49 protein-coding genes (2 of these 49 only partly in view) are annotated in these 57,671 nt (G+C 36.1%); 15 read left to right on the top strand and 34 right to left on the bottom strand.

Annotated elements, in window-relative coordinates; all coding sequences use genetic code 11:
* From PF028_RS05370 to PF028_RS05350, 5 genes are all read left to right on the top strand, one after another.
* Positions 1-13,110 carry the 3' portion of a YadA-like family protein gene (locus PF028_RS05370; RefSeq protein ID WP_270877200.1) on the top strand. The gene continues 363 nt to the left of window position 1, outside the view, so 13,110 of the gene's 13,473 nt are visible here — the last part of the coding sequence; its start codon lies beyond the left edge, outside the window; the stop codon is at positions 13,108-13,110.
* A gap of 65 nt (positions 13,111-13,175) precedes the next feature.
* Entirely contained in the window at positions 13,176-13,955 is a 780-nt protein-coding gene (locus tag PF028_RS05365) for an OmpA family protein (protein ID WP_270861363.1), read from the top strand.
* A 49-nt stretch (positions 13,956-14,004) separates the two neighbouring features.
* Positions 14,005-14,733 carry a tetratricopeptide repeat protein gene (locus tag PF028_RS05360; protein WP_270861364.1) on the top strand — a complete coding sequence of 243 codons (729 nt, stop codon included), beginning with the start codon at positions 14,005-14,007 and terminating at the stop codon, positions 14,731-14,733.
* Positions 14,734-14,836: 103 nt separating this feature from the next.
* Entirely contained in the window at positions 14,837-15,949 is a 1,113-nt protein-coding gene (locus tag PF028_RS05355; RefSeq protein WP_270861365.1) for an MBL fold metallo-hydrolase, read from the top strand.
* Between the two features lie 101 nt (positions 15,950-16,050).
* Positions 16,051-17,619 (top strand): inorganic phosphate transporter, encoded by a 1,569-nt coding sequence (locus PF028_RS05350; RefSeq protein ID WP_270861366.1) that lies wholly within the window; start codon positions 16,051-16,053, stop codon positions 17,617-17,619.
* Positions 17,620-17,625: 6 nt separating this feature from the next.
* Here the strand turns inward: PF028_RS05350 and PF028_RS05345 are convergent, their stop codons facing one another.
* From PF028_RS05345 to mqnP, 15 genes are all read right to left on the bottom strand, one after another.
* Positions 17,626-17,967, bottom strand: coding sequence for a YraN family protein (locus tag PF028_RS05345; RefSeq protein ID WP_270861367.1), 342 nt, complete (start codon positions 17,965-17,967; stop codon positions 17,626-17,628).
* Positions 17,967-19,232: a homoserine dehydrogenase gene (locus tag PF028_RS05340; protein WP_270861368.1), complete on the bottom strand. Its 1,266-nt coding sequence runs from the start codon at positions 19,230-19,232 to the stop codon at positions 17,967-17,969. The genes PF028_RS05345 and PF028_RS05340 overlap by 1 nt, the downstream gene beginning before the upstream one ends.
* Positions 19,232-20,437 carry an LL-diaminopimelate aminotransferase gene (locus tag PF028_RS05335; RefSeq protein ID WP_270861369.1) on the bottom strand — a complete coding sequence of 402 codons (1,206 nt, stop codon included), beginning with the start codon at positions 20,435-20,437 and terminating at the stop codon, positions 19,232-19,234. Before PF028_RS05335 ends, PF028_RS05340 begins: the two co-directional genes overlap by 1 nt.
* A 66-nt stretch (positions 20,438-20,503) precedes the next feature.
* The gene (locus PF028_RS05330; RefSeq protein ID WP_270861370.1) at positions 20,504-21,442 is read right to left on the bottom strand and encodes a hypothetical protein; all 939 of its coding nucleotides are present in this window, start codon (positions 21,440-21,442) and stop codon (positions 20,504-20,506) included.
* On the bottom strand, positions 21,435-22,115 hold the full coding sequence (gene rlmB, locus PF028_RS05325; protein WP_270861371.1) for a 23S rRNA (guanosine(2251)-2'-O)-methyltransferase RlmB: 681 nt from the start codon (positions 22,113-22,115) through the stop codon (positions 21,435-21,437). The genes PF028_RS05330 and rlmB overlap by 8 nt, the downstream gene beginning before the upstream one ends.
* A gap of 35 nt (positions 22,116-22,150) precedes the next feature.
* A complete protein-coding gene (gene rsmI, locus PF028_RS05320) occupies positions 22,151-22,966 on the bottom strand; it encodes a 16S rRNA (cytidine(1402)-2'-O)-methyltransferase (RefSeq protein ID WP_270861372.1) in 816 nt (271 codons plus the stop codon).
* Entirely contained in the window at positions 22,967-23,167 is a 201-nt protein-coding gene (gene rpmE / locus PF028_RS05315; protein ID WP_270861373.1) for a 50S ribosomal protein L31, read from the bottom strand.
* A gap of 69 nt (positions 23,168-23,236) precedes the next feature.
* Positions 23,237-23,893 (bottom strand): 16S rRNA (uracil(1498)-N(3))-methyltransferase, encoded by a 657-nt coding sequence (locus PF028_RS05310; RefSeq protein ID WP_270861374.1) that lies wholly within the window; start codon positions 23,891-23,893, stop codon positions 23,237-23,239.
* Positions 23,893-24,285 carry a hypothetical protein gene (locus PF028_RS05305; protein ID WP_270861375.1) on the bottom strand — a complete coding sequence of 131 codons (393 nt, stop codon included), beginning with the start codon at positions 24,283-24,285 and terminating at the stop codon, positions 23,893-23,895. The genes PF028_RS05310 and PF028_RS05305 overlap by 1 nt, the downstream gene beginning before the upstream one ends.
* Before the next feature lie 2 nt (positions 24,286-24,287).
* Positions 24,288-24,467, bottom strand: a complete 180-nt coding sequence (locus tag PF028_RS05300; RefSeq protein WP_270861376.1) for a hypothetical protein — start codon at positions 24,465-24,467, stop codon at positions 24,288-24,290.
* Positions 24,468-24,476: 9 nt separating this feature from the next.
* On the bottom strand, positions 24,477-25,058 hold the full coding sequence (locus PF028_RS05295) for a 6-pyruvoyl trahydropterin synthase family protein (protein WP_270861377.1): 582 nt from the start codon (positions 25,056-25,058) through the stop codon (positions 24,477-24,479).
* 3 nt (positions 25,059-25,061) lie between these two features.
* A complete protein-coding gene (locus PF028_RS05290; RefSeq protein ID WP_270861378.1) occupies positions 25,062-25,790 on the bottom strand; it encodes a 7-carboxy-7-deazaguanine synthase QueE in 729 nt (242 codons plus the stop codon).
* Entirely contained in the window at positions 25,790-26,758 is a 969-nt protein-coding gene (gene moaA / locus PF028_RS05285) for a GTP 3',8-cyclase MoaA (protein WP_270861379.1), read from the bottom strand. The genes PF028_RS05290 and moaA overlap by 1 nt, the downstream gene beginning before the upstream one ends.
* A gap of 115 nt (positions 26,759-26,873) precedes the next feature.
* Complete coding sequence (locus PF028_RS05280; RefSeq protein WP_270861380.1) at positions 26,874-27,176, bottom strand: hypothetical protein; 303 nt, start codon at positions 27,174-27,176, stop codon at positions 26,874-26,876.
* 10 nt (positions 27,177-27,186) lie between these two features.
* A complete protein-coding gene (gene mqnP, locus PF028_RS05275) occupies positions 27,187-28,059 on the bottom strand; it encodes a menaquinone biosynthesis prenyltransferase MqnP (protein WP_270861381.1) in 873 nt (290 codons plus the stop codon).
* Positions 28,060-28,167: 108 nt separating this feature from the next.
* Here mqnP and miaA point away from each other — a divergent pair, with 108 nt between their 5' ends.
* Complete coding sequence (miaA, locus tag PF028_RS05270; RefSeq protein ID WP_270861382.1) at positions 28,168-29,049, top strand: tRNA (adenosine(37)-N6)-dimethylallyltransferase MiaA; 882 nt, start codon at positions 28,168-28,170, stop codon at positions 29,047-29,049.
* Positions 29,050-29,192: 143 nt separating this feature from the next.
* On the opposite strand, the gene nuoN is transcribed toward miaA, so the two are convergent.
* From nuoN to PF028_RS05200, 14 genes are read right to left on the bottom strand one after another with little or no spacing between them, the layout of a single operon-like run.
* A complete protein-coding gene (nuoN, locus tag PF028_RS05265) occupies positions 29,193-30,656 on the bottom strand; it encodes an NADH-quinone oxidoreductase subunit NuoN (RefSeq protein ID WP_270861383.1) in 1,464 nt (487 codons plus the stop codon).
* On the bottom strand, positions 30,656-32,179 hold the full coding sequence (locus tag PF028_RS05260; protein WP_270861384.1) for an NADH-quinone oxidoreductase subunit M: 1,524 nt from the start codon (positions 32,177-32,179) through the stop codon (positions 30,656-30,658). Before PF028_RS05260 ends, nuoN begins: the two co-directional genes overlap by 1 nt.
* Positions 32,180-32,181: 2 nt before the next feature.
* Entirely contained in the window at positions 32,182-34,035 is a 1,854-nt protein-coding gene (gene nuoL, locus PF028_RS05255) for an NADH-quinone oxidoreductase subunit L (RefSeq protein WP_270861385.1), read from the bottom strand.
* Positions 34,035-34,340 carry an NADH-quinone oxidoreductase subunit NuoK gene (gene nuoK / locus PF028_RS05250; protein ID WP_270861386.1) on the bottom strand — a complete coding sequence of 102 codons (306 nt, stop codon included), beginning with the start codon at positions 34,338-34,340 and terminating at the stop codon, positions 34,035-34,037. The genes nuoL and nuoK overlap by 1 nt, the downstream gene beginning before the upstream one ends.
* Positions 34,337-34,864: an NADH-quinone oxidoreductase subunit J gene (locus tag PF028_RS05245; protein ID WP_270861387.1), complete on the bottom strand. Its 528-nt coding sequence runs from the start codon at positions 34,862-34,864 to the stop codon at positions 34,337-34,339. The genes nuoK and PF028_RS05245 overlap by 4 nt, the downstream gene beginning before the upstream one ends.
* Complete coding sequence (gene nuoI / locus PF028_RS05240) at positions 34,857-35,465, bottom strand: NADH-quinone oxidoreductase subunit NuoI (protein ID WP_270861388.1); 609 nt, start codon at positions 35,463-35,465, stop codon at positions 34,857-34,859. Before nuoI ends, PF028_RS05245 begins: the two co-directional genes overlap by 8 nt.
* A gap of 9 nt (positions 35,466-35,474) precedes the next feature.
* Positions 35,475-36,470 carry an NADH-quinone oxidoreductase subunit NuoH gene (gene nuoH, locus PF028_RS05235; RefSeq protein WP_270861389.1) on the bottom strand — a complete coding sequence of 332 codons (996 nt, stop codon included), beginning with the start codon at positions 36,468-36,470 and terminating at the stop codon, positions 35,475-35,477.
* Positions 36,467-38,851 (bottom strand): NADH-quinone oxidoreductase subunit G, encoded by a 2,385-nt coding sequence (locus PF028_RS05230; RefSeq protein WP_270861390.1) that lies wholly within the window; start codon positions 38,849-38,851, stop codon positions 36,467-36,469. Before PF028_RS05230 ends, nuoH begins: the two co-directional genes overlap by 4 nt.
* Positions 38,844-39,542: a hypothetical protein gene (locus PF028_RS05225; protein WP_270861391.1), complete on the bottom strand. Its 699-nt coding sequence runs from the start codon at positions 39,540-39,542 to the stop codon at positions 38,844-38,846. The genes PF028_RS05230 and PF028_RS05225 overlap by 8 nt, the downstream gene beginning before the upstream one ends.
* Positions 39,539-39,769, bottom strand: a complete 231-nt coding sequence (locus PF028_RS05220; RefSeq protein ID WP_270861392.1) for an NADH-ubiquinone oxidoreductase subunit E family protein — start codon at positions 39,767-39,769, stop codon at positions 39,539-39,541. The genes PF028_RS05225 and PF028_RS05220 overlap by 4 nt, the downstream gene beginning before the upstream one ends.
* Positions 39,766-40,992 carry an NADH dehydrogenase (quinone) subunit D gene (gene nuoD / locus PF028_RS05215; protein WP_270861393.1) on the bottom strand — a complete coding sequence of 409 codons (1,227 nt, stop codon included), beginning with the start codon at positions 40,990-40,992 and terminating at the stop codon, positions 39,766-39,768. Before nuoD ends, PF028_RS05220 begins: the two co-directional genes overlap by 4 nt.
* Positions 40,992-41,786, bottom strand: a complete 795-nt coding sequence (locus PF028_RS05210; RefSeq protein ID WP_270861394.1) for an NADH-quinone oxidoreductase subunit C — start codon at positions 41,784-41,786, stop codon at positions 40,992-40,994. Before PF028_RS05210 ends, nuoD begins: the two co-directional genes overlap by 1 nt.
* Complete coding sequence (locus PF028_RS05205) at positions 41,786-42,316, bottom strand: NuoB/complex I 20 kDa subunit family protein (RefSeq protein ID WP_373566988.1); 531 nt, start codon at positions 42,314-42,316, stop codon at positions 41,786-41,788. The genes PF028_RS05210 and PF028_RS05205 overlap by 1 nt, the downstream gene beginning before the upstream one ends.
* Positions 42,277-42,666, bottom strand: coding sequence for an NAD(P)H-quinone oxidoreductase subunit 3 (locus PF028_RS05200; RefSeq protein WP_270861396.1), 390 nt, complete (start codon positions 42,664-42,666; stop codon positions 42,277-42,279). Before PF028_RS05200 ends, PF028_RS05205 begins: the two co-directional genes overlap by 40 nt.
* A gap of 201 nt (positions 42,667-42,867) precedes the next feature.
* Between PF028_RS05200 and PF028_RS05195 the strand changes: the two genes are divergently transcribed.
* The 5 genes from PF028_RS05195 to trxB all read left to right on the top strand — a co-directional run bounded on the left by PF028_RS05195 (position 42,868) and on the right by trxB (position 47,062).
* A complete protein-coding gene (locus tag PF028_RS05195; RefSeq protein ID WP_270861397.1) occupies positions 42,868-43,485 on the top strand; it encodes a hypothetical protein in 618 nt (205 codons plus the stop codon).
* Positions 43,486-43,494: 9 nt separating this feature from the next.
* Entirely contained in the window at positions 43,495-44,556 is a 1,062-nt protein-coding gene (locus tag PF028_RS05190) for an AI-2E family transporter (protein WP_270861398.1), read from the top strand.
* Positions 44,557-44,558: 2 nt separating this feature from the next.
* Complete coding sequence (locus tag PF028_RS05185) at positions 44,559-45,449, top strand: NAD(P)H-dependent glycerol-3-phosphate dehydrogenase (RefSeq protein ID WP_270861399.1); 891 nt, start codon at positions 44,559-44,561, stop codon at positions 45,447-45,449.
* A 262-nt stretch (positions 45,450-45,711) separates the two neighbouring features.
* Entirely contained in the window at positions 45,712-46,032 is a 321-nt protein-coding gene (trxA, locus tag PF028_RS05180; RefSeq protein WP_270861400.1) for a thioredoxin, read from the top strand.
* Positions 46,033-46,123: 91 nt separating this feature from the next.
* Positions 46,124-47,062, top strand: a complete 939-nt coding sequence (gene trxB / locus PF028_RS05175; RefSeq protein ID WP_270861401.1) for a thioredoxin-disulfide reductase — start codon at positions 46,124-46,126, stop codon at positions 47,060-47,062.
* 549 nt (positions 47,063-47,611) lie between these two features.
* Here trxB and PF028_RS05170 read toward each other — a convergent pair.
* Together PF028_RS05170 and PF028_RS05165 are read right to left on the bottom strand one after the other, a co-directional pair.
* Positions 47,612-48,706 (bottom strand): SPFH domain-containing protein, encoded by a 1,095-nt coding sequence (locus tag PF028_RS05170; protein ID WP_270861402.1) that lies wholly within the window; start codon positions 48,704-48,706, stop codon positions 47,612-47,614.
* 9 nt (positions 48,707-48,715) lie between these two features.
* A complete protein-coding gene (locus tag PF028_RS05165) occupies positions 48,716-49,633 on the bottom strand; it encodes a branched-chain amino acid transaminase (protein WP_270861407.1) in 918 nt (305 codons plus the stop codon).
* 139 nt (positions 49,634-49,772) lie between these two features.
* Between PF028_RS05165 and PF028_RS05160 the strand changes: the two genes are divergently transcribed.
* Together PF028_RS05160 and bcp are read left to right on the top strand one after the other, a co-directional pair.
* Positions 49,773-49,964 (top strand): tautomerase family protein, encoded by a 192-nt coding sequence (locus tag PF028_RS05160; protein ID WP_270861403.1) that lies wholly within the window; start codon positions 49,773-49,775, stop codon positions 49,962-49,964.
* Between the two features lie 158 nt (positions 49,965-50,122).
* Positions 50,123-50,671: a thioredoxin-dependent thiol peroxidase gene (gene bcp / locus PF028_RS05155; RefSeq protein ID WP_270861404.1), complete on the top strand. Its 549-nt coding sequence runs from the start codon at positions 50,123-50,125 to the stop codon at positions 50,669-50,671.
* A 60-nt stretch (positions 50,672-50,731) separates the two neighbouring features.
* Here bcp and purF read toward each other — a convergent pair whose 3' ends face one another.
* The 3 genes from purF to PF028_RS05140 all read right to left on the bottom strand — a co-directional run bounded on the left by purF (position 50,732) and on the right by PF028_RS05140 (position 56,311).
* Positions 50,732-52,078, bottom strand: coding sequence for an amidophosphoribosyltransferase (gene purF, locus PF028_RS05150; protein ID WP_270861405.1), 1,347 nt, complete (start codon positions 52,076-52,078; stop codon positions 50,732-50,734).
* A 1-nt stretch (position 52,079) separates the two neighbouring features.
* Positions 52,080-52,841 (bottom strand): 4-hydroxy-tetrahydrodipicolinate reductase, encoded by a 762-nt coding sequence (dapB, locus tag PF028_RS05145; RefSeq protein WP_270861406.1) that lies wholly within the window; start codon positions 52,839-52,841, stop codon positions 52,080-52,082.
* A 335-nt stretch (positions 52,842-53,176) separates the two neighbouring features.
* Complete coding sequence (locus PF028_RS05140; RefSeq protein ID WP_270860284.1) at positions 53,177-56,311, bottom strand: DUF748 domain-containing protein; 3,135 nt, start codon at positions 56,309-56,311, stop codon at positions 53,177-53,179.
* Between the two features lie 67 nt (positions 56,312-56,378).
* Between PF028_RS05140 and PF028_RS05135 the strand changes: the two genes are divergently transcribed.
* Together PF028_RS05135 and fabZ are read left to right on the top strand one after the other, a co-directional pair.
* Positions 56,379-57,443: an epoxyqueuosine reductase QueH gene (locus PF028_RS05135; RefSeq protein WP_270860283.1), complete on the top strand. Its 1,065-nt coding sequence runs from the start codon at positions 56,379-56,381 to the stop codon at positions 57,441-57,443.
* A gap of 38 nt (positions 57,444-57,481) precedes the next feature.
* Positions 57,482-57,671, top strand: partial view of a 3-hydroxyacyl-ACP dehydratase FabZ gene (fabZ, locus tag PF028_RS05130; protein WP_270860282.1) — the 5' end (the start) only. 248 nt of this gene lie beyond the right edge of the window; only the first 190 of its 438 coding nucleotides appear in the window; it begins with the start codon at positions 57,482-57,484; its stop codon lies beyond the right edge, outside the window.

The following is a 57,671-nucleotide window of genomic DNA, read 5'->3' as shown; positions in this document are numbered from 1 at the left end:
TGGGGTGGTGGCACGGCTAGTGGTTTAAATGCTACTGCTTGGGGAAGAGGTTATGTTACCGAAAATGGCACAACTACCACATATACATCGACCGCTAGCGGATTAAGTTCTACCGCATGGGCGGGTGGAACTGCTAGCGGAACTAACTCTACCGCATTTGGGGCAAGTGCAGTGGCGTTTGGTGCAAGAAGCACCGCTTGGAGCAGGGGTCAAGCAACAGGTCCTGATAGCACGGCTTGGGGTAGAGCAACAGCTAGCGGAAACAATTCCACTGCTTGGGGTGCTAGTTCCGTTTTGGCTAGCGGAGGCAACTCTACTGCATTTGGAAATCAAACAATAGCAAGTGGTGATCAAGCAACTGCTTGGGGGTATAATACAAGAGCAACGCTTAATAACGCAACCGCTTTTGGTTTAAGAACACAAGCTACTAACCTAAGAGCAACTGCTTTTGGCGTAGATACAGTGGCTTCTGGCGAAAATTCAACTGCTTGGGGCGAAGGTTCTGGTGCAAGCGGTGTAAATTCAACCGCTTTTGGTCTTGAAAACAACGCAACGGGTGCAAATTCGCTAGCAGGTGGTGGTAGGCTTAATATAGCTAGTGGCTATGCAGCAACCACGCTAGGCGGTAGAGAAAACAAAGCTATCGGAGAAAGATCAGCTACTCTTGGCGGTAGATTTAATATAGCCAAAGGCGACGGCTCGGTTGTGCTTGGTGGCGAAAGCAATGAAGCAAACGCTACAAATTCTGTCGCTTGGGGTTCTGGCTCTATAACACATGCAGGAGCTGATAATTCAACTGCTTTTGGTGCAAATTCACACGCTTATGGTGCAAATTCTCTTGCTGCTATGGGTGGCAGGGCTCTTAAAGATAACTCTATCGCACTGGGCGTAAATTCTGTCGCAAACGGAGTAAATTCTTTTGCTACTGTTGGTGGAGTTGTTAATACCGATAATTCTATCGCTATTGGAAAGGACTCTATTGCAAATGGCAGAGATTCCGTTGCAATTATGGGCGGTAAAACTCACAACCAATACACATTTGCAGCTATGGGTGGAGATGCGACTGGATATACTAGTATCGCCATAGGTAGAAATTCTTCGACAAGTAGGATGGGAAATATCGCAATCGGCGGTGCAGTGTGGGATGGTAGTACAAATAGCGACCATGTGGATTATGAAGTTAAAATCAACGAAAAAGTCATTACGACACTTCAAATTCCAGGTCCAAAAGCAAATGGAACGGGCGCTATTGCATTAGGTGCTAGGGCATTAGCAGACAGTTCAGGCGAAGGAAATATTGCTATTGGTTATTTAGCCATAGCTAAGGATTTAGCAAACGATGATGCTGGACAAAGTGTCGCTATTGGAACGCAATCAAAAGCCATAGCTGGACAAACCATAGCAATTGGTGCTAATGCCGTAGCTAACGGATACGGCTCTATCGCTATCGGTGGTGATGATATAGGTAGCGAAACAAGCGCTCCTAAGAAAACAAAATTGGAAGATTATATCAACTTCATGGGCGGAAGCAGTGCGGTGTCGGATAGAATAAATCTCTTGCATGGAGTTTTTGCAGGAACTGCAACAGCTACCAGTAGCAACGGAGCATACAGAGAAACACGAGCTAGTGGCCTTGGCTCACTAGCAGTAGGTCAAAGCTCGGAAGCAAACAATACATTTTCAAATGCCGTTGGTTTTTCGAATATTGCTAATGGTATTGCTTCAAATGCCTTTGGAACAAGCAATATAGTAGAAGGTGACGGTGGCGGTGCCTATGGTTTGGAAAATAAAATTTATGATAAAAACGGTACCGCTATGGGTAACTCAAATGTCATAAAATTAGGCGCTACAAATTCTACTGCCATGGGTGTGGGAAACACTATGGTTACAGGAGCTTTTTCTACCGCAATCGGTGCGCAAAATAAAGTAACCGGACCAAAAGCCATTAGTGTTGGTAGTGATAACCTAAATGACGGACTTAATACCCTAACGGTCGGTAGTGATAACAATGCAACAGGAATATTTGCATCAGCTGTCGGTGTCGAAAATAACGCTACAAATACGGCAGCTTTTGCCGTAGGTGGATATAACCAAGCAAAAGGAGAATACTCTACCGCTTTTGGTTTCCAAAATTTAGTCGAAGCAGATAATGCAATGGCGTTTGGTAAAGAAAACAATATAACGGCAATCAGTGATTATGCTATGGCGTTAGGTATGAATAATGATATAAATGGCGAACGCGCCATAGCTATTGGTGAAAATAATCAAGCTCTTGCGGATTATTCTGCTGTTATCGGTGATGGCAACCTAGCAAAAGCGTATAACTCTTTTGCAGTTGGTTCGGGTAATGAGATTGGAGAAAACGCAGAGTATTCGCTTGCACAAGGTTTTTATAACTACGCAGAAGGTATAAATTCGGTCGCAATAGGAACTTACAACGAACTAATCGGAGATTATGCCAATGCTTTTGGTATCTTTAATAGTATAGGCGGCGAAGGCGGCATTGCTATCGGTATGGAAAATAACATAACAGGGGATTACTCTGTCGCTGTGGGTTACGGACAATCAGTCGCCGGATCAAATTCCGGTGCATTTGGTGACCCAAGTGCAGTAACTGCAAATAGATCTTATAGTTTTGGTAATGATAATAGAATAGGAAAAACAGCAGGTGACGCAAATTCAACCGATGATACATCTAAACATATATATGTAGTCGGAAACAACAACATAGTAGGTCAAAACGGCGACGCAGAAAATATATTTGTTTTAGGCGGAAATGTAACTGAAACGATAAATGACTCTGTTTTCTTAGGAAACGGCACAGCCTATGTAGTAGGAACTACCACAGGCGATATGAGCGAGATAACTAGCGTGGTTATAAACGGCACGACTTACGGAAATTTTGCGGGTTCTAGACCAATAGGCGTAGTAAGTGTCGGAAATGCAACCGCACCACGCCGAATTCAAAATGTCGCAGCAGGTTTGATAGACGAAAATTCGACTGACGCCATAAACGGAAGTCAGCTTTACTGGATAGCCAAAGGCTTAGATGGAAATAAAACAAAAGTTACCGTAAATGGCGGTATGGAAGCAAATACCACAAAAGGTAACTTGCAACTAGCTTGGGACGGTGATACAAACAACACTTATGATTTAAGTCTAAATAAAGACCTAAATCTAACAAAAGACGGAAGTATTACATTTGGTGATAGCTATATCAACAACAACGAATTTGTAGTTAAAAACAGTGAAGGCAACACAACTATTACTCCAAATGGTTTAGTTGTAAATAAAGGTGGAAAAACACTTAAATTTACAGATAACAATGTAAGTGTAGGTGGAAATCAAATTCACGATGTTGCAAAAGGTACAGCTGACAGTGATGCTGTAAATGTTGCTCAACTAAAAGAAGCCAACACAACAGTTACTTCTAACAACGGCTCTGTTGGTGTAGTTAGAACAACTAAAACAGACGGACATACTAACTATGACCTAAATATCACAGATACTATCAATAGCATAGTAACTTCAATCGGTGGAGATACAAAAGTAGCTGATGATAATAAAACAATCATCACTAATAACATAGGCGACACAGGTAAAAACACTATCCATGAAGCTATTAAAGCAATTGATAAAAACATAACAGTCAATGGCTGGAATGAAGCAAATACAACAGACGGAAATCTACAACTTGTTTGGAGCGATACAAACAACACTTATGATTTAAGTCTAAATAAAGACCTAAATCTAACAAAAGACGGAAGTATTACATTTGGTGATAGCTATATCAACAACAACGAATTTGTAGTTAAAAACAGTGAAGGCAACACAACTATTACTCCAAATGGTTTAGTTGTAAATAAAGGTGGAAAAACACTTAAATTTACAGATAACAATGTAAGTGTAGGTGGAAATCAAATTCACGATGTTGCAAAAGGTACAGCTGACAGTGATGCTGTAAATGTTGCTCAACTAAAAGAAGCAAATACAACAGTTACTTCTAACAACGGCTCTGTTGGTGTAGTTAGAACAACTAAAACAGACGGACATACTAACTATGACCTAAATATCACAGATACTATCAATAGCATAGTAACTTCAATCGGTGGAGATACAAAAGTAGCTGATGATAATAAAACAATCATCACTAATAACATAGGCGACACAGGTAAAAACACTATCCATGAAGCTATTAAAGCAATTGATAAAAACATAACAGTCAATGGCTGGAATGAAGCAAATACAACAGACGGAAATCTACAACTTGTTTGGAGCGATACAAACAACACTTATGATTTAAGTCTAAATAAAGACCTAAATCTAACAAAAGACGGAAGTATTACATTTGGTGATAGCTATATCAACAACAACGAATTTGTAGTTAAAAATAGTGAAGGTAATACAACTATTACTCCAAATGGTTTAGTTGTAAATAAAGGTGGAAAAACACTTAAATTTACAGATAACAATGTAAGTGTAGGTGGAAATCAAATTCACGATGTTGCAAAAGGTACAGCTGACAGTGATGCTGTAAATGTTGCTCAACTAAAAGAAGCAAATACAACAGTTACTTCTAACAACGGCTCTGTTGGTGTAGTTAGAACAACTAAAACAGACGGACATACTAACTATGACCTAAATATCACAGATACTATCAATAGCATAGTAACTTCAATCGGTGGAGATACAAAAGTAGCTGATGATAATAAAACAATCATCACTAATAACATAGGCGACACAGGTAAAAACACTATCCATGAAGCTATTAAAGCAATTGATAAAAACATAACAGTCAATGGCTGGAATGAAGCAAATACAACAGACGGAAATCTACAACTTGTTTGGAGCGATACAAACAACACTTATGATTTAAGTCTAAATAAAGACCTAAATCTAACAAAAGACGGAAGTATTACATTTGGTGATAGCTATATCAACAACAACGAATTTGTAGTTAAAAACAGTGAAGGCAACACAACTATTACTCCAAATGGTTTAGTTGTAAATAAAGGTGGAAAAACACTTAAATTTACAGATAACAATGTAAGTGTAGGTGGAAATCAAATTCACGATGTTGCAAAAGGTACAGCTGACAGTGATGCTGTAAATGTTGCTCAACTAAAAGAAGCAAATACAACAGTTACTTCTAACAACGGCTCTGTTGGTGTAGTTAGAACAACTAAAACAGACGGACATACTAACTATGACCTAAATATCACAGATACTATCAATAGCATAGTAACTTCAATCGGTGGAGATACAAAAGTAGCTGATGATAATAAAACAATCATCACTAATAACATAGGCGACACAGGTAAAAACACTATCCATGAAGCTATTAAAGCAATTGATAAAAACATAACAGTCAATGGCTGGAATGAAGCAAATACAACAGACGGAAATCTACAACTTGTTTGGAGCGATACAAACAACACTTATGATTTAAGTCTAAATAAAGACCTAAATCTAACAAAAGACGGAAGTATTACATTTGGTGATAGCTATATCAACAACAACGAATTTGTAGTTAAAAATAGTGAAGGTAATACAACTATTACTCCAAATGGTTTAGTTGTAAATAAAGGTGGAAAAACACTTAAATTTACAGATAACAATGTAAGTGTAGGTGGAAATCAAATTCACGATGTTGCAAAAGGTACAGCTGACAGTGATGCAGTAAATGTTGCTCAACTAAAAGAAGCCAACACAACAGTTACTTCTAACAACGGCTCTGTTGGTGTAGTTAGAACAACTAAAACAGACGGACATACTAACTATGACCTAAATATCACAGATACTATCAATAGCATAGTAACTTCAATCGGTGGAGATACAAAAGTAGCTGATGATAATAAAACAATCATCACTAATAACATAGGCGACACAGGTAAAAACACTATCCATGAAGCTATTAAAGCAATTGATAAAAACATAACAGTCAATGGCTGGAATGAAGCAAATACAACAGACGGAAATCTACAACTTGTTTGGAGCGATACAAACAACACTTATGATTTAAGTCTAAATAAAGACCTAAATCTAACAAAAGACGGAAGTATTACATTTGGTGATAGCTATATCAACAACAACGAATTTGTAGTTAAAAATAGTGAAGGTAATACAACTATTACTCCAAATGGTTTAGTTGTAAATAAAGGTGGAAAAACACTTAAATTTACAGATAACAATGTAAGTGTAGGTGGAAATCAAATTCACGATGTTGCAAAAGGTACAGCTGACAGTGATGCAGTAAATGTTGCTCAACTAAAAGAAGCCAACACAACAGTTACTTCTAACAACGGCTCTGTTGGTGTAGTTAGAACAACTAAAACAGACGGACATACTAACTATGACCTAAATATCACAGATACTATCAATAGCATAGTAACTTCAATCGGTGGAGATACAAAAGTAGCTGATGATAATAAAACAATCATCACTAATAACATAGGCGACACAGGTAAAAACACTATCCATGAAGCTATTAAAGCAATTGATAAAAACATAACAGTCAATGGCTGGAATGAAGCAAATGTAACAGATGGAAACCTAAAACTAGCTTGGAGCGATACAAACAACACTTATGATTTAAGTCTAAATAAAGACCTAAATCTAACAAAAGACGGAAGTATTACATTTGGTGATAGCTATATCAACAACAATGAATTTGTAGTTGCTAATGACAGCAATAAAACAACTATTACTCCAAATGGTTTAGTTGTAAATAGTGACGGAAAAACACTTCAATTTACAGATAACAATGTAAGTGTAGGCGGAAATCAAATTCACGATGTTGCAAAAGGTACAGCTGATAGTGATGCTGTAAATGTTGCTCAACTAAAAGAAGCCAACACAACAGTTACTTCTAACAATGGCTCTGTTGGTGTAGTTAGAACAACTGAAAAAGACGGACATACTAACTATGACCTAAACATCACAGATACTATCAATAGCATAGTAACTTCAATTGGTGGAGATACAAAAGTAGCTGATGATAATAAAACAATCATCACTAATAACATAGGCGACACAGGTAAAAACACTATCCATGAAGCTATTAAAGCAGTTGATAAAAACATAACAGTCAATGGCTGGAATGAAGCAAATGTAACAGATGGAAACCTAAAACTAGCTTGGAGCGATACAAACAACACTTATGATTTAAGTCTAAATAAAGACCTAAATCTAACAAAAGACGGAAGTATTACATTTGGTGATAGCTATATCAACAACAATGAATTTGTAGTTGCTAATGACAGCAATAAAACAACTATTACTCCAAATGGTTTAGTTGTAAATAGTGACGGAAAAACACTTAAATTTACAGATAGTAATGTAAGTGTAGGCGGAAACCAAATTCACGATGTTGCAAAAGGTACAGCTGATAGTGATGCTGTAAATGTTGCTCAACTAAAAGAAGCCAACACAACAGTTACTTCTAACAATGGCTCTGTTGGTGTAGTTAGAACAACTGAAAAAGACGGACATACTAACTATGACCTAAACATCACAGATACTATCAATAGCATAGTAACTTCAATTGGTGGAGATACAAAAGTAGCTGATGATAATAAAACAATCATCACTAATAACATAGGCGACACAGGTAAAAACACTATCCATGAAGCTATTAAAGCAGTTGATAAAAACATAACAGTCAATGGCTGGAATGAAGCAAATGTAACAGATGGAAACCTAAAACTAGCTTGGAGCGATACAAACAACACTTATGATTTAAGTCTAAATAAAGACCTAAATCTAACAAAAGACGGAAGTATTACATTTGGTGATAGCTATATCAACAACAATGAATTTGTAGTTGCTAATGACAGCAATAAAACAACTATTACTCCAAATGGTTTAGTTGTAAATAGTGACGGAAAAACACTTCAATTTACAGATAACAATGTAAGTGTAGGCGGAAATCAAATTCACGATGTTGCAAAAGGTACAGCTGACAGTGATGCTGTAAATGTTGCTCAACTAAAAGAAGCCAACACAACAGTTACTTCTAACAATGGCTCTGTTGGTGTAGTTAGAACAACTGAAAAAGACGGACATACTAACTATGACCTAAACATCACAGATACTATCAATAGCATAGTAACTTCAATTGGTGGAGATACAAAAGTAGCTGATGATAATAAAACAATCATCACTAATAACATAGGCGACACAGGTAAAAACACTATCCATGAAGCTATTAAAGCAGTTGATAAAAACATAACAGTCAATGGCTGGAATGAAGCAAATGTAACAGATGGAAACCTAAAACTAGCTTGGAGCGATACAAACAACACTTATGATTTAAGTCTAAATAAAGACCTAAATCTAACAAAAGACGGAAGTATTACATTTGGTGATAGCTATATCAACAACAATGAATTTGTAGTTGCTAATGACAGCAATAAAACAACTATTACTCCAAATGGTTTAGTTGTAAATAGTGACGGAAAAACACTTCAATTTACAGATAACAATGTAAGTGTAGGCGGAAATCAAATTCACGATGTTGCAAAAGGTACAGCTGACAGTGATGCTGTAAATGTTGCTCAACTAAAAGAAGCCAACACAACAGTTACTTCTAACAATGGCTCTGTTGGTGTAGTTAGAACAACTGAAAAAGACGGACATACTAACTATGACCTAAACATCACAGATACTATCAATAGCATAGTAACTTCAATTGGTGGAGATACAAAAGTAGCTGATGATAATAAAACAATCATCACTAATAACATAGGCGACACAGGTAAAAACACTATCCATGAAGCTATTAAAGCAGTTGATAAAAACATAACAGTCAATGGCTGGAATGAAGCAAATGTAACAGATGGAAACCTAAAACTAGCTTGGAGCGATACAAACAACACTTATGATTTAAGTCTAAATAAAGACCTAAATCTAACAAAAGACGGAAGTATTACATTTGGTGATAGCTATATCAACAACAATGAATTTGTAGTTGCTAATGACAGCAATAAAACAACTATTACTCCAAATGGTTTAGTTGTAAATAGTGACGGAAAAACACTTAAATTTACAGATAGTAATGTAAGTGTAGGCGGAAACCAAATTCACGATGTTGCAAAAGGTACAGCTGATAGTGATGCTGTAAATGTTGCTCAACTAAAAGAAGCCAACACAACAGTTACTTCTAACAATGGCTCTGTTGGTGTAGTTAGAACAACTGAAAAAGACGGACATACTAACTATGACCTAAACATCACAGATACTATCAATAGCATAGTAACTTCAATTGGTGGAGATACAAAAGTAGCTGATGATAATAAAACAATCATCACTAATAACATAGGCGACACAGGTAAAAACACTATCCATGAAGCTATTAAAGCAGTTGATAAAAACATAACAGTCAATGGCTGGAATGAAGCAAATGTAACAGATGGAAACCTAAAACTAGCTTGGAGCGATACAAACAACACTTATGATTTAAGTCTAAATAAAGACCTAAATCTAACAAAAGACGGAAGTATTACATTTGGTGATAGCTATATCAACAACAATGAATTTGTAGTTGCTAATGACAGCAATAAAACAACTATTACTCCAAATGGTTTAGTTGTAAATAGTGACGGAAAAACACTTAAATTTACAGATAGTAATGTAAGTGTAGGCGGAAACCAAATTCACGATGTTGCAAAAGGTACAGCTGATAGTGATGCTGTAAATGTTGCTCAACTAAAAGAAGCCAACACAACAGTTACTTCTAACAACGGCTCTGTTGGTGTAGTTAGAACAACTGAAAAAGACGGACATACTAACTATGACCTAAACATCACAGATACTATCAATAGCATAGTAACTTCAATTGGTGGAGATACAAAAGTAGCTGATGATAATAAAACAATCATCACTAATAACATAGGCGACACAGGTAAAAACACTATCCATGAAGCTATTAAAGCAGTTGATAAAAACATAACAGTCAATGGCTGGAATGAAGCAAATGTAACAGATGGAAACCTAAAACTAGCTTGGAGCGATACAAACAACACTTATGATTTAAGTCTAAATAAAGACCTAAATCTAACAAAAGACGGAAGTATTACATTTGGTGATAGCTATATCAACAACAATGAATTTGTAGTTGCTAATGACAGCAATAAAACAACTATTACTCCAAATGGTTTAGTTGTAAATAGTGACGGAAAAACACTTCAATTTACAGATAACAATGTAAGTGTAGGCGGAAATCAAATTCACGATGTTGCAAAAGGTACAGCTGACAGTGATGCTGTAAATGTTGCTCAACTAAAAGAAGCCAACACAACAGTTACTTCTAACAATGGCTCTGTTGGTGTAGTTAGAACAACTGAAAAAGACGGACATACTAACTATGACCTAAACATCACAGATACTATCAATAGCATAGTAACTTCAATTGGTGGAGATACAAAAGTAGCTGATGATAATAAAACAATCATCACTAATAACATAGGCGACACAGGTAAAAACACTATCCATGAAGCTATTAAAGCAGTTGATAAAAACATAACAGTCAATGGCTGGAATGAAGCAAATGTAACAGATGGAAACCTAAAACTAGCTTGGAGCGATACAAACAACACTTATGATTTAAGTCTAAATAAAGACCTAAATCTAACAAAAGACGGAAGTATTACATTTGGTGATAGCTATATCAACAACAATGAATTTGTAGTTGCTAATGACAGCAATAAAACAACTATTACTCCAAATGGTTTAGTTGTAAATAGTGACGGAAAAACACTTCAATTTACAGATAACAATGTAAGTGTAGGCGGAAATCAAATTCACGATGTTGCAAAAGGTACAGCTGATAGTGATGCTGTAAATGTTGCTCAACTAAAAGAAGTTGAAGCAAACATTACCAAAGTTACGGTCAATGGTGGCGTAAAAGCTCCTGCTGGTGGTTATACAGATGGAAATCTACAACTAGCTTGGGGTGGCGATAATAACAACACTTATGATCTAAAACTAAACAAAGATTTGGATCTCACTGACGGAAGCATTAAATTTGGCGACAACACCGTTATAAATAAAACTCAGTTCCTAATCGGCACAAGCGACGGCAACACGACTATCACTTCTGATGGCATTGTTATAAGTAAAAATAGTAAAAACGATATTCAAATCACTCAAAGTAACATTAGCATGGGTGATAATATTATCCATAATGTAGGTGCAGGTATTGATGATACCGATGCCGTAAATGTTAGCCAACTTAAAAAAGCAACAGAAGGCAATCGCACTAAATTTACTATCGAAGGTGGCGTAGTAGCAGGAACAAACGGCACTTATACGGGTTCAAATTTATTACTAACACAAGGCAAGGAATCTGAGGGCAACTATACTTATGATTTAAAACTTGCCGATACAATCAAAATCGGTGGCGGTAGCGGTCAAGACGGCAACATAACCGTAGCCGATAAAAACGGCAATAATGGCGTTAGTATAAGTGTTGCTAACGGTACAGGAAGTATCGCTATAAACGGCGATAGTGGAACTAGTGCTACTATTACGATAGGCAAGGGCGATAATTCTTTAACAAAAACAAACCCTACTAGAATTATCTATAAAGATCAAGACGGCAACAATATGCAAGTTGCTACACTTGATGACGGAGTTAAATATAAAGGTGATTATGGCAGCGAAATAGCTAAAAATTTAAATCAAACACAAAATATCAAAGGTAATCACACAGGTGGTGAAAACAGCTTAACAAACGGCAATATCGGCGTGGTTAATGACGGAAGCGATTTGATTGTTAAGCTTGCAAAAGATATTGACTTAGGACAAGACGGAAGCGTAACTATCGGAAATACTGTCATCAATAATAGTGGTTTAACTATCGGTAGCGGTTCAAATACAATCAAGATTACCGATAATAATATTAGTATGGGCGGACAGCAAATTCACGATGTCGCAGCAGGAACGGCTGATACAGACGCTGTTAATGTTGGTCAATTAAATAATGCTGTTACCAATATTAATAATAATATTACTAATATCACAAATATTGTTGGCGATCCTGGTGACCCTAACGATCCTGCTAATTATAAATTAAAAACATACGATGCTTATGGCCAAAGCGGAACTTTACAAACAAGTGTTGTTGATGCTATTGCCGGAATGAATAAACACGGAATTAGATTTTTCCATACGAATGATGGAACGCAACAACCAGGCGGCTATCAATCTCACCCAGAAGATGCAAGTGCTAGCGGAAAATACTCAACTGCAATAGGCTATCAAGCAAACGCAGAAGGCGAAAATGCTATCGCTATGGGTAACGGCGCACAAGCTCTTGGTAAAAATTCTATCTCTATCGGTACAGGCAATATAGTCCATGCTAACAACGCAGGTGCATTTGGTGATCCAAATACCGTAGCGGCAGGAGCAGACGGAAGTTATGTTATTGGTAATAACAATAATGTATCTACGCAAAATACTTTTGTTATAGGAAATAATACAACAGGTCAAGCTAATACAACCGTTGCAAATTCATTATTCTTTGGTAATGACTCAGCTTATATAGATGAAACCACTGGTAAAAGTAAAGGTACAAATAGAGCTTATACTCGTGATACAATTACCGTTAAAAATGCAAACGGTCAAAATATCGATGTAGTTATGAATAAATTTGCAGGCGGAGATCAAGTAGTTGGCGTAGTAAGCGTAGGTAATGCTAATGAAACTCGTCGTATTCAAGGCGTAGCACCGGGTTTAGTTAGCAAAGATAGCACAGACGCTATCAACGGTAGCCAGTTATACTCTGCTATCGAAGGCGTTTCAGCTCATATCGGCAATCAAATCAACCAAACAAATCAAGCCGTCAATAACCTAGCAAATCAACTAGGCGAAGCTAAGAAAGAGTATAGAGGCGGTATCGCTTCTGCTATCGCTATCGGTAACTTGCCACAATCAACAATCCCAGGCAAAGGCATGCTAAGCGTTGGAACTGGTTATTATAAAGATCAAGGTTCATTGTCGCTAGGACTTTCAAAAATGTCTGATAACGGCAAATGGATATTCAAGTCATCATTGTCTTATGATACGCAAGAAAATGTAGGCGCAGGATTGTCATTAGGCTTCCATTTCTAAAAATGGTATAATGCGAAACCGAATTTAAATTCGGTTTCGTTTTTGTAAATTTAAAGGTTAAAAAAATGAAAAAAACTATAATATCGGCTTTGGCTTTGGCAGGAATTTTATTTTTTAGTGGTTGCACCACTAGAATAAGCGATAATATCCCAGATAACGGTGTTATGCAGTGGGACGATGTAACTTTTCCTGATCCAGAAAAAACTTGGATCGATGCTCCAACTCACCCAAATTCAGAGAATTTAGGCAAAATCGAAAAAGGTATGAGTAAAGATCAAATTTATTTCCTAATCGGACATCCGCATCACCAAGAAGGCTTGTATGCCGTTAGAGAATGGGACTATCTGTTTAACTTAAAGAAAAAAGCAGGAGATGTGGATAAAATTTGTCAATTTAAAGTTATTTTTGATAAAGATTATAAAGTCGGAAGCACATTTTACAATCCAAAAGGTTGTGCAGGTGTTCCGCCCGTGCAGTTGCAAAATCAAAATTTAGAAATCGAAACAGATTTATTGTTTGATTTTGATAAAGATATTATTAAAGCAGACGGTTATGAAAAAATAGCTCAAAAAGCTAATGAAATCGATAAAAAAATGGTTCAAAAAGTGCAGGTCTTAGGCTATGCTGATAGACTTGGAGACGAAAGCTATAATCAAACTTTATCGCAAAAAAGGGCAAATGCTGTTAAAAATGAGCTTGTCAAACAGGGCATTCCGGCTGATGCTATCATAGTAGCGGGCATGGGAACAACAGATCAGGTTGTATCTTGTAACGGCATAAAAGGTGCAGAGCTTAAAGAGTGTCTAAGACCAAATCGTAGAGTTATTATACAAACAAATTATTAAAAATTCGGATCAAATTTGATCCGAATTTTACATTCAAAAGGGGTTAAATTTGAAAAAATTACTTTTTATTATTCTTTTTATTGCAAATTTATTCGCTATTGAAGATATTAAATTTATCGCTTGTGAAAAAGGCGACAGTGGGGCTTGTTATGAAATCGGGCTTTTGCTTTATATCGGGCAGAATATCCAAAAAGACGACGACGGAGCGTTCTTATTTTTCAAAAAAGCCTGTGAAAGTGGTCATGAAAATGCCTGTATCGCACAAGCTCAAATGTTCGAAAATGGTCTAGGAACTAAAAAAGATACCACTACGGCACTAAATTTATATGAAAATATTTGTAAAAAAAATAATATTTTAGCGTGTCAGGGCGCTGAGCGAATTCACTCGGCTTCAAATAAAAACAAAAAACGCCTAAGCGAAATAAGGGCATTTTTATGTAAAAACGGGCAAGATGACTACTGCGAAAACGGCAGTGTTACGCTAGAAAATACAAAGGCTATCGCAAGGCTTGATAGTGATTGCAAGAACGGAAATAAGGATTCTTGCGAGACTTTGGTAAATTTGTATTTTAAGGCACAAGGAACACCTGAAAATATCCAAGCCGCGATTTTTTATACAGATCGTCTTTGCAAACTTGATGTCGGCACATCGTGTCGAAATTTAGCTATCATTTATCAAGGCAGAAGTGATATAGAAAATGCGAAAAACTACTATGCAAGAGCATGTGCAATGGGCGATAAAATTTCATGCACGGAGTATAAAAAGCTTATAAAATAGTTTTTTATTTTGTAGAATTAGACAATAAATTTGGAGAATTGTTCTATTAAATTTGCTTTTAAATTTGGTAAAATTCGCTAAATTTATAAAAAGATTTTACACAATGCGAAAGATTTTAAAAAGAATTATGCTAGTTTTTTTGGTTTTTGTTTTTGGCTTGGTTATTTTTTGGATTGACATTGAAGGTGTTTTTTTAAGCGAAATTTCTTCAACAAAACAACGCATTTTTAATTCACCAAATTTCATTGGCGGCAAGGCAAAAAATCTCCAAAACACCGCGATTATGGTTCAAAATGATGAATTTAAAAGTAACGATAAAAACGAAGTCAGACGAATGTTTTTTAATCCAAACGACCCAAAAAAAGTGCCAAGCGTAAAAGGAGATTTTAAAAATGAAAAGGGCGATTATTTTGCGTGGCTTGGGCATTCTAGCATTTTGTTTAAATTTAAAAATTCCACATTTTTAGTCGATCCGCTTTTTGAAAATTCTGCTTCGCCGTTTCCTTTTGTGGTATCGCCGTTTAACGGAAGTAGCGTATTTAGCGTTAGCGATTTGCCAAAAATCGATTATCTTATCATTACGCACAACCACTATGATCATTTAAATCGCACAACTATCAAAAAACTAGCAAAAAAAGATGAAATCAGGGCAATTTTTGTTCCGCTTGGAGTAGGAAAATATCTTAAAAGTTGGGGCTTTGATGAAGCTAAAATTTTTGAGTTTGATTGGAACGAAAGCCTAAAAATAGAGCAAAATTTGCAAATTCACTGCCTAAGTGCTAGACATTTTTCAGGTAGAGCGATTTTTGATCAAAGAAAAAGTCTTTGGGCTTCATTTTTGGTTGAATTTGATGATTTTAAGGTATTTTTCGGTGGCGATAGCGGATACGGCGAACACTTTAAAAAATTTGGCGAAAAATTCGGAAAAATAGATTTGGCATTTTTAGAAAACGGACAATACGATAGCGCATGGTCGCAAATTCATATGTTTCCGTCCCAGACACTACAAGCAGCAACGGATTTAAAAACGCAAATTTTAATGCCGATTCATAACTCAAAATACAGAATTTCTTACCATGTTTGGAATGCGCCTTTGCGTGATATTACAAAAATTTATGAAAATTCAAACTTTGATTTTACACTTGTAACGCCTAAAATCGGGCAAATCGTGCCACTTGATTTAAAAAATTTCAGAAGCGAAAAGTGGTGGGAGTAGTTTTGTAAGCAATTCTTTATGAATTTTTAAATTCAGTAAATTTTAATATATCTAAAATTAACCTTTTTTTGGATAGAATTTAAGAATTCCAAAGGAGAGTTATGAATTTTCAGACTTCTAAGTTAAACCTTTTATTTTTCGGAATTTTGTTTGGATTTTCTATCTATTTTATTATTTGGGGCTTCGGATTTATCGGCTCTGGAAACAAGATTGTATTTTTGCTCTCCACTGTTTTTGGCATTTTTATGGCGTTTAATATCGGCGGAAACGATGTTGCAAACTCTTTTGGCACAAGCGTTGGAGCTGGGACTCTAAGCATTACACAAGCCCTTTGTGTGGCTGCGATTTTCGAAGCAAGTGGTGCTGTTATCGCAGGTGGTGAAGTAACATCGACGATTCGCAGTGGAATTATCGCACTTGACGGGCTTGAAGTTAATCCTAACGATTTTATATTTTTGATGATGAGTGCGCTATTTTCAGCCGGTCTTTGGCTACTTTTTGCTAGTAAAAAAGGGCTTCCTGTATCAACTACTCACGCAATCGTCGGTGGCATAGTCGGCGGCGGATTAACTCTTGGATTTTTAATGCAAAATCCCGACATATCGCCGACAAATTTGATAAAATGGGAAAAAGTAGGCACGATCGCCATTTCGTGGGTAGCTTCGCCACTGATTGGTGGAATTTTATCTTACACTGTTTATTCTGTCATTAAAAAATACATTATAAATTATAATAAAATCGCTCAGATTAAAATCGAACGGATAAAAAAAGAGAAAAAAGAGCTTAGAAAAAAACAGAAAAAAATTTATGAAACCCTAAACGATATTCAAAAAGCTGCTTACACACAAGCCATAAATCACGATATAAATGCTATGGAAAATCCTGATTTTACGCCCGATGAACTTGATAGTGAGTATTATAAAAAGTTAAATGAGCTTGATGAGAAAAAAGAGAATTTAAAATCCCACAAAGCGCTTGAACTTGGAATTCCTATGGTTGCTGCTGGTGGAGCCATGGTGGTTTCTGGTGTTTTTATTTTTAAGGGGTTAAAAAATTTAGATTTAGGGTTAAGCAATCTTCATAATTATCTTATAATTGGCATGATAACGCTGATAGTTTGGCTTGCGATGTTTATTTTTGCTAAGACTTTGCGTCGTTCGGATCTGGATAAATCGACATTTTTAATGTTTTCATGGCTTCAAGTTTTTACTGCTTCTGGTTTTGCTTTTTCGCACGGCTCAAACGATATAGCAAACGCCGTTGGTCCATTTGTAGCGATCTTAGACACACTTGCGACAAATTCGATAAATCCGCACACCCCTACAAACCCGATGATAATGCTAACTTTTACAGCAGCCCTAGTAGCTGGACTTTGGTTTATGGGGCGAGAGGTTATCTCTACTGTGGGCGGAGGATTAACTAAAATTCACCCTGCTTCCGGATTTAGCGCAGAGATTAGCTCGTCTGCTGTGGTTATGGCGGCTTCTATTTTTGGGCTACCGATTTCATCGACGCATGTTTTAATCGGGGCGATTTTAGGCATAGGATTAGTCAATAAAAGCACAAACTGGGGACTGATGAAGCCAATCGGCTTAGCATGGATTATCACACTACCAGCGTCAGCTTTAATGGCAAGTTTTTGGTTTTTGGTTTTTAGAGCTATATTTTAGGGCGGTTTAATTTGCCGAAATATTTTCTATAAAATTCACTGAATTTTTTGAAATTCCCAAGAAATCGATTTGAAATTCGTTTGAAAAATTCTCTTTCATCATAAAAAAATTTATTGTTTTTAAAATTTTTTCAAATTTGGATTTTGTAAGGCGGTAAGCTGTTTCATATTCGCCAAGCGTGGCTTTAACTTCGATAAAATGCAGGATTTCATCTTTTTTGGCGATTATGTCGATTTCGCCGAAGCGAGAGCGGAAATTTCGGCAAAGTATCGTAAAGCCGTGATTTTGTAAAAATTCACAAGCCTTGCTTTCCGCCGAAAATCCAAAAAGATACTCTTTAAGCCCCATTACTCTTCTATTCGTATCATAAAAGGTCGTCCGGTAACAAATTCTTGCGAATCTAACTCGCTCATCGCCTTTTTGACATCTGCTTCAAGGCTGGTGTGTGTGGTAAAAAATAGCGTTACGGACTCTTCTGTTTTTAGTTTTGGTTTTTGCAAGAAACTGTCTATTGAAAGGTTATTTTCGCTTAGCAAATTTGTGATTTTTGCCAAAACGCCTTTTTCGTCTTTTACGCGAATTCGCAAGTAATATTTGGTGCGAATTTCTTGCATAGGCAAAATGCTAAATTTGTTTTGAAGCTCTTTTTTATAGCCTAAAATCGGGTTTTTATTTCCCCTAGCGATGTCGATTAGATCGCTTATAACGGCACTTGCAGTCGCACTCCCACCAGCTCCTGGTCCATAAAACATGCTTTCGCTCATACAATCCCCAAAAACGCCAACGCCGTTCATAGCACCATCAACTTTTGCAAGCATTTTATCTTTTGGCAAAAGTGCAGGATGAACGCGAAGCTCGATTTGCGTGTCGCTTACGCGTCTTGCGATTGCTAGAAGCTTGATGACATACTCAAAATCATTAGCAAAATAGATGTCTTCTTGCGTGATACGATCTATGCCTTTGATTAAAATGTCTTCTGGATTTCCATGAACACCATAAGCGATACTAGCTAGGATTAAAAGCTTGTGAGCTGCGTCAAATCCGCCTATGTCAAAGGTCGGATCGGCTTCTGCATAGCCTAGTTCTTGTGCTTTTTTCAAGGCTTCATCAAAGCTCTCGCCCTTTTGCATCATATTTGTTAAAATATAATTGCTAGTGCCGTTTAGTATGCCAATAATCTTTTCGATTTTATTTGCGCTTAGCCCTTCGCGTAAAGATTTTATGATAGGAATTCCACCTGCCACACTGGCTTCATAGCCAAAAGGCGTATTTGCGGCTAAATCTTGCAATGCGTATCTGTGATAAGCAAGAAGAGCTTTATTCGCAGTTACGACTGCTTTTTTGCGTTTTAAAATATGGCTTACTATTTCATAAGGCTTTTCAACGCCGCCCATAAGCTCGACAAATACATCAATGTCATCGCGGTTTATGACTGAATTTATATCATCGCTTAGGGGTAAATTTGCCGTGCGTTTTTTGCTTAAATCACGCACAACGCCGATAACAGGGTTGATTTCAACCCCAGCCCTAGCAGTAATGACACTTTTATTTCGCAAAAGTATATTTGCTACTTCATTTCCGACCGTTCCGACACCTAGTATTGCGATATTCATTATAACTCTTTCAAATATTGTTTTATATTTCGTGCTGCTTGGCGAATTCTGTTATCATTTTCTATGAGAGCGATTCTGACATAATTATCCCCTGCCACGCCAAATCCGCCACCGGCACTTACGGCGACTTTGGCTTTGGTTAGAAGCTGTTTTGCAAATTCGTTCGAACCGATATTTCCGACTTTTGCAGGAAGTTTTCCCCAAACAAACATACTTGCTTTTGATTTTGGTATTTCCCAACCTGCTGCGCCAAAACTCTCAACCAAGACATCTCGTCTATGCTCATACATAGCTCTAATCTCTTCAACGCACGATTGATCGCTATCAAGTGCTATGGTAGCAGCTACTTGAATAGGAGTAAACATACCATAATCAAACCACGATTTTATTTTTTTAAGTGCAAAAATAAGGCGTTTGTTTCCGCAAACAAAGCCGACACGCCAACCTGCCATATTATAGCTTTTTGAAAGCGTATAGCACTCAACGGCGACATCTTTTGCGCCATCTACTTCAAAAATGCTAGGGCTTTTATATCCGTCAAATGCAAGTTCAGCATAAGCAATGTCTGATATGATATAAAATCTCTCTTTTTTCGCCATTGCAACAAGTCTTTCATAAAAACTTTTGTAGCAAATGACGGTGGTCGGGTTGTGCGGAAAATTTACAACGACATATTTTGGTTTTGGGATACTCTCGTCAATCGTTCTTTGCAAATTTTCAAAAAATTTATTCTCGTCAAGCTCTAAATTTTCATTATAATCAATCGGCATTTTAGCGACATTTCCGCCCGCTAAGATAAATGCTTGTGTGTGAATCGGATAAGCAGGATCAGGCACTACGGCTACATCGCCCGGATTTATAATCGCCGTTGTTAAATGCACAAAGCCTTCTTTGCTTCCCATAACAGCGACAACTTCGGTTTCGGGATCTAAATCAACATTATATTTGCGTTTATACCAATTACAAGCCGCTAAGCGAAGTTTGTAAATTCCTTGACTTACGCTATATCCGTGATTTTTCTCTTTTCGTGCTGCTTCGCAAAGCTTTTCTACGATGTGTGGCGGAGTTGGGCCGGTAGGGTTTCCCATAGAAAGATCGATTATATCTTCGCCGTTTCGCCTAGCAGCCATTTTCATAGCACCCATTTCGGCAAATGCGTAATTTGGCAATCTTTCAATTTTACTGAAACGAATTTCGTCAAACATAATTTTCTCCTTATTATTTCGAATTTATTTTCAAATTTATATTGAATTTGTAAAAAATGTTAAATTTTACCACCCTTTACCCCCGTTTAGCCTTGTAAATTCGGCACTGTCGATAAATGTAATATTTTTATCTTTGATTAGAATTCTCATTACACTTTTTTCTCTAATTTGCTGTTTTTCATCGCCAATATCCATGTCAAAAAAGCCATGTCCAGCCATAACTAGCATATCTTTATCCAAATCAAGCGTAATCTTATCCGAGACCACAGTGTCCCATTTTTTACCGGTTTTTAGATCAATAGTTCCTAGCCAAAGTTGATAATTTGGCGTTATGGTAATTTGAGCAGGAAGCGTTAAATTTTCTTCGTTTTTAGTGATATTTTCATCGGTAGAATTTGCTTCATTTTGCATTTGTATGCTAAGATCGAGCGCATTTGGAGTTGATATATTGCTATCATTTTCATCAATACCAACAAAAAGTTTTGACGGCACTAATAGCGAATTATTTTCATCAAATTTAGGCACTTCGATACCGACTTTATTAAGCGTTTCTTCGGCTTGGTTGATGATAGGATTATTTGAGTATTCAACTTTTTTCTCATTTAAAAACTCATCGATAGGTTTTTTGATTAAATCATAAAATTTAAAATAAATCACCGCTAAAACTAAAAGTAAAATCAACAAAATCCAAATTTTCCAGTTTGTTTTTTTGTGGTTTTGCAAATTCGGCATAGCAACTTGCCTATCTATCGTTGTTTTTGTTGTTTTAGTTTCGCTTTTGATTTTATTAAATTCTTCCAACCACTCGCTTAGATCTACGCCGTAATCTCGCTCTAAAATTTTAACAAAGCCATTTGCATTACAATCAAGCAAATTTTCATAGTTTTGATTTAAAATCGACTCTATGTGTTCTTCTTGGATATGCGTTGCCTTTGAAATTTCCCTAACGCCGATTTTTTCGAGTTTTTTTAACTCTTTTTGTAATATGCTTTCTTTTTTATCCATTTAAAATCCTATCGCAAAGTATCGCAAAAGCCGCACTTACATTTAGACTATCAAAGTCGTTTTTCATGGCTATCGAGATACTTTCATCACATTTTTCAAAAACTTTATTTGGCAGTCCGTCGCCTTCACTTCCCATAACAAGGGCGATTTTGCCGTTAAATTTAATATCTTTAACACTTTTAGCGTTTGCTTTTGTGGCGTAAATTTTAAAACCAACTTGCTTTAATTCATTTAACAAATCAAGCCCGTTTTCGCACTTTGCGATATTTATTTCAAGTGCAGCCCCGCTACTAGCGCGTAAAATGCCTTCTATATTAAAACTTTTACCGACTAAAATAACGCCATCAGCACCCAATGCATAAGCCGAACGCACGATAGCACCGATATTTCCGACATCGCTTAGTCCATATAAAACGGCTAAAAAATTCGCATTTTTTATGTTTTTAATGTCGCAAAATTCAAAATCCGAAATTTCAGCCAAAAAACCTTGATGATTTCCGCCGTGAGCCAACGCCTGAGCCTTTTTGGGATCAACGCGTTCAATCTTAACACCAAGTCCGGCGATTTTGGAAAAAAGGCGTTTGTCGCACTCTTTTGCGAGATAAATTTTTTCGAATTTATTGCCGTGCTTTTCCAAAATATGCAAAAATAGCTGTTTTCCGTAAATAATCATCTCGCAATGATACCAAATTCGGGTTAAAAAAGAACTTATTTTGTAATATTTTCGTAAATTTCTTTTGAATTTTTGCCTGTGATTTTGGCTAGAAGTTTTGCTTTTATTTTTGGCGGAATTTCTAAGCTTAAAATATCATTTTCGTTTATGCGTTCAAAGCCTGAATTTGGGCTTTTATCAACCACGACGCACCACTCGCCGTTTAAATTTGCTTCTTTTAAATTTGATAAAACTTCGCAAATTTTGCCCTTAAATTTGGTTTCAAATTTTTTTGTAGCCTCTTTTATGAGAAAAATTTCTCTATTTTTGTCGATTTTTTCTAAATTTTCTACCAAATTTAAAACCCTTTTTGGAGATTCGTAAATCACGCAAGGATAAGGCGATTTCATCAAATTTTCTATCGCGCAAATTCGCTCTTTGCCGGTATTTGCTAAAAAGCCCAAAAATGAAAATTCCTTCTCTACTATGCCGCTAGCAGCAACTGCCAAAAGAAGCGCATTTGCTCCGCTTAAAACTTCATAATCAATCCCATTTTGCAAAGCAAATTTAACCAAACTAACGCCCGGATCGCTAACGCAAGGCATTCCGGCATCACTTAAATACACGCAGATTTTTTGTCTAAATTTTTCAGTGTCAAATTTGGAAAAAAACTCGCTTTCGTTGTGCGTGTGAAGTGAATAAAATTCGCTGATATTAAATTTCGTATCAAATTTTTGAGATAATAAATTTAAAAGCTGTTTGCTAACTCTTGTGTCTTCGCAGATAGCGACTTCGGCACGGCTTAAAATATCAAGCGCGTGAGCCGAAATGTCGCTTAAATTTCCTATGGGAGTAGGAACGAAATAGAGCAATTATTTCATTCCGTATTTTTGTTTAAATTTTTCTACGCGTCCTGCGCTATCTACGATTTTTTCGCTACCTGTGAAAAACGGGTGGCAGTTTGAGCAAATATCAACGCGGATTTCGCTTTTGTTTGATTTTGTTTTGAAACTATTGCCACAAGCGCAAGTTACGGTTGTTTCGACATACTCTGGGTGAATATCTTTTTTCATCTTTTCGACCTTTGGGTTTGAAATTTTGTAAAGGCTGGATTATACAATTTTTTTATTTAAAAATCAAATTTAAAAAATCAATCTTGCGCAAGTGGTCATTATTGCAGTATTTGAACGCAAAATATATGGTAAATTTAGCTCGTAAGATTTGCTAAATTTTTTGCGTTCATTTTCAGAAAAACCACCCTCTGGACCTATAAAAGGAATTTCATCTTTATCAAAAATTTCCAAACTTTTGCCCTCAAAATCAATCAAAACCGAATTTGGATATTTAGCCAAAAGCTCATCTGAACTAGCCAAAATTTCAAGCTGGACAATCGAATTTCGCCCACACTGGCACGACGAATTTATCAAAATTCGCTTCATACGATCCAAATCTAGCCTAACATTTTTTTGTGAAAAATCGCTATAAACGAAAATGATTTTTGCCACGCCAATTTCATTTAGACTTGGCAAGGTTTTTTCAATCACGCTTGGCTCAACCACAGACCAAGCAAGGCAAAATTCGTGCTTTGGCGTGATAACGGAATTTTTAAAAACCAAATTCGCTACCGCATTTTTGCGTGAAATCTCGGTAATTTCATAGATATAATTGCTCTCATCGCGCAAATTTCTAAAATCCACTCTATCGCCCACGCTAAGGCGTCTAGCCTTTAAATGCGAAAAATTTTCGCCCGAAATTTCCAAAATTTCGCTTCCTGCGTTTTTGTCATAAAAAAATACCATTATATGAAACTCGCTATCAAAATTAAGATTAAATTTACTATTATTATCTTTGAAATTTGCTTTTTATAAAGGATAAAATTTTTGGTAAAATATGCCATTTTTAGCCGTTTATAGCCGATTGCGCTAAGCGCGATGATTGCGATTACGGCTACTATCATAAAAATGATTTTGTAGTTAAATTTAAACTCTAAAATAGGTAAAATCACAGCACCAGTAAAAATCAAACACGCTAAAATCGTATAAAAAAATGGTAAAAAAAGTCGAATTCGCTTTATATAGGCGTTTTCGCCGTTGCCATAGTGAGCTAAAAAAAGATAAATCAAAAGCAAAACGCCAAAGAAAACAACAAAAAATTTATGCAAAGCAAGTGCGGTTGTGTAGAGTTCTTGCATTTTTACTCCGTTACAGGCACCGGCGGAAGCTCTTTATCCACTTCTGTTTGCGGTTCGCTTTTTGCGATCGGCACATCGCTTGGAACTTCGTTTTTAGTAGGCGGTATTTTTAAGGCTTCATCTTCTTTTTTATCGCAACCTGCAACAAAAAATGCTAAAAGTAAAATCAAAAAATATCTCATCTTTGCCCCTTAGCAGTCTTTCTCAAAGACGAATTTTTCGCCCTTAATGAGCTTTTCAAAGATTTTTTTATCTCTTAAATCGTCCAAAATCGCTTCGCTAAATTTGATTTCATTTAAATTTATCTCGCCCATTCGTGCGTTATATGCATCTTCTTTAAAGCACTGAGCGTATCCTGTGGCAGTCTCATGCACGATAATGCTATGAAGCGTAACATTTTTTTCGCCGTTGTTAAATTCGCTTAAATTTAATAACCTATCAATCAGCACAAAAAATATACGACAAAACTGCTCTGCGCTCGGATTTAAGGGTATTTCTATCCATCTAGCTGAATGTTTTTTTATGTCATTTTTATACTCATCGCTATCGCCTGAAAAAATGGTCGTGGAGTGGTCAAAACAATCGATAATATCGCGAATTCCAAGCTTCATATAACCAAAATCATAAACCATTCCTGCATTATCTAAAAAATTTGAAGCCAAAAGGACTTCGCATTTGTATGAATGCCCGTGAATCGCCGTCCGACAGCGTTTTGAGCCACAAAATCGCACTATGTGGGCATTTTCAAAGTCATAAAGTTTTCTAATTATCATTTTTTACCTTTGCGAAATTCTAATATGCAATCTATCGGAATAATTATAGCCGTTTTTTATACAAAATTTAGCTACTCTTGGCGCATTTTTTTCAAGTTCGCCTAGATTTTCGCCTAACGGCATACAAAAAACTTCATTTTCGCAATTTTGCAAAATCTCGCAAATTTCGTCATTTTCGCTCTTTTTACCTGTGATTACGAATTTATAAAAACTATCTTTTGCGTTTTGTTTTAAATTTAATAAAGCGTTGAAATTTAGCCTTTTTTCCTTTTTTTCTCCACTTAAATTTAGTTTCGGCGAGATTGCAAAAATACATTTTTTATAATTTGGAAATTTGTCAAATTCTACAAAAATTGTTCCGTTGGTTTCAAAATGCACTTCGTAATTTTGCCTTAAAAGTTCGCTTATAAATTCATAAAATAGCGAATTTGCATAGTAAATCAAAGGCTCACCGCCTGTAATGACGATTATGGGTTTTTGGAATTTAAATTGCCCAATTCTCTTTAAAAGTTCATTGCAATTTGATATTTTTTTATATTTAAATTCATTTACGAAAACAGCTCGCAAAGTATCGCAACCGATTAGAGTTTTGCCTGATTTTTCGCTTTTGGCTTTGCTTTTAAAGCCGACACAACGCAGATTGCACCCTGCAAATCTAAAAAAATATGCCAACTTTCCGCTAAATTTACCTTCGCCTTGAACGCTTAAAAAACTCTCAACTAAATTTAGCATTATCCGCCCGTTTCGTAAAATGCACGATTTGAAATCTCTGTTTTGTTTTCAAGTTCCCAGCGATTTTTTTCAGGCTTATTTGCTAAGACTTCTTTTAAAATTTCTCTTGCAAGGTCTAAATTTCCACTTCGCACGGCATCTTTTATACTTAGTGCGTCTTCAAAATACAAACACGGAATCAAGTAGCCTTCTGCGCTTAGGCGAATTCGGTTGCAACTCTCGCAAAAATCGTGTTTGTGTGGATCGATTATGCCAAAAGAGTATCCGTCGTCAGTTTGATAAATACTAGCAGGAGAGTTTTCGAATTTTTTTAAGAATTTAAAATTAAATTTTGTGCTTAAAATTTCTAAAATCTCATCACGATTTAAGCCCTTTAAATTCGCATTTGCGTGGGTGTTTTCCATAAATTCGATAAATCTTATCATACAATTTTTTGATTTTGCAAATTCAAGCAAATAAGGTAGTTCATTGTCATTTATGCCTTTTAGTGCAACCGTGTTGATTTTGACTTTAAGTCCAGCTTCTAATGCGCTATCAAGCCCAGCTAAAACGCTATGCAAAACGCCTTTTTGCGCTATAAAACGAGCCATTTCTGGGCGAAGTGAATCAAGCGACATATTTATGCGTTTTAAGCCATTTTGTTTTAGAATTTTTGCATAATTGCTTAAAAAATAGCCGTTTGTGGTAAGCGCTAAATCGACATTTGGAGCATATTGGCTTATCATTTTTATAAACTCAGGCAGATCTTTTCGTATCAAAGGCTCTCCGCCTGTTATGCGAATTTTTTCTATGCCTTCGTCGATCGCGATTTTAACGAAGCTAAAAAGCTCTTCAAAGCTTAATAAATTCTCTTTTGGAGTCCAGTTAAACGGAGTGTGCGGCATGCAGTAGCGACAACGAAAATTACACCTTTGGGTTACCGAAATTCGCAAATAATCAATCTTGCGACCGAATTTATCGATTAGCATATCTACCTTTTATGAAATTTGATTGTCGGATTATATAATAAATTTGCTAAATTTGCAAAATTTATTTTGTGCCAAAAAGCCCAAAAAATGGTTACTTTAAAATGATATTTTTTTGTTATTTTCTTAAATTTGAAATCATCTCGCCGATAGTTTCGATCGATTTTTTTAACGGCATTAATCTTTGCTCCATCTCTTCGTCTATTACTTCGCCAAATTTGCCTAAATCCATAGCATCTATCGTCTCTTTTATCTTTTCTATCTCTTTTTTAAGTATAAAATTTTCTTGCATATTATCGGTTAAAACCTGTTCAAATCTCTCAAATTTTTTATCTGCTTGTTTATCTTTTAAATACATGACAACTAAAATAATCAAAATAACAACGCAAAGTCCCAAAACAATGATAGTATTTAAATCCATATCAAATCTCCTAATTCCACAAATCAATAAAAATAAAACAAAAAAACAAAATTCCCAAATAGCCATTTAGCGTAAAAAACGCTCGATCGATTTTCGAAAAGTCCCTTCTGACAATTCTATGTTCGAAAAATAAAATTATAGCAGAAATTATTACACCAAGATACGCCCACGCTCCAAGTCCCGCCGCACCGCAGTAAAATAGCCAAAAAAGCACAGCACAAAAATGGAAAATTTGTGAAATAAACATTGCAGCTTTTTCGCCATACATTGACGGTATGCTAAAAAGCCCCGCTTTTTTGTCATAATCCATATCTTGAAGCGAATACAAAACATCAAATCCGGCTACCCAAAACATAACTCCGACACATAAAAGCAAAGACCAAAGCGGTATGGCACCACTTACTGCGATTGCGCCTGCTACGCTTGAAAGCCCTAAACAAAGCCCAAGCACGATATGGGCGGTCTCTGAAAAGCGTTTAAAAATGCTATAACCTGCTAAAATAATCAAAATCGGAAATGATAATTTAAATGCGAGTGAATTTATAAAATACGCTACAACAATGAAAATAGCGGCATTTGCAATGATAAAAAATAATAAATTTTGTCGCCCGATACGACCATCGACGCTCGGACGAGATGCGCATCGTGGGTTAAATTTATCAATGTCTTCATCTGCATATCGATTAAAAGCCATAGCAAAACTTCTAGCGCTAACGGCACACAAAATACCTAAAATAAAGAGTTTCCAACCAAACCAAAGTGAACCGTTTGTGATTTTTGAAGCCGTTATCATCGCCGTAAAAATAAAAGGCAACGCAAAAACAGAGTGTTTGAAAACAATTAGTTCGTTAATGTCGCTTAAAATTTCTTTGAATTTTGCCATTATTTCCCTTTTTAAAGCGTTATTGTATCACAAATTCGCAATAAAACAAAAACAAATTAAAATTTGATATAATTTTTCCTAAAAAATTGACTAAATTTAAGGAAAAAAATGTTTTGTGAATTTGCCCTTATCGGCACGACGGCAAGTGGAAAAAGCGATTTAGCTTTAAAAATCGCAAAGGAATTTAACGGCGTGATTTTAAGCCTAGATTCTTTAAGCGTTTATAAAGAGATAAATATCGCAAGTGCCAAACCAACCGCATTAGAGCTTGAAAGCGTGAAACATTTTGGTATAAATTTGATTTTTCCAAACGAATATTTTAGCGTTGGCGAATTTATAAAAGAGTATGAAAAAGCAAAATCTTATGCGCAAAATTTGCAAATTCCACTCATTATCACAGGCGGAAGCGGGTTTTATTTAAAGGCGATGATGAGTGGTCTAGCTCCAAAAATAAGGGACATAAAATGTGATTTAAATTTGGAGCAAATTTATGAACTTATTTTGAAAATTGATCCAGAATTTGGCTCTAAATTTAGCAAAAATGATAAATTTAGACTTGAAAAATGGTATAGTATTTACAAAACAACGGGCGAAATTCCTAGCAAATTTTTGCGCGAAAACACTGCCGAGCCGATTATTTCAAATTTGCAAATTTTTGAAATTTTGTGGGACAAAGAAGTTTTGCGAGATCGCATAAAAATTCGCACTGAAAAAATGTTAGAAAATGGCTTGATAGCTGAGGCAAAATATCTTTTTGGCAAGTATGGTTTTGAAACTAAATCTCTAAATTCAATCGGTCTTAAAGAGTGTGGCGAATTTTTGCGTGGAGAATTAGGCAAAAATGAGCTATATGAACAAATTTGCACTCATACCGCACAGCTGGCAAAAAGACAACGAACTTTTAATAAATCGCAATTTTTAGAAAATAAAATTTCACAGGATTTGACAAATTTGGAAAATTCTATAAGAAATTTTTTACAAAATTTATAAATTTGTATTTTTGTAAATTTACTAGATTGCTTCGCACTTGCAATTACAAAATTTATTTAATTTTTTAAAAGATATTCAAGGCAAATTTAGACGATTAATCTAGCCTAGAATTTAAAGCTAGGCTGGATTTTAAACAAATTTAATTAATACCCACTTAAAAATACAAAGCTATTTATCGCAGGTATCGCAAATTTAACAATAAACGGCGATAAAGCACAAGCAGTTGCGGCAATCGCAATAATAATTCTAAGCGGATTTGAAACATTTGATAAATAAACGCTTTTATCTTTGATAATCGGCTCATGCAAAAACATACAAACGATTAATTTTAGATAATAATACATCGCTATTGCACTATTTAACGCCATTATCAAAGCTAAAAATATAAAGCCTGAATTTATCGCAGCGCTCATTAGATACATTTTGCCCCAAAACACGCTAAATGGCGGAATTCCGGCAAGCGAAACCATGAAAATCGCCATTACAATAGCAGCCATCGGAATAGTTTTGATTAAGCCGTTAAATTTCTCATACGGGTGCTCGTAGCGTTTGTGCCAGCTGTTTTGTCTTGTTCTTGTTATCCAAAGCATAGAAAATGCGCCCAAATTCGCAAATGCGAACAAGATCCAATATAAAAATAGCGAGATATTTGCCTGAGTTGAACCAATCACAATAGCACTTAGCACGAAACCTGCGTGTGAAATCGAGCTAAATGCAAGCATTCGCTTAACATCGATTTGCACGAGCGCCATTATATTTGTTAGTGTCATCGTTATAACAGCTACTATGTAAAGCACCGAATTTAGCCACGAAACCTCAACTCTCATAAGCCCTTCAAAAAGTCTTAACGCGACGATAAAACCTGCGATTTTAGGAACGACCGAGATAAATCCGGCAAGGGCAGCACTTGCTCCTTCATAAACATCAGGCGCCCAAGTGTGAAACGGAATAAGTGAGAGTTTAAACCCAATCGCACATATCATAAAAACACAACCTAAAAGTAAAATTATATTATTTTGCGAATATGAAGCACTGCTTATGATTTGCGAAATCTCAACGCTTCCGCTAGATAGATAAAAAAGTGCCGCACCAAAGGCAAAAAAGCCTGAACCAAGTGCGCCCATAGTAAAATATTTAACCGCTGCTTCGATTGATTTATTTCGATTATTTAGTGCAATTAGCGTATAAAGCGAAAGACTAGAAGTCTCTAAACCCACAAAAATCAGTATCAAATTTCCCGAACTCACCATAAATTCAAAGCCGATTAGCATAAATAAAAATAAGGCAAAAAATTCAGGCAAGGTGTATTCGTGAAAAGTTTTAGCACTAAGCGCTAATGGAATAAACAACGCCGATGAAATAAGTATAATAAACATCGATAAAATGGCAATTCCGTCTATAAAAACAAGCCCAAAAAACCCGCTTACTCCGCCGTTATAACCAAATAAAATTCCAATATCCAAAACTACGGCAATAACCGTTAAAACGGTATAGAATTTAGTAGATAGCTCGTTTGTTATCACGCTAATGCAAAGTATAAAAATCGCAAACGCACAAAGCACCGCCATAGGGGCGATACTATAAAAATTTAACGCACCAAAATCCATTATTTTGCCCCTTGTGTTGAATTTGCTTTGTTTAAATGTTCTTTTGTTTTAGCTTCGCCTTTGTCATACATAAGCACAACCAAATCTTTGCTTGATATGTCAATATGCTTTAAAATCGGTCTTGGATAAACGCCAAAAAACAAAACCAAAGCGCAAATCGGAACAATTGCTAAAATTTCTGTTTTATTTAAATCTTTTAAGCTTTTGTTTTCTTCTTTTGTTATTTCGCCAAAAAATGTCTTTTTGAATAAATTTAGACTATAAATCGCTCCCATGATGATACCAAAACCGCCCAAAAATGCAAAAATCGGAGCAGTTTTAAAAATTCCTAATAAACTTAAAAACTCGCCCACAAAGCCAATCGTCAAAGGAAGCCCAATGGAAGCTAGCAGCACCAAACAAAACGAAAACGCATAAAATGGCATTATTTTTGCTAGACCCCCAAATTCGCTAAATTCTTTTGTATGTTTTCGCTCGTAAATAAAACCGACAAGCATAAAAAGTCCGCCGCTAACCACGCCGTGGCTTATCATCAAAAAAACAGAACCTGAAATTCCTTCTACGCTAAATGAGAAAATTCCAAGCATTATAACGCCCATGTGGGCAATCGAGCTATAAGCGATAACTTGCTTTATATCTTTTTGTGCAAAGGCGATGAAAGATGTATAAATCACCATGATTACGGCGATTATGCACATTAAATTTGAAAAATACAGACTTCCGTCCGGAAACATAGGTAATGAAAAACGCACAAAGCCATAAGTTCCCATTTTAAGTAAAACAGCCGCTAGTAAAACCGAGCCGATAGTCGGAGCTTGTCCGTGCGCATAAGGAAGCCAAGTGTGAAACGGAAAAAGCGGTGTTTTGATAGCAAAAGCGATTCCAAACGCTAAAAATAGCCAAATTTGCAAATTTAACGGAAGTTTTAGATATTGCCACTCTAAGATATTAAAACTATATGCTCCTGTCGCTTCGTGGTAAAGATATGACATAAAAATAAGCCCAAAAAGCATAAAAACAGAGCCAAAAAATGTATATAAAAAGAATTTAACAGCAGCATAAATTCGCTTTCCGCTTCCCCAAGCCCCGATGATATAGAGCATAGGCAAAAGCGAAAGCTCCCAAAAAATGTAAAATAAAATCGCATCAAGAGCTGCAAAAACCCCAACCATAGTCATTTCTAAAAATAAAATGCTAACTACCAAATTTTTTAATCTATCGGTTATTGTTAAACTAATCAAACTAATAAGCGTCATAAATGTGCTAAGAATTATTAAAAATAGCGAAAATCCGTCGATTCCGATGAAATAATTTATACCAAATTCTCTGATAAACGGGAAAAATTCGACAAATTTAAACTCTCCGTTAAAATTAGAAAATTCAAACCATAAAAATAGCGAGAGAATAAATTCGATAAAACTTACCGAAATGGCGTAAGCTTTTACGCTTTTTTCATCTATCAAAAATCCCAAAATAGCAGCAATTGCAGGAAAAAATATAACTAAACTTAAAATATGATCCATTATTATCCTTTATAAACAAACGCTAAAACAAGTAAAATCACAAAACCACAAACCATATATCTAAGCATCAAAGAAAGCTCTCCGCTTTGCATTGTGCGGTTTGCTACGCCACCGCTTTTTAAGATATATTTTGCGATCAAATCGACACTTTTATCGATAAAATTTGCATCCATTTTGGCACAAAATTCACTAAATTTGAAGTAGTTTTTGGTAACAAATTTCTCATAAATTTGCGGAATATAATATTGATTTGACAAAATTTTATAAATAGTTTTTTCTTTTATGCTCTCTTTAAAAATTCCTTTTTTATACGCAAATATCGCAAAAATAGTGCTTAAAGCTACGCACAAAGTCGTTATAAAAATAAGCAAAATAGCAACGGAGTGATTTAAGATAAATTCATACTTCGGTAAAATCTCTCCTGCAAAGCTTTCAAATTTATGCTCAAAAAATCCGGCACATATCGATAAAGCTGCCAAAAGTCCCATAGAACGAAGCATGAAGCCTTTTGCTTCGTGGGCGTGATAGTGGTTTCTTTCTTCGCCAAAAAATACAAGCATAATCAACCTAAAACTATAAAATGCCGTCAAAATCGCACCACATAGCAAAACAAACCATATAAAAAAGCTGTTTTCATTAAATGCGACTTCTAAAATTTTATCTTTTGAGAAAAATCCCGAAAGCGGGTAAAATCCCGCAAGGGCTAAACTTGCAATTATCATCAAAACGGCTGTCGGTTTTAAAAATTTATACAAACCGCCCATTTTTTGGATATTTAACTCATCGTTTGTAGCATGCATGATATTTCCTGCGCCTAAAAACAGAAGTGATTTAAAAAATGCGTGTGTCATAAGGTGGAAAAGCGCAATCCAATACGCCCCAAAACCCGCAGCCACAAACATATATCCAAGTTGTGAAAGCGTTGAGTAGGCGATGATTTTTTTAAGATCGTTATGCACAAGTGCCATACTTGCGGCAAAAACTGCGACAAAAGCCCCAAGATATACGATAAAATGGCTAACTTCTGTGATTTGCGAAAAAATTTCATTTGAGCGAATTACTAAATAAACTCCTGCTGTTACCATTGTTGCAGCATGTATCAAAGCTGAAACAGGCGTTGGTCCTGCCATAGCATCAGCTAACCATGTGTGAAATGGAAACTGAGCTGATTTTCCCATAGCGCCGATAAAAAGCAAAATTCCGATAACACTTAGTATAAAATAGTCTAAATTTGCCACTTCATTAAAAACTATATCATAGCGAAGCGAACCGCACTGCCAAAATATTAAAAACATCGCTAATAAAAGCCCAAGATCGGCAATTCTATTCATGATAAATGCTTCATTTGCACACCATGCGTAGTTGTGCCTGTCATACCAAAAACCGATGAGTAACCACGAGCAAAGTCCTACGCCTTCCCAGCCGATGAAAAGTCCGACAAAGTTATCGCTCATAACCAAAACCAGCATCGAAAACACAAAAAGTCCAAGATAGCTAAAAAATTTGTTAAAGCCTTTGTCTTTTTCCATATAGCCTATGGAATAAACATGAACAACACTTGAAACAATGCCCACAGTTACCATCATAATAGCACTTACGCTATCTATTAAAATGCCGTAATCAACGCTTAAATTTCCTGTTTTTATAAATTCAGTGAAAAAAATGCGAATTTGCAAATTTCCTATGTAGATATATTCAAGCAAAGCAAAAGATGAAATAGTGCTTAAAATGATTAGCGCACTGCAAATTACGCCGATTGCGAAAGATTTTTTCTGCGTAGCAAAAATTCCTGCTATGATAGAGCTTAAAAGCGGTCCAAATAGCGATAAAATAATATAATAATATTGTCCGCCCATTATTCGCCTTTCATATTAGTTAAACTTTCAAGCTCAATCGAACCTGTCTTTTTATACCACAAAATAAGAAGCCCAAGTCCAACTGCCATCTCGCTAGCCGCAACTGCGATAATAAAAATGGCAAAAATTTGCCCGTCTATATTTTCTAAATATTTGCTAATCGCCACAAGTGCGACATTTGCCGAATTTAGTAAAATTTCAGTCGAGAAAAAAAGCATTATTAAATTTTGTCTTTTCAAAACACCGATTAACCCTAAAATAAACATTAATGAAGCCAAAATTAGATAGTGATTTAAGCTTATCATAAATTTTCCTCTTCTAAATTTAGAGATTTATCCATCTGTTTGTGAGCTAAAATAATCGCGCACACCATCGCCACAAGTAGCATAAGGGCTGCTAACTCAAACACGATTAGATAATTTTGAAATAAAACTCTGCCTATGATTTCGGTATTTTCCAAATACTCGATATTTGGTGTTTTTGAATTTATCAAATTTATCGGCACAGCAAACGCTAAAACAATCAAAACCGCCGATAAAACGCCTAAAAAATATATAGTTTTTTTGCCTTTGATTTTTTCTTTTACACTTTTGTTTGCGTCGAAAAACATAATCGAAAATCCATACAGCACCATAACAGCACCACAATAAACCATAATCTGCACAACGCCTAAAAATTCGGCACCCAAAAGAAAAAATAGCCCCGAAATAAATATCATTCCCGCTGCTAAGGCGCTCATCGCGTAAAGGACATTTTTACTAAAAATGCTTATCGCAAAAAAAGCAAGGCTTAAAGCTCCAAAAAAATAAAATGAAAAAATCTCAAACATTTTCTTCCTTTTCATCGCTTTGCAAATACGCGTTCGGCGTTAGTTTGACAAAATTTTTAGCATTTTTATCCAAACTACCATAGCCTTCAAATTCGCTTTGTGAATTTAAATTTTCGCTTTTTGTAAGCAAATCTTTTTTAAATCCAAAATAAGCTCTTTGCTCACTTGCTAGTTCGTATTCGCCGCCATGAACGATCGCGATTTCAGGGCAAACATCGGCACAAAGTCCGCAATATACACACCTGCCAAAATTTATAGAATAATTTTTTACCTTTTTTCGTCCGTCTTCGCCAAGCTCGGTATCAATCGCGATACATTTGCTAACGCAAATTTTTTCACAAAGCCCACAGCCGATACACCTTTCATCGCCACTTTCAAGTAGCCTCATAAGCCTATGAATTCCCCTGTAACGAGCATTAAATTCAAATTTTTCGGCAGGATACATAAGTGTGTGTGAGTTGCCTTTTTTTAGCATTTCACGCAAAACCACCCAAAGTCCGACAAAAAGCTCTGGTTTTACGCTTTTTTTCACAAAATTTTTAAATTTAGAAAAATTATCTCCAAGCGGTTTTCTAATATCAAGTTCTACATATTTTCCCATTTTCGCACCTTATGAAATCGCAATTCCAGTTAGAACTATGCAAAGTAATGCTAATGGCATACAAACTTTCCAGCAAAGCGCCATTAGCTGATCCGGTCTTAAATGCGGCCACGCAGCCCTTGCCCATAAAAATAAAAAGAAAAACAAAGATGCTTTCATGATGATAACAATTCCGCCCGGAATAAACCAAATAGGATTAAATCCGCCCAAAAATATAAGCGAAATCACAACCGAATAAGTTATCATATTTGCATACTCTGCGATAAAAAACATACCCCAACGCATACCTGAATACGCTGTGCTAGCACCTGCAACTAGCTCGGTTTCGTTTTCGGTCAGACAAAGCGGGGTTCTGTTGCACTCGACAAACGACGCTATCAAAAACAGAACAAAGCAAATCGGCATTTTCCATATAAACCAGCCGCCAATGCCTGAACTTTGGGCATTTACAATATCAATTAAAGATAGCGATCCAACCACCATAATAATCGGAATTAGGCTTAATCCGTTGATAAGCTCGAAGCTGATTAGTTGCAAAATGCTTCTAACCGAGCCGATTAAGCCCCATTTATTGTAGCTTGAAAGACCGCCGATAAGCGTTCCATAAACGCAAGTTCCGCTAGCTCCAAGCAAAAATAAAATTCCTACATTTATATCGCTTAAAATCGGTCTTATTGTATGCCCAAAGATGGTAAATTCAGGCAAAAAAGGCACAACAGAAAGTGCTACAAAAGCCCCAACTGCCGATATTATCGGAGCGATTTTAAAGGTGATTTTATTAGCACCTGCCGGAATTATATCTTCTTTTGTAAAAAGCTTTATCATATCAGCCAATACCTGCAAAAGTCCAAAAGGACCCACCACACAAGGTCCGATTCTGCGTTGCATATAGGCTAAAACTTTTCGCTCGGCATAAGTGCCAAACCCGGCTAGTGTCGCAATCACGGCTAGGATTACAACTGCTTTTACTATGGTTTCGATTATCAAAAATGTTGTTTCGCTCATGCTTTTGCCTTTTCTACGCTAACTACGCTATAACGCCCATTTTCAAAGAATTTATCAAATTCAATCTTTTCGTCAAAATACGGCAAAATCGCACCGTCTATATTTTTATCAAATTTGACGCTTATCGCCAGTGCAAATTCGCCTTTTTTTAGCGTTACAACTTCGCCGTCATTAACTTCAAATTTAGCCAAAAATTCGCTTCCTACTATCAAATTTGCTACTTCGTTTAGCTGCGAAGTGGCGTTTGTGAATTTTGAAAACTGATGAATAGGATTTGCTTTATAAATTTGAACTTCGTTTTCATTTAAATTTAGCGTTTCGTTTAAATTCGTGATTTCAAATTCGCCTGTTTCACACTCGCAAATTTGATTTTCCAGCTCGTAACCACGATGATTTACACCGCCGTTATCATAAAAATTTTCCAAATCATCAAATTTGATATTTTTGAAATTTTTTCCTAAATTTGAAGTGTAATCAATCGCAAATTCGCTTTTTACGCCAAGAGCGTTTGCAATGTCATTTAGCTCAAATCCCCCGTAGCTCAAAGCTGCATTTGTAGGCACTACGCGTTTGTCGTAGTTTGTGAAAGTGCCTTCTTGTTGGACTAGACTAGGCATATCAAGATCGCCTTTTAAAACGCCCATTGTAATGTCGCCGTTTTCGTTATATCCCAGCACTTTGCCTTTTGCGTCTTTATCTAAATCGCAAATCAGCGAAACGCCGAGCGAATTTGTTCGTGGCGGAATTATCAGAATTTTAAACGGCGTAAATTTTTGAATTAGCCCAGCAAGTTTTGCCAGAGTTTTGGCATTTTTACTAAAAATAAAATCTTCGCCGATGATGAGAGAAAATTTCTCTTTTTTGGCTAAAATTTCGCTAACTTTTGTTTCATCAAGTTTAAGCATTTTTGCAAATTTGCTAATCTTTACTTCGCTAGTTTGCGTGATTTCATCGCCGTTTTCATTTTTTTGGGTTTTTGAAATTTGCGAAATTTCAAATTCGTTTTGCAGTTTTTCATTTAACCAAGACGGCAAATTTTCGCCAAATTTTTGCAAAATCCAAAGCAAAATTTGTGTATCAAATTTGCTCTCATGTTTAACGCAAATGAAGTTTTTAGCGTAGTTTTCTACCACTTTATCGCCTATGGTGTGAAAATAAATTCCGCCTGCTTTATTTATTTTTAACGCATTATTTACTTTAAAGCCTAAATTCGGGCTATCGCTTCGTAAAAAACTACCACAAACTACAATAAAATCGCTATTTTTTATCGTTTCGCTAGTTGCATTATATAAATTTTCACCGCTAAATTTAGCAAATTCTTTCATGAAATTTTGATATGCAAAAGCTTCGTCGTTTATCAAATTTAGACCGAATTTTTCCTTTAAAAGCGAGAGAATTTTAGCTTCTTCGTTTGTAATAAAGCTATTAAATTTAATCGTTTTTATCTCGCCGTTTGCAATTTTATCAACGATTTTTTCAAAAACTTCTTTATCTTTTACGCTTTTAGTTTTGCTAAAATCAAAGCCAAATCTAGCAGCAGTGCTTATCTCGCCAAAATCGTAGTCATTGCTAACTCTATAAATTCTTTCTTTTTGATCTTCAATACCGCTTCGCTTAATGTCATAATAAATCAACTCGCAGTCGCTACTATGCGGGTTTGAAGCAGGAATTTTAGTTAGCTCCCACGCATTTGAGCTGTATTGAAATTTACTTCCCACTAACGCTCCAACTGGGCAAACTGCCGTGCATTCGCCACAGCTCGAACACTCCAAATTCTCTCCATTTGCAGGTGCGATTAAACTTTTTTGAAATTTATTCCACACGGCAAACGCGTCTTTTGGCATAGAATCTTTTAACGCTTTATCAGGCATATCGCCGCCACGAGCCGTAGTTTTTAGAGCAGCTTCGCCGATTTTATCTTTACAAACCGTGATACATCTTTCGCAAACTATACACAAACTTGGATCGTAGTTGATTAAACCCCAGTTTTTTGGCGTTTTGTGCGTATCTTTGATAGCATAAATTTGCTCATCAACGCCTAAATGATGAACGAAATTTTGCAACTCACACTCGCCGCTTTGATCGCAAACGCCACATTCTAAGGGGTGATTTATGCAGTAAGTTTGCATTATGGCTTTTCGCTCAGACGCGATTTCAGGCGTATCTGTAATGACAACCATGCCGTCTTTTGCCTTTGCGTTACAGGCATAAACTCTTTTTCCGTCTGCTTCAACCATACAAAGCCTACACGCCAAGGTCGGACTACAACCGCTTAAATAGCAAATCGCAGGGATAAAAATTCCGTTAGCCCTTGCGATTTGCAGGATATAATCGTTTTCTTCGCACTCGCAAATTTGGTTATTTATTGTGATTTTAGCCATTTACAACCTTAGTGATTTTTGCTACTTCGTAGTTGTATCCTTGCGGATTTTGCAAACCCAAAAGCGCAATCGTTCCTTTTAAATTCGCATTTAGTTCAAATTTTTTGCGAATTTCTAAATTCTTTGTTTTTATTATAACTTCATCGCCGTTAGCGATTTTTGCAACCATGCAAAAGTAGTTTCCGCCCACAAATTTATCGTCTTTATCGTGTTTAAAAACAACTGCGCCGTCGTAAATTTCAAGTTCTTTTAGTTCGGTTAGCTCATTTAAATTTGGAGTGATTTTTTCATTTTTTAAATTTATTATTTCAAATTTAAACTCTTCCTGCAAAATCGCCAAAAAGCTCTCTATATTTTTGGCTTCATTATGCGAATTTAGCAGATTTTCATCGATTATCACAACTTCGCACCCATTTAAAAATTCATAAATTTCATCGATCTCTTCTTCGCCGACATTGCTTTCGCCGCTTAAAAAACCAATGTCTAAATTCGCAAAATATTCTCTTTCATCAAATTTAGCACAAAGCATAGCCAAAACATAGCCTTGTGCGCCAATTTCGCATTTTATAAATTCTCCCTCTATCGCATCATCATCATTTGCGCTAAGCGTTAAAATTTCATCGTTTGCGTAAGTTTTTGCTAAACTTGGTGCTTGTAAGCTTAAAATAGAAGCTAAATTTAAAATTTTCATATTCGTCCTTTCTTTACGACTATACTCCAATCAACTTGATTGTATCTAAGTGAATTTAAAAGCGTGGAATTTAGCCCATCAACTAAATTTGCGCTTTTTTGAACTCCGCTGAAATCGCCGATTTCAAATAAAAAAATCATCACATCGCCTTGATTTGAATTTTTTATTATCTCTCCCATGCGATTTAGAAAATCACCTTTTAAACGGCGTAAATCGTATCTTTTCATCTATCAACCTCGCCAAAAATAATATTTGTGCTACCGATTATAGCAACTGCATCTGCCAAATAATGTCCCGGCAAAATCTCTTCTAAAACCGCACAATGAAAAAAGCTTGGAGTGCGAATTTTTAATCTATACGGACGACTTTCGCCTTCGGAGCGGATAAAAAATCCAAGTTCGCCTTTTGGGCTTTCGCTTGCATGATAAATCTCGCCAACAGGCGGTTTTAGCCCTTGCGTAACTAATACAAAATGTTGCATAAGCGAGTAATTTTGCGTCATCAACTGCTCTTTTGAAGCACTTACAAACTCAGGATTATTTGCCAAAATTTGCGAATCGCTAAATTTATAAAGCCCTGCACATTGGGTTAAAATTTTCAAACACTCTCGCATTTCTTGCATATAGCATTTATATCTAGCGTAGCAATCACCCGCACTCGCATAAGGCACATCAAAGTCAAGTTCATCATAGATAAGATATGGCTCTTCTTTTCGTATGTCCCATTTAACGCCACTTGCTCTTAGCATAACACCGCTACAACCGCAGCTTAAAGCCTGTTCTTTGCTTAAAATTCCAACGCCTTGCGTTCTAGCGAGCCAAATTCGGTTTTGATCCAATAAATCTTCATAATCTTTCAAATCGTTTGGAAATTTATCGCAAAACGCTAGCATCTCTTCTAACCAACCATCAGGCAAATCAACAAAAACGCCGCCGATTTTGATATTGTTGTGCGTTAGCCTTGCTCCGCTATATTTTTCGATTAAATCAAGTATGTATTCTCTTTCTCTAAAACAATACAAAAATACGCTCATAGCACCAATGTCAAGTGCATGAGTGCCTAAAAATAGCAAATGCGAAGCAATCCTTGCAAGTTCAAGTATGATTACTCTTATGATTTGTGCGCGTCGCGGCACTTCGATACCGCAAAGCTTTTCAACACTGGCACAAAAGCCGTAGTTATTTGCCGCACTTGCGATATAATCAACCCTATCGGTAACCGGGACGAATTCGTTATAAATCATATTTTCAGCCATTTTTTCGATACCACGGTGCAAATAGCCGATTTGCGGTCTAGCTCGAACGATTAACTCGCCGTCCATTTCAAGTACAAGTTTTAGCTGACCGTGAGCCGATGGGTGTTGGGGACCAAAATTTAAAATCATATTTGAACCGATTTTTTCAAATTCGATATTTTCAAAACTTGGTCTTAAAATAGTCGCTTTTTGCATTATTTTCTCTTTTTGATTAGTTTAAATTTATCTTTTTTTAGCTCTTTTACAAAAGGCACACCGTCTTTTTCTTGATACTCTTGCGAAATTGCGTCATTTGGAATTTCTCCGCCAAATTCGCACTCGTGATAAATTCTTGAAAAATTAAATGTATCTTTGCTATCGATGAAACTAGGATTGCGATTTTCTTCGCCGAATTCATCTCTTCTAGCTTTGCCAAAAATTTTATCTATCTCATACCAGTGTGCAAATTCGTCTCCTTGCAGTGGATAAGATTTTAAAAGTGGGTGTCCGTGCCAATCATCTGGCATTAGAATTCTTGCCAAATTTGGGTGATTTTCAATCCAAACACCCATCATATCATATAGCTCTCGCTCAGCCCAGTTTGCACTTTTGTAAATTTCGCTCACACTTTGCAAAAATGTTTTATTTTCAACTAAACATTTGATTCTTGCTCTTTTGGCTTCGTTTGTGTTTAAAATTTGGTAAAAAACTTCGATTCCGTTTTGTTTTTCTGTCAAATCAACACCGCTTAACTCGCACAAAATTTCATAACCTAAATCTTTAAAAATTTTTAATGCTTTTAAATTATCATTTTTTTTGATATAAACAACTAAATTGTCAAATTCTACATACGAATTTAAAATTTCAACGCCAAATTTGGCTAATCTTTCTATTTCGCTTTCAAATTTAGTGCCTAATACTCCAAATTTAGTCGTTGATTTATTTACAAAAAATCTATCTTTGTAATAATTTTGCTTTGATTTATCGCCTTTTGGATTATATTTTCTCATCACACAAGCCTTTTTGCTTTTTGTTTGCGATTTGCTTTTTCGCTTCTTATTTTTTTCTGCAAAATCATAAGCGCATATTGCAAAGTCTCAGGCCTTGGCGCACAGCCGGGCAGATAAATATCCACAGGGATTACTCTATCGCAACCCTGCACGACTGAATAAGTATTAAACATACCGCCTGTATTAGCGCAACTTCCCATACTGATAACCCATTTTGGCTCAGGCATCGCATCATAAAGTCGCCTAGCAAATTCGGCATGTTTTTTTGTTAGCGTTCCTGAAATTATCATAACTTCGCTTTGCTTTGGACTAGCTCTAAAAATTGTTCCAAATCTGTCAAAATCGTATCTACTAGCCCCGCTTGCCATCATCTCTATCGCACAACATGCTAATCCGTAAGTCATCGCCCAAAGCGAGTTGCTTCTGCCCCATTGCACAAGTTTATCAACAGTTGTCAAAACGACAGGAAGCCCATTTTCTCGTCTAAAATCTATCTTATGCTCTGCCAATCTAACGCTCCCTTTTTCCATGCATAAACAAAACCAATCGTTAAAAGCACGATAAATAATACCATTTCAACAAGCCCAAAAATACCTAAAATTTTAAAATCCACAGCCCACGGAAACATAAAAATAATCTCAACATCAAATAAAATAAACAGCACGGCAACCATAAAAAAGTTCGAATTCATCTGATTTGGCTGTTTTACACTTTCCGGACCGCTTTCGTAAATCGCCGATTTTAGTCGCTCATCGTTTTGGTTTGCAAATTTATTGCCGATGATTGATGATAATTTTACAATTAATCCAAAAATCACAAAGCTTAAAATAAGCATAAAAAATGCACCAAAATATGGGTGAGCAAATAACATTCTAGACATTTTTACCCTTTTTTTAAAATAAGCACAAATTCTATCCTAGAAAAAATTTAAATTTCCTTTATGATTATATTTTTATGCAAATTTAAGCTATTTTTAAACGAAATTTACACACTTTGGTTTTAAATTAACAAATTTAGTCAATGCTTTTATTTAATTTATGCTAAAATAGACAAATTTTATTAAATTTTTGGGAGAGAATTTATGAAAAAAACTATTTTATCTGTCGCTTTTGCCTTGTTTTTGGCAGGTTGCACTCACACAGCCCAGTATAATAAAAATGCAGAAACAGCGCCTATAAATGAGAATATCCAAATAGAAAAAGCTTTGCAAAGCACGATCATTTATGTAAGTCCCGAGCAGTTTAAAAGCCAAAAATTTAAAGCTTCAAGTAGGCTCGGAAATGACGAAAGTGTAAGCATAAATTTAGGCGAATTTGCTTCCGGGGAAACTCAAAGATTTTTTTCAAATTATTTAACAAATTTAATCACAAGCAAAGATCAAAACTCGCTAAATTCGCAAGGACTGGTTATCATACCAAATATTAGCTCATTTAGATACGGATTTTACAGCGCAGATGGTTTTGATGTAACGGCAAAACCTTTTGTGAGCTATGATTTTAATCTTAAAATTTTCAAAAATCAAAAATTAATCTATAATAAAAATATCTCTTCTGATGAAAGACATTTTGGCGAAAGCGCATTTTACGGCGGCGGGGATGCTCATCACGCTCAAATCGCTCCGATTTTCCAAAAAGCCATTTCTACCGATTTAAACGCTCACGCCGAAGAGATCGTAGCGGCGATAAATTCGGTAATGTAAGGAAAAAATTTGAGAGCTCAAATGGTTTTAATCTCGGTTGCGTGTGTAATCATCATTTTAGCAGGTCTTAAAGCGGCTTCAAGCGTGGTTGTACCATTTTTACTGGCAATTTTTATCGCTGCAACCGTTTCTCCTTTGGTGCTTTATATACAAAAATTTGGAATTCCAAGACTTATCGCATTTTGCGTTGTTACGGCGTTTTTTATAGGAATTTTGATATTTTTTGGCGACATTGTTTTTAATGCCGTAAAAGGCTTTACAGCACAACTCCCGGAACTCCAAAGCAAATTTAGCGAATTTAATGAAGCATTGATAAATAAGATAAATTCATACGAAATCATAGAGCTTGACGGAAACAGCGTAGGTTTTGATATAAATTTAATCATAAATCAAACAACGGCCGTGCTGAAAAAAACAGGGACGCTTCTTTCTATGGGCTTTTTTGTTTTTATAATGGTTGCATTTATGGTTTTTGAAAGCAAGGAAATAAAAGAAAAAATCGAGTATTTTTCAAGCAAAAATGAACAAGCAGGAATTTTTGCCGAAAATTTTACGACAAATTTGAAAAAATATCTACTTATAAAAACGATTGCTTCTGTTACAACAGGGCTTTTGATTGGACTTTTGCTTTGGGTTTTAGGTGTTCCTTATGCTGCACTTTGGGGAATATGTGCCTTTATATTAAATTATATTCCGACAATCGGCTCGATAATGGCGGCAATCCCAACGCTTTTTGTAACGCTAAGCACGATGAGCGTGGGTGTTTCGGTGTGGGTTGTTGGAATTTATCTTTTTGTGAATGTCCTAATCGGCAACATAATCGAACCAAGATTTATGGGAAAAGGGCTTGGGCTTTCGGTTGTAGTTGTTTTAGTAAGTTTGCTACTTTGGGGTTTTGTTTTTGGAATCGGCGGAATGTTTTTGGCAATCCCGCTAACAATGAGCTTACAAATCGCTCTAAATTCAAATCCAAAAACAAAATTTTTAGCTGTTTTGCTAAGCAATAAAATAAATAATGAAAATAGCGTTGAATTGGCAAATTCAGCAAATTCGCAAGAAAAAAGGGCTTAAAAATGAAAATAGCAATCGTCGGTGCAGGGAAGTGGGGAAGTGCGTTATATAACGCATTAAGTGAAAAAAATAGCTGTGTTATCACTTCAAGAACGCCTAGAAATATCCCAAATTTTGTTAGTATCGATGAAGCATTAGATTGCGAAATGATTGTTTTGGTTATCGCAGCTCAACAAACCGCTTCGTGGCTAGAAACAAATTTTGTAAATAAAAATCAAAAAATTCTTGTTGCCTCCAAAGGAATCGACGCAAAAAGCGGTAAATTTTTAAATGAAATTTTTGAAAAACATATTGATAAACAAAATTTAGCCTATCTTTCGGGTCCTTCATTTGCCAGTGAAGTTATACAAAAGCTCCCGTGCGCTGTCGTCATAAATTCCACAAACAAAAGCGTCGCAAACGAATTTGCAAATTTATTTCCTGATTATATGAAAACTTACACTTCTAACGATGTCATAGGTGCAGAAGTTTGTGGCGCGTATAAAAATGTAATCGCCATTGCTAGTGGAATTTGCGATGGACTAAAACTTGGAAATAACGCAAGAGCAAGTCTTATCGCAAGAGGATTAGTTGAAATCACCCGTTTTGGCAAATTTTTTGGCGCACAAGATGAGACATTTATCGGGCTTAGTGGCGTCGGGGATCTATTTTTAACTGCTTCTAGCGAACTTTCGCGTAATTACCGCGTGGGACTTGGCTTAGCACAAGGAAAGAGCAAAAGCGAAATTTTAAGCGAACTTGGCGAAGTAGCCGAGGGCGTTTTTACGGCAGAAGCGATTGTAAATATCGCTAAAACTAATCAAATTTATACGCCGATTGCGAACGAAGTTTTTGCCATTTTAAATGGAAAAAATGTCAAAATCAGCCTTAGTGATTTATTAAAAAAGAAGTAAATTTATTTGATTCAAATTTACAAAATTTTGCAAGCTTGATATAAAAATTTATAAAATTTGTTGCAAATTTTATAAATTTTCACTCTAAATAATAAAAATTACAATTTAGTTTAAGGAAAAAGTTGTATAATGTCACGAAATAATAAATTTTATTATTTAAATATTTTTAGCAATTATCTTTAAAAAATTTGTAATAAAATTACTTTTTTATTAATCAAATTTAAGTATAATTGCGAGAAAATTTTACCTAAGGAGAACAAAAATGGGAAAATACATAGAACTAACATCTGAAAATTTCGATGTGGCAAAAGAAGGCGTTGCGCTTGTAGATTTTTGGGCGCCATGGTGCGGACCGTGCAGAATGCTAGCACCGGTTATTGATGAGTTAGCAGAAGAATTCGACGGCAAAGCAAAAATTTGCAAAGTAAATACAGACGATGACAATGCCCAAAGCTTGGCAGTCGAGTTTGGAATTCGCTCTATTCCTACAATGCTATTTTTCAAAGACGGCGAAGTTGTAGCTCAACTAGTCGGCGCACAATCAAAACAAGTAATTGCAGATAAAATCAATTCACTTCTATAATTTTTTGGGGCGTAAAACGCCCCTTTTTTATTTTATTTATTAAATTTGCGCTCACAACTTTACTCAATAAAATAAAATTTAGGAGATAAAAATGTTAGATTTAGCGATTATCGGCGGGGGTCCAGCAGGGCTTGCGGCAGGACTTTATGCAACCAGAGGCGGATTAAAAAGCGTTGTAATGTTTGAACTTGGAATGCCTGGCGGTCAAATCACAAGTAGCTCGGAAATGGAAAACTATCCGGGCGTTGCGACGGTAACAGACGGAATGAGCTTTATGGCGCCGTGGCAAGAACAATGTTTTAGATTTGGTCTAAAACACGAAATGGTAAAAGTAGAGCGAATTTCAAAAGATGATGATGAAAATTTTACGATTTATTTAGAAGGCGGAAAATCTGAGCGCGCAAAAGCCGTCATCGTCGCTACGGGCTCGACTCCGCGTCGTGCAAATGTAAAAGGCGAAGATGAATTTTTTGGCAGGGGCGTAAGCACTTGTGCGACTTGCGACGGATTTTTTTACAAAAATAAAGAAGTCGCCGTGCTTGGTGGCGGAAATACTGCACTTGAAGAAGCGCTTTATCTTACAAACATTTGCTCAAAAGTTTATTTGGTGCATAGAAGAGACGAATTTAGGGCTGCTCCCGTTACCGTGCAAAAGGTAAAAGAAAGCGAAAAAATCGAGCTAATCACAAATGCGCTCATAGATGAAATTTGTGGCGATAATATGGGCGTAACAGGCGTAAAAGTCAGCCTAAAAGACGGAAGCCAAAGAGAAATAAAAGTTCCTGGAATTTTCGTTTTTGTGGGGCTTGATGTGCGAAATTCGGTCTTAAAAGATGAAAATGGAAACTTTATCTGCGAAACCTTGCCAAGCGGCCAAGTAAAAGTAAATTTAAAAATGCAAACAAGCGTAGAAGGGCTTTTTGCAGCAGGCGATCTTCGTCAAGATGCTCCAAAACAAGTAGTTTGTGCAGCAGCCGACGGCGCAACAGCAGCTCTTGGTGTGCTTAGTTATTTAGAAGAAAAACGCTAAAATTCAAATTCCACATATTTTGCAAGATGCACTTTTTGTGCGTCTTGCAAAAAATTCTACAATATTGCTCGTCATCGCAAACGAGCGAGAGTGATTTCTTTCCACTGTCATTGCGAGAATTTATGAAGTAAATTCGAAGCAAAACAAGCGAAGCGGTGTGAGTGCGTAGCACGAAGCAGGTTTGGATGAGCCGTAGGGCGAAGTCAATCCAACCAACAGCAAAAGCCGTTTTTTAAAATAACTAATTTTCGGTTTTTTTCTGGATTGCTTCGACGGCGTTGCCGTCTCGCAATGACAGATTATTTGCAAATTTACATTGTGGTTATTTTACCACTGACAATTGCCACGAATTTTTGCTAACGCAAAAATTCTCGCAATGACACATAGAAGCAAATTTGTTATTTTAACATTGGCGATTACTATGCTTCGTTGCGCTTTGCAAGAAACATTTTTACTACGCAAAAAAGCGTTACACTTATTTTGCTTTTCGCTTTATTCGCCCACAATGACAAATGGGGCGAATTTGCCCCAAAAATTATTTAAATTTGATTATTTTTGCGTTTCGTCGATAACGGTTTGTCGTTGTTTATTTTTTGTATCGACCCAGATATTTGGCACAGCTCCGCCCGGAGTTAAGAAAATTTGGGCGTCGTTGTTTTCACGCAAAGCTTCGTTAAATTTAGCCTGAGTTTCGATTTGTTTTAAATTTAACAAATTATTATCCAAGCTTTTTGCGATTTCTTTGTTCGCATACGCTTGTGCGTCAGCTTCGATTTTAACGGCATCTGCTTTACCTTGTGCTTCGATTTTAACGGCGTCTGCATTACCTTTGGCAAGGGCAGCTTTTTTAAGCGCTTCTTGGTTAGCCCTTTCAACTTCGTATTTGGTTCGCTCGGCTTCTTGTTTTGCGATTTGAACGCGCTCAATCTGCTCTTTTACCTTTGCAGGAAGTATGATTTCACGCAACTGAACCGCCCTTAAATCAACAGGCTTGTTTTGCAAACCTTCGATATTTTTTCGAATTCCGTCATCAATGAGTTTTGCGATTTCATCGCGTTTGGTCGGTAGCTCTTCTGCCGTGTAGTTACCGATGACGCTTCGCACGACATCTTTAACTACCGGATCTATCATCTTATCTTCCCACGCAAAGCCCCATTGAGCGATAGTATTTGGCACGGTGTCTTCATTTAGTTTGTATTGAACGGTGATGTCAATGCTAACCGGCAGGTTTCTTGAATCCAAAACCGAGAGCGAATTTTTCTTTATAATGCCGCCGCTTGCGCCTTTTGCGAGTGCCGAGTTCATATCTTCCGTGTTTGTGTAGTTGATGATTCTAACGCGCGTATCGACCACGAAAACTTGCTGGATAAACGGCAAGAAAAAGTGAAGTCCCGCACCAAGCGGATCTTTATCAAATTTACCCAAATTTGCTTTGATTCCGACTTCGCCTGATTGGATTGTTACGAAAGGTTTTGCGATTATCAAAACAGCAATAATGCCGATTATGACATATAAAAGCCCTGAAAATTTGCTAAAATTCGGCAAATTTGGTGTTTTGAAATTAAAATTTCGATTTTCTCCGCCGCCGTTGCCGCCGCCGTTTGAACCGCGTTTGTTAAAATAATCATTTAAATCTGCTGGCATTAACGCTCCTTAATTTACATAAGTTAGATATTTTTCAAATTTAGGATTTTCGCCCATAACTACGGCAAAATATGCTTTTTGCAACTTGCTTGTGATTTCGCCCATTTCGCCTTTGCCTATGATTCTGCCGTCAATGTTGCTAATTGGGGTAACTTCTGCTGCCGTTCCTGTAAAAAATGCTTCATCTGCGTTGTAGCACTCATCTCTTGTAATGCGTCTTCGCTCAACTTTATAGCCCAAATCTTCGGCGATTTCGATAACTGTCGCTTGTGTGATGCTTTCTAGGCTTGTATCATTTGGCGGAGTTATGATAACGCCGTCTTTAACGATAAAAAAGCACTCACCAGGGCCCTCAGCTACAAATCCTTGCGGATCTAAAAGTAACGCTTCATCATAACCTGCTTCTGTGGCTTCAAAATTTGCCATTTGCGAGTTGAAATAGTTTGCACTTGCTTTTGCTTTTGCCATCATCGAAAACGGCGCAGGTTTCATCCACGAGCTGATTTTTACCTTTGTGCCTTTGCGAAGTGCTTCTTCGCCCATATACGCACCCCATTCCCATGCTGCTACGATGACATTTACAGGGCAGCCTTTAACCGCAACGCCCATTTTGCCGTAACCCAAAAATGCTAACGGGCGAATATAAATAGTTTCTTTAAAATCGTTTGCTTTGATAACTTCGATATGTGCTTTTTCAAGCTCTTCGGCTGTAAAAGGAATATCGATTAAGCAAGATTTTGCAGAAGCAAAAAGTCTTTTTGTGTGTTCTTTAAGTCTAAAAATCGCAGGACCTTTTTTAGTTTGATACGCTCTAACACCTTCAAAAACCGCGTTTCCATAATGCAAAGAGTGAGTTAAAACATGCACGGTGGCGTCTTTCCAAGCGACCAATTTTCCGTCCATCCAAATAAATTTAGCTTCGTTCATAGCTGATGCCATTGTTTTGCCTTTCATAATAAAAAATTTGCGTTAGATTTTATCTAAAAATTTATAAATTTTTGGTTATCTTGTAAATTTGGTCTTTAAATTTGGTATAATTTGCCAAATTTTTTTAAAAAGGATAAAAATGCCGTTAATTAAAGTAAGATTAGCTAAACCTGCACCGTCAAAAGAAGTTCAAGACAAAGTCGCAGCCGAAATCGCAGAAGTTTTTGTGCGAAATTTAGGAAAAAATCCTGCAAGAATAGTTATAAATTTCGAGTATGACGAAAAAGAAAATTTCTATATCGGAGATGCAATCAAAAAAGAAGATAAGTAAATTTACGAATAAATTTGCAAAATAATTCAATGCAAATTTGATAAATTTATGCCGACGATTTTTTGCGGGGCGGACGACGGACTAGACTAAATTTGTCTGTCCGAGTTCGCCACGCGAAAAAGCTAGGCTGATTTCAACTTAAAATAAAGGATAAATTGATGGCTTGTTGTAGAAAAAAAGCAGACGGCGAAAGAAAAAGCGAAATTTGCGAAAGCGAATTTAGTAAGGAAGATTTAGAGCGAAAAGTAGTTTTAACTATCGGCGACACAGCCCCTGAGTTTAGTTTGCAAAACAGCGATGGCGTGAGTGTAAATTTGAAAGATTTTATCGGTAAAAAGGTTGTTTTGTATTTTTATCCAAAGGATAACACGCCCGGTTGCACCACAGAAGCGTGTGAATTTAGCGCGCTTTATGATGATTTTATCGCTAGTGATACCGTTATCATCGGCATTTCGCCTGATAGCGTGAAGTCGCATACAAATTTCATAGCAAAACAGAGCTTAAAGCACATTTTGCTAAGCGATGAAAATAAAGAAGTCAGCAAGGCTTACGGCGTGTATCAGGTTCGCAAAAACTACGGCAGAGAGTATCTTGGCATAGTGCGAACGACTTTTGTCATAGATGAAAAAGGTAAAATCGCCAAAGTCTATAAAAGCGTCAAAGCAAAAGACCATGCAGCAAAGGTTTTGGCGGATTTAGCAAAGTAAATTTGCTAAATTTAAAAAATTCAAAAGAATTCGGCTTGAAAATTTGCCGAATTCTTAAATCTACTCTTTTATAAAATAATCCCCGTCAAAGCTATCAAGCGAGTATTTTCGCTCATTTCCTAGACCTGTGATTAGTTCATCTATGCTTAAAAATGTCAAGCTATCGGCACCGATAAATTTGCGAATTTCTTCTATACTCATATTTGCGCTAATTAGTTCAGTGTAACTTGGCGTGTCGATTCCGTAGCGGCACGGGTGCTTTATCTCAGGACTTGCTACGCACATGTGAATTTCTTTTGCTCCTGCGTTTCGCAAAAGTTCTACGATTTTTTTGCTAGTCGTTCCACGCACGATACTATCATCGACCACGACGATTTTTTTATCTTTTAGAACTTCGCTCATAGGATTTAGTTTGAGTTTTACCTTTAAATTTCGCATTTCTTGCGTAGGTTCGATGAAAGTTCGTCCCACATAGTGGTTTCGCACAATCGCCATTTCAAAAGGAATTTTGCTTTCATTTGCAAAGCCAAGTGCGGCAGGAACGCCACTATCAGGCACAGGGATAACCAAATCAGCCTTAATACTAGCGCATTTTTTAGCCAAAATTTCGCCTAGTTTTTTACGAATATTATAGACATTTTTACCATCAACCATGCTATCAGGTCGCGCAAAATAGATATATTCAAAAGCGCAAATTCTAGGATCTGTGTTCCCAAAAAGTTGAACGCTTTTAAATTCGCTTTTTCCCTCTTCAAAAATCACCATTTCACCGGGACACACATCTCGCACAAACTCTGCCCCAACCAAATCAAAAGCACAAGTTTCACTAGCTACGATGTATCCGCCGTCTTTAAGTCTTCCGATACTAAGTGGCCTAACACCAAATCTATCACGCACGGCAAACATTTTGCTTCTACTTAAAATAAGCAAACAATAGCTTCCAACGCATTTTTTCACAGCTTCTATAATGCGATCTTGCAAATGCGTCTCTTTGCTTCTTGCGATTAGGTGCAAAATATTTTCAGTATCCATGCCGCTTTGAAAAATCGCGCCTTCTTCGATGAGTTTTGTTCTAACTTCGTTTTTATTTACCAAATTTCCATTATGCACGATTGAAATCTCGCCAAGAGCGTAGTTTGCGGCAACGGGTTGCGCATCTTTTAGGCTATCGCTTCCTGCTGTTGAGTAGCGATTGTGCCCGATTGCGATATTTCCTTTTAAAAGCTCAAACTCAGCTTCGCCGAAAATCTCAGTTACCAACCCTTGCGATTTTATCGTTTTTATGTGGTGGTTAAAACTTGCACTTATTCCGCTTGATTCTTGTCCGCGGTGCTGCATAGAAAATAGCCCGTAATACGCCTTTTTAGCTGCGTTTTCTGAATTTATAACTCCTACAATCGCACACATTTTAAATTCCTAAACAATCATTTATATCGTATAAGCCGTTTTTTTGTTTGCTTACCCAAATTCCTGCTTTTATCGCACCTTTTGCGAAAGTAGCTCGACTTGTAGCAGTGTGATTTAGCTCGATATATTCTCCGTCATTATAAAAACCCACCGTGTGGCGACCGACTATATCGCCACCGCGAAGTGCCATAACGGCGATTTCATCTTTGCTTCGCTCTCCGATTAGTCCGTCTCTGCCACTTACTCTGACATTTTTTAAGTCTAAATCTCTTGCAGTAGCTGCACTTTGGGCTAGTGTCAAAGCTGTTCCGCTTGGAGCGTCTTTTTTGTGTTTGTGGTGCATTTCTACAATCTCACAATCAAATTCACGCAAAGCCTTTGAAGCTAGGGCTACAAGTTTGTTTAAAACGGCAACCCCAAGGCTCATATTTGTGGCATAAAGTATAGGCATTTTTTCGCTACACTCTTTTAAAAGCGCCATGCCGTCTTCACCTAAACCGGTCGTTCCCATACAAATCGGTTTTGGGTGGTTTTTTGCGTAATTTAGCAAATTTAACGCCCCTTGTCTTATGGTAAAATCAATCACGACATCACAATTGTTAAAAAATTCATCAAAATCTTCGGTAACAACGCAACTAGGCGTATAACTAAGCTCTTCAAAAGTCCAAATCGCACTTACTTTTGCTTCGCTATTTCCTTTCAAGCACTCGTAAATCATAGTCCCCATTTTACCGCTTCCGCCGTGAATTCCGATATTTATCATAAGTTTTCCTTTTGTGGCAAACGCCGATTTTATGAAAACAAGGAGTATATCAAAATTTAAATAATAGGTTTATTAATTTTATTTTATGTGAAATTTACCTAAGCAGATTTTTTAAGCAACAAAAAATTTAAATTCAACAATGTAAATTAAAATTACAAACAAATTTATAAATTTAATCATCTTGCAAGTTGCCTTTTTAAGGGGGAAGTGGGCTGACTTGCGAAGCGCCCCCTTCCCCCTTAACAACCCCCAACCCCTGCACGCTAGAAGTGGCAAATTTAAAAAGCTTTTACAAGCTTTTTAAATTTGATTTTACGAAAATTTGCTTCGCAAATTTAATTTTTTAATCCAAGTTTTAAAGGCACAAAAATATCTTGTTTTGGTTCGCTATTTTGGGGTTTTTCTACGATGATTTGATTTTCATTGACACCTAAATTTATCAAATTTGATTTTAAATTTTCTACTCTTTTAAGCGCTAATTTTTCTAGACGCGAAGTATCAAATTTAACGGCTTTTATAACTTCATTTTCGTAGTTTTCGCTTTTTGGCACACGCAGTTTTGCACCAAAATTTGCAACCGCATTATCATAATTTAAATCTTTTTCGCTCATTAAATTTGATATTTCCCTATCAAAAATTTGCTTTTTAAATACAAAAGCGTCCGCCTTTTCGCTGTAAGTCGGCGTTAAAATAAGTTTAATATTCTCTTTTTCTTTGGCGATTTTGGCTAAATTTGCTATTTTTTCATTTTCACTAGCTAAAATTTCAGCTTCACCTGCGTTAAAATCGATAGTATCAAGCCCCTTTGTATCGATATTTAAAACATTTCCGATAAGTTTAAACGGGCTTAGGGCGATGTCTGAGAAAAGTTTTAAAATCGTTCCGCCGATAACTCCGCCAAAACTAAATTTAGGGTCTTTTAAATCCCCGCTAACAGGCAAATTCACATTGATTTGATCTTTTGAATCTTTTAGCACAGAAATGGCTAAATCAAGCGGCAAATTTATGGCATCTTTGCTCTCGACTGCTTCGCCAAGCGTGAAATTATCCAAATTTACTTCATTTGTAGCGTTTAGCTTTGAATTTTTTATCGTGTAATTTAGCTTTAAATTCGCCATGCCACCGTCTATCTTGCGACCGATGAATTTCGCACTATACGGCGTAGTTTCGCTTAGACCAACGCCTTTTGTAATGAGCGAAAGAGTGGTTTGTTTTTCGTATGCAAACGGATACAAACTCAAATCGATTTGGGCGATACCGCCTTTGCCGACATTGCCGTTAAATTTGAGCTTTGCGGGGCGTTTTTGGCTGATTTCATCGACACTAGTGTTGATTTTAGAAATCAAAAAATCAAACGGCATATCTAGGCTTTGATCGACGAAATTAACCCTGCCGTTTTTGATATTTATATTTTTAATTAAAATGTCAAAATCGCTTTTTGAGCCTGAATTTTGCGGTTGTTTTGGTTTTGACGAAGTTTTAACCAAATTTGCCAAATTTAGCTTTTTATTTTTTGAGACCACGATTTTTGAAAACGGCGAGTTTAAATTTATATTTTCTAAATTTAGCGAATTTTGAGTAAGTGCGATTTTGCCGACTTTTAGATTATCAAAACTAGCGAATTTATCGCCATTTGCAAAGCTCATTGCCAAATTTGATACTTCGCTTGTGCCATTTAGGCTAAAACCGCTTTGTAGCGTAAAATTGCCGTCAAATTTGTTTGCTCCGCTAGTGATTTTTGCATTTAAAAATTCGCCTACATAAGGGTTAAAATACTCTAAATTCGGCAAATTCAGACTAAAAGCCGAGCTTAAATTTAAAGGAATTATATTTAAATTCGTGGTTGAATTTAGCGAAATTTGCTTTGAATTAATCGAATTTTTGATGATAAACGGCGAATTTAAGCTTATATTTTTTGCGGTTGTATTAATGCCTGAGATTTCGTGTGTCATCGGCGTAACGAAGCTTTCTGTGATTTTAGCGTAGCCGTTTTTTACTTCTGCGTTTTGAATAAGAAAATCAAATTTCGTTTTTGGATTTGATGAATTTTTATCTAAATTTGCCGTTTTTTTAGTAGAGTTAAAATCTTTTGCGAATTTTAAAATCGCGAGAGAATTTATGCTTTTTACGCCGTTTTCATCGATACTAGAAATAAATTTTGGCGAATTTACAACCGCATTTTGGACTTTTAAAAAAAGTTTATTTATATCAAAACTAAGTTTTTCTGCTACGGAGCTTTCAAATCCGCCAAAATTATCTTGTCCTGAAAAAGTGCCTGTTTTACCGAGATTTGCCGTATTGATTGCGGCACTAAAATTTTGATCGTTTAAGACAAAATTTACGCCATTTAGGGCTAAATTTTCGCTTCGCACAAAGTCGTGGTTTTGGAAATTAAATTCGATATTTTTATGATTTATATTTTCATTTTTGACACTTAAATTTGTAGAATTATTCTCAATTTTTAAATTTAAAAGTGTTTTTTCGAGTTCGTTATTTTGAGAGCTTACTTTAAAATCAGGGTTACTATAAGCAAAATTTGGCAGCGAAATTTGATCTATATTTAAATCCAAATCCAAATTATCGTTAAAATCCAAATCCAAATTTAGATTTTTAGCTATTATTTCGCTAAAACTTATAATATCGCCAAATTCGCTAAATTCGTTATCTGCAAGATTTAAATTTGCATTTTTTACACTCAAATTTATGCCGTTATCCAAATTTAGCTTGTATGGAATTTTGGCACTTAAAAAGGATTTTGTTAAATTTAAATCTCTCAAATCAACAAAACTTTGCCAAATGTGGCTTAAATTTAGCTCAGAAATTTCCAAATTCCCTGTTATTTCAAGCGGATTTAGACTGATATTTGCGCCGTGTTTGATATTTTTTGCGATTTGCGAGTTTGAATTTAAATCATGCGATCCGATTGAATTTTTACCTAAATTTAGATTTTTTATCTCATAATTTAAATTTTCTAATTTCGCTAAAAACGGCTTTGCAAAGCTTTCATCGCTATAAAGTGCGCTTCCGTTTTGGATTTTGAAATTTTCCAAAACGAGATTAAAAAAACTAGTTGAATTTTCATCGTTATTTGCTTCATCGCTAAGAAAACTATCAAAGTTAAATTTGCCGTTTTTATCTCTGTAAATTTGCGTATTTGGCGAATTTAGCGTTAGATTTTTGATAAAAATATCTTTTTTGAAAAGCGACTTTGGGTTTAATTCCAAATTTGCTTCATCTACGCTAAAAAGCGGTTTGTTTGTGGTTAGTTCTAAATTACGCAAATCAAGTTTAAAAGAAAAAGGGTTAAATTTAGCTTCTTTTATACTTAAATTTGCTTTATCGCTAAGCAAATTTGGCAATGTATTTTTCAAAAAATACGGCACTCCAAAAAAGCCCACAATGGCGTAAAATGCGAAAAAACAGACAACACCAAAAAGAAATTTTTTCCAATGTTTTTTAAAAAAATTCATATTTTTACCAAAAATTTTAAATTCAAATCGTAAAATTATAGCTAGAATTTATTTATAAAGGTTAAATTTGTTAGTTCATATTTGTTGCAGTGTTGATAGTCATTATTTTTTAAGAAAATTGCGCGAAACTACGGACGAGCCGTTAATCGGCTATTTTTACGACCCAAATATCCACCCGTATAGCGAATTTTTGCTTCGCTTTGAAGATGTAAAACAAAGTTGCAAAGAGCTTGGCATAAAGCTATATTTAGGCGAGTATGATTTTGAGAGTTGGCTTAGTGGCGCAAAAGGGCTAGAAAATGAGCCTGAAAAGGGCAAAAGGTGCGAGTTTTGTTTTGATTTCCGTATGCAAAAAACTGCCGTTTTTGCTAAAAAAATGAACGAGAAAAAAATCACAACAACGCTTTTAATGAGTCCGAAAAAATCGCACTCTCAGCTTACCTGTTCGCTAGAAAAAATTTGCAAAGATGAGAATTTGGAATTTATCGCTCCTGATTTTCGCAAAAACGGCGGCACAAATGAGCAGTTTAGCTTAGCAAAAAAAGATAAGCTTTATCATCAAAATTTTTGCGGTTGCCTTTATGCGTTATCAAAACAGCGCGAAAATTCGCACACTTACGAGCTTATGAATTCAATCGACAAGCAAATTTTGCCAAATTCGATTGAAGAAAAATTAAAATTTTACAAAAAAGTCCATAAACTAAAAAATAAAGGCGTGAAATTTGAAATTTTAAGAGATAAATTTATGAATTATCGCTTGCTTAGCGGTGTGGTTAAATTTGACGGCACGGCTATAAAAAGCTATATTTTTCATAACTCGCATTTCAAGCGAAAATATAATAAATTTAACCTTGAAAATTCGCAAAATTCGGCTTTTGTCGATAGAGATGAAATCAAATTTATAACTCTAAATTTTTTCAATCAATTATCAAATAAAAATTATAAAAATATGGACGAAATTTTAAAAAATCCGCCGAGCCTAAAATGCCAAGAAAAAGTGCGAGAAAAAATCGCTTTTAAAGGCGGTTTTTCGCCGATAATTTTGGTTGAAAAAATCCCGCAATGTCGCGCTGAAATTCTCGCAAATTCGGATTTGTATTTAGATGTTAGGGAAATTTTAGTAATAATTTGATAAAATTGCAAGATTTTTAAAATAATCAAAGGATAGCGATGATTGACATTAACGAAATTTTAAACATTTTACCACACAGATACCCTTTTTTGTTGATTGATAGGGTTACGGATTTAAAGGTAGGCGAGAGTTTGACAGCTTACAAAAATGTAACCTACGGCGAACAAATTTTTCAAGGACACTTTCCGGGACACCCGATTTATCCGGGCGTTATGATTATCGAAGGTA

It is taken from the genome of Campylobacter sp. CN_NE2 (assembly GCF_027797465.1).
Taxonomy (GTDB): Bacteria; Campylobacterota; Campylobacteria; order Campylobacterales; family Campylobacteraceae; genus Campylobacter_B.
The sequence above is the reverse complement of the archived record's forward strand: the minus strand, read 5'-3'. Positions and strand labels throughout refer to the sequence as shown.

What these genes read in the sequence shown, in the direction of transcription:
- PF028_RS05160 (WP_270861403.1), top strand. Translation starts at nt 49,773, where the DNA reads ATGCCGTTAATTAAAGTAAGATTAGCTAAACCTGCACCGTCAAAAGAA.
- bcp (WP_270861404.1), top strand. Translation starts at nt 50,123, where the DNA reads ATGGCTTGTTGTAGAAAAAAAGCAGACGGCGAAAGAAAAAGCGAAATT.
- PF028_RS05345 (WP_270861367.1), bottom strand. Translation starts at nt 17,967, where the DNA reads ATGGGGCTTAAAGAGTATCTTTTTGGATTTTCGGCGGAAAGCAAGGCT.
- nuoI (WP_270861388.1), bottom strand. Translation starts at nt 35,465, where the DNA reads ATGGGAAAATATGTAGAACTTGATATTAGAAAACCGCTTGGAGATAAT.
- PF028_RS05260 (WP_270861384.1), bottom strand. Translation starts at nt 32,179, where the DNA reads ATGGATCATATTTTAAGTTTAGTTATATTTTTTCCTGCAATTGCTGCT.
- PF028_RS05305 (WP_270861375.1), bottom strand. Translation starts at nt 24,285, where the DNA reads ATGCAAGAACTCTACACAACCGCACTTGCTTTGCATAAATTTTTTGTT.
- PF028_RS05365 (WP_270861363.1), top strand. Translation starts at nt 13,176, where the DNA reads ATGAAAAAAACTATAATATCGGCTTTGGCTTTGGCAGGAATTTTATTT.
- PF028_RS05205 (WP_373566988.1), bottom strand. Translation starts at nt 42,316, where the DNA reads ATGGAAAAAGGGAGCGTTAGATTGGCAGAGCATAAGATAGATTTTAGA.
- rpmE (WP_270861373.1), bottom strand. Translation starts at nt 23,167, where the DNA reads ATGAAAAAAGATATTCACCCAGAGTATGTCGAAACAACCGTAACTTGC.
- mqnP (WP_270861381.1), bottom strand. Translation starts at nt 28,059, where the DNA reads ATGGCAAAATTCAAAGAAATTTTAAGCGACATTAACGAACTAATTGTT.
- PF028_RS05195 (WP_270861397.1), top strand. Translation starts at nt 42,868, where the DNA reads ATGAAAAAAACTATTTTATCTGTCGCTTTTGCCTTGTTTTTGGCAGGT.
- PF028_RS05335 (WP_270861369.1), bottom strand. Translation starts at nt 20,437, where the DNA reads ATGTTTGACGAAATTCGTTTCAGTAAAATTGAAAGATTGCCAAATTAC.
- nuoL (WP_270861385.1), bottom strand. Translation starts at nt 34,035, where the DNA reads ATGGGCGGACAATATTATTATATTATTTTATCGCTATTTGGACCGCTT.
- nuoH (WP_270861389.1), bottom strand. Translation starts at nt 36,470, where the DNA reads ATGAGCGAAACAACATTTTTGATAATCGAAACCATAGTAAAAGCAGTT.
- PF028_RS05225 (WP_270861391.1), bottom strand. Translation starts at nt 39,542, where the DNA reads ATGAAAATTTTAAATTTAGCTTCTATTTTAAGCTTACAAGCACCAAGT.
- PF028_RS05330 (WP_270861370.1), bottom strand. Translation starts at nt 21,442, where the DNA reads ATGGATAAAAAAGAAAGCATATTACAAAAAGAGTTAAAAAAACTCGAA.
- nuoN (WP_270861383.1), bottom strand. Translation starts at nt 30,656, where the DNA reads ATGGATTTTGGTGCGTTAAATTTTTATAGTATCGCCCCTATGGCGGTG.
- PF028_RS05170 (WP_270861402.1), bottom strand. Translation starts at nt 48,706, where the DNA reads ATGCCAGCAGATTTAAATGATTATTTTAACAAACGCGGTTCAAACGGC.
- PF028_RS05310 (WP_270861374.1), bottom strand. Translation starts at nt 23,893, where the DNA reads ATGGTATTTTTTTATGACAAAAACGCAGGAAGCGAAATTTTGGAAATT.
- PF028_RS05230 (WP_270861390.1), bottom strand. Translation starts at nt 38,851, where the DNA reads ATGGCTAAAATCACAATAAATAACCAAATTTGCGAGTGCGAAGAAAAC.
- PF028_RS05200 (WP_270861396.1), bottom strand. Translation starts at nt 42,666, where the DNA reads ATGTCTAGAATGTTATTTGCTCACCCATATTTTGGTGCATTTTTTATG.
- PF028_RS05350 (WP_270861366.1), top strand. Translation starts at nt 16,051, where the DNA reads ATGAATTTTCAGACTTCTAAGTTAAACCTTTTATTTTTCGGAATTTTG.
- trxB (WP_270861401.1), top strand. Translation starts at nt 46,124, where the DNA reads ATGTTAGATTTAGCGATTATCGGCGGGGGTCCAGCAGGGCTTGCGGCA.
- miaA (WP_270861382.1), top strand. Translation starts at nt 28,168, where the DNA reads ATGTTTTGTGAATTTGCCCTTATCGGCACGACGGCAAGTGGAAAAAGC.
- PF028_RS05300 (WP_270861376.1), bottom strand. Translation starts at nt 24,467, where the DNA reads ATGAGATATTTTTTGATTTTACTTTTAGCATTTTTTGTTGCAGGTTGC.
- PF028_RS05165 (WP_270861407.1), bottom strand. Translation starts at nt 49,633, where the DNA reads ATGAACGAAGCTAAATTTATTTGGATGGACGGAAAATTGGTCGCTTGG.
- moaA (WP_270861379.1), bottom strand. Translation starts at nt 26,758, where the DNA reads ATGCTAATCGATAAATTCGGTCGCAAGATTGATTATTTGCGAATTTCG.
- PF028_RS05185 (WP_270861399.1), top strand. Translation starts at nt 44,559, where the DNA reads ATGAAAATAGCAATCGTCGGTGCAGGGAAGTGGGGAAGTGCGTTATAT.
- PF028_RS05220 (WP_270861392.1), bottom strand. Translation starts at nt 39,769, where the DNA reads ATGAAAAGATACGATTTACGCCGTTTAAAAGGTGATTTTCTAAATCGC.
- nuoD (WP_270861393.1), bottom strand. Translation starts at nt 40,992, where the DNA reads ATGCAAAAAGCGACTATTTTAAGACCAAGTTTTGAAAATATCGAATTT.
- purF (WP_270861405.1), bottom strand. Translation starts at nt 52,078, where the DNA reads ATGTGTGCGATTGTAGGAGTTATAAATTCAGAAAACGCAGCTAAAAAG.
- PF028_RS05355 (WP_270861365.1), top strand. Translation starts at nt 14,837, where the DNA reads ATGCGAAAGATTTTAAAAAGAATTATGCTAGTTTTTTTGGTTTTTGTT.
- trxA (WP_270861400.1), top strand. Translation starts at nt 45,712, where the DNA reads ATGGGAAAATACATAGAACTAACATCTGAAAATTTCGATGTGGCAAAA.
- dapB (WP_270861406.1), bottom strand. Translation starts at nt 52,841, where the DNA reads ATGATAAATATCGGAATTCACGGCGGAAGCGGTAAAATGGGGACTATG.
- PF028_RS05140 (WP_270860284.1), bottom strand. Translation starts at nt 56,311, where the DNA reads ATGAATTTTTTTAAAAAACATTGGAAAAAATTTCTTTTTGGTGTTGTC.
- PF028_RS05210 (WP_270861394.1), bottom strand. Translation starts at nt 41,786, where the DNA reads ATGAGAAAATATAATCCAAAAGGCGATAAATCAAAGCAAAATTATTAC.
- rlmB (WP_270861371.1), bottom strand. Translation starts at nt 22,115, where the DNA reads ATGATTATTTACGGAAAACAGCTATTTTTGCATATTTTGGAAAAGCAC.
- PF028_RS05280 (WP_270861380.1), bottom strand. Translation starts at nt 27,176, where the DNA reads ATGGATTTAAATACTATCATTGTTTTGGGACTTTGCGTTGTTATTTTG.
- PF028_RS05290 (WP_270861378.1), bottom strand. Translation starts at nt 25,790, where the DNA reads ATGCTAAATTTAGTTGAGAGTTTTTTAAGCGTTCAAGGCGAAGGTAAA.
- PF028_RS05340 (WP_270861368.1), bottom strand. Translation starts at nt 19,232, where the DNA reads ATGAATATCGCAATACTAGGTGTCGGAACGGTCGGAAATGAAGTAGCA.
- PF028_RS05245 (WP_270861387.1), bottom strand. Translation starts at nt 34,864, where the DNA reads ATGTTTGAGATTTTTTCATTTTATTTTTTTGGAGCTTTAAGCCTTGCT.
- PF028_RS05295 (WP_270861377.1), bottom strand. Translation starts at nt 25,058, where the DNA reads ATGATAATTAGAAAACTTTATGACTTTGAAAATGCCCACATAGTGCGA.
- nuoK (WP_270861386.1), bottom strand. Translation starts at nt 34,340, where the DNA reads ATGATAAGCTTAAATCACTATCTAATTTTGGCTTCATTAATGTTTATT.